41 protein-coding genes, 1 tRNA gene and 6 pseudogenes (1 of these 48 running past the window's edge) are annotated in these 57,671 nt (G+C 69.2%); 16 read left to right on the top strand and 32 right to left on the bottom strand.

Going from position 1 to position 57,671, the window contains the following annotated elements:
• The 3 genes in view from CcI156_RS13275 to CcI156_RS13265 are tightly spaced (each overlapping or abutting the next) and all read right to left on the bottom strand, a layout consistent with a single transcriptional unit that may run on beyond the window.
• Positions 1 to 650, bottom strand: partial view of a TenA family transcriptional regulator gene (locus tag CcI156_RS13275; RefSeq protein WP_076805962.1) — the 5' portion only. 73 nt of this gene lie to the left of the window's left edge; only the first 650 of its 723 coding nucleotides appear in the window; its start codon is at positions 648 to 650; the stop codon falls past the left edge of the window.
• Positions 647 to 1,198: a hypothetical protein gene (locus CcI156_RS13270; RefSeq protein ID WP_023841229.1), complete on the bottom strand. Its 552-nt coding sequence runs from the start codon at positions 1,196 to 1,198 to the stop codon at positions 647 to 649. The genes CcI156_RS13275 and CcI156_RS13270 overlap by 4 nt, the downstream gene beginning before the upstream one ends.
• Complete coding sequence (locus tag CcI156_RS13265) at positions 1,173 to 2,213, bottom strand: homoserine O-succinyltransferase (protein WP_083718507.1); 1,041 nt, start codon at positions 2,211 to 2,213, stop codon at positions 1,173 to 1,175. Before CcI156_RS13265 ends, CcI156_RS13270 begins: the two co-directional genes overlap by 26 nt.
• 161 nt (positions 2,214 to 2,374) lie before the next feature.
• Between CcI156_RS13265 and CcI156_RS26915 the strand changes: the two genes are divergently transcribed.
• Both CcI156_RS26915 and CcI156_RS26910 read left to right on the top strand, forming a co-directional pair.
• Positions 2,375 to 2,749, top strand: coding sequence for a transposase (locus CcI156_RS26915; RefSeq protein ID WP_254847408.1), 375 nt, complete (start codon positions 2,375 to 2,377; stop codon positions 2,747 to 2,749).
• 778 nt (positions 2,750 to 3,527) lie between these two features.
• Positions 3,528 to 3,767: pseudogene (locus tag CcI156_RS26910) on the top strand (DDE-type integrase/transposase/recombinase); the annotation flags it as partial.
• A gap of 40 nt (positions 3,768 to 3,807) precedes the next feature.
• Here CcI156_RS26910 and CcI156_RS13245 read toward each other — a convergent pair.
• Complete coding sequence (locus CcI156_RS13245) at positions 3,808 to 5,244, bottom strand: DHA2 family efflux MFS transporter permease subunit (protein WP_082456732.1); 1,437 nt, start codon at positions 5,242 to 5,244, stop codon at positions 3,808 to 3,810.
• Between the two features lie 240 nt (positions 5,245 to 5,484).
• Here CcI156_RS13245 and CcI156_RS13240 point away from each other — a divergent pair, with 240 nt between their 5' ends.
• Positions 5,485 to 5,889 carry a helix-turn-helix domain-containing protein gene (locus CcI156_RS13240; protein WP_011436436.1) on the top strand — a complete coding sequence of 135 codons (405 nt, stop codon included), beginning with the start codon at positions 5,485 to 5,487 and terminating at the stop codon, positions 5,887 to 5,889.
• A 336-nt stretch (positions 5,890 to 6,225) separates the two neighbouring features.
• Here CcI156_RS13240 and CcI156_RS13235 read toward each other — a convergent pair whose 3' ends face one another.
• Entirely contained in the window at positions 6,226 to 6,552 is a 327-nt protein-coding gene (locus CcI156_RS13235) for a putative quinol monooxygenase (protein ID WP_011436437.1), read from the bottom strand.
• 394 nt (positions 6,553 to 6,946) lie between these two features.
• Here CcI156_RS13235 and CcI156_RS13230 point away from each other — a divergent pair, with 394 nt between their 5' ends.
• A complete protein-coding gene (locus CcI156_RS13230) occupies positions 6,947 to 9,742 on the top strand; it encodes an FAD-binding and (Fe-S)-binding domain-containing protein (RefSeq protein ID WP_254847407.1) in 2,796 nt (931 codons plus the stop codon).
• Between the two features lie 74 nt (positions 9,743 to 9,816).
• On the opposite strand, the gene CcI156_RS13225 is transcribed toward CcI156_RS13230, so the two are convergent.
• Positions 9,817 to 10,515 carry a GntR family transcriptional regulator gene (locus CcI156_RS13225; protein ID WP_076805993.1) on the bottom strand — a complete coding sequence of 233 codons (699 nt, stop codon included), beginning with the start codon at positions 10,513 to 10,515 and terminating at the stop codon, positions 9,817 to 9,819.
• A gap of 260 nt (positions 10,516 to 10,775) precedes the next feature.
• Positions 10,776 to 12,491, bottom strand: coding sequence for a cytochrome c oxidase subunit I (ctaD, locus tag CcI156_RS13220; protein WP_076805957.1), 1,716 nt, complete (start codon positions 12,489 to 12,491; stop codon positions 10,776 to 10,778).
• A gap of 710 nt (positions 12,492 to 13,201) precedes the next feature.
• Here ctaD and CcI156_RS13210 point away from each other — a divergent pair.
• The 3 genes and pseudogenes from CcI156_RS13210 to CcI156_RS27770 form a co-directional block, all read left to right on the top strand.
• On the top strand, positions 13,202 to 13,762 hold the full coding sequence (locus CcI156_RS13210) for an LGFP repeat-containing protein (RefSeq protein WP_076805955.1): 561 nt from the start codon (positions 13,202 to 13,204) through the stop codon (positions 13,760 to 13,762).
• Positions 13,763 to 14,087: 325 nt separating this feature from the next.
• On the top strand, positions 14,088 to 15,077 hold the full coding sequence (locus CcI156_RS13205; RefSeq protein WP_023841223.1) for an IclR family transcriptional regulator: 990 nt from the start codon (positions 14,088 to 14,090) through the stop codon (positions 15,075 to 15,077).
• Positions 15,078 to 15,228: 151 nt separating this feature from the next.
• A pseudogene (locus CcI156_RS27770) lies at positions 15,229 to 15,486 on the top strand (PEP/pyruvate-binding domain-containing protein); the annotation flags it as partial.
• Between the two features lie 279 nt (positions 15,487 to 15,765).
• On the opposite strand, the gene CcI156_RS13195 reads toward CcI156_RS27770, so the two are convergent.
• The gene (locus tag CcI156_RS13195; RefSeq protein ID WP_011436445.1) at positions 15,766 to 17,337 is read right to left on the bottom strand and encodes a DHA2 family efflux MFS transporter permease subunit; all 1,572 of its coding nucleotides are present in this window, start codon (positions 17,335 to 17,337) and stop codon (positions 15,766 to 15,768) included.
• A 175-nt stretch (positions 17,338 to 17,512) separates the two neighbouring features.
• Here CcI156_RS13195 and CcI156_RS13190 point away from each other — a divergent pair, with 175 nt between their 5' ends.
• Positions 17,513 to 18,070 (top strand): MarR family winged helix-turn-helix transcriptional regulator, encoded by a 558-nt coding sequence (locus CcI156_RS13190; RefSeq protein WP_035732334.1) that lies wholly within the window; start codon positions 17,513 to 17,515, stop codon positions 18,068 to 18,070.
• A gap of 196 nt (positions 18,071 to 18,266) precedes the next feature.
• Here CcI156_RS13190 and CcI156_RS13185 read toward each other — a convergent pair whose 3' ends face one another.
• From CcI156_RS13185 to CcI156_RS13175, 3 genes are all read right to left on the bottom strand, one after another.
• Entirely contained in the window at positions 18,267 to 19,499 is a 1,233-nt protein-coding gene (locus CcI156_RS13185; RefSeq protein ID WP_011436447.1) for a pyridoxal phosphate-dependent aminotransferase family protein, read from the bottom strand.
• Between the two features lie 168 nt (positions 19,500 to 19,667).
• Entirely contained in the window at positions 19,668 to 20,795 is a 1,128-nt protein-coding gene (locus CcI156_RS13180) for a sulfotransferase (protein ID WP_011436448.1), read from the bottom strand.
• Between the two features lie 812 nt (positions 20,796 to 21,607).
• Positions 21,608 to 22,228, bottom strand: a complete 621-nt coding sequence (locus CcI156_RS13175; protein WP_011436449.1) for an NAD(P)-dependent oxidoreductase — start codon at positions 22,226 to 22,228, stop codon at positions 21,608 to 21,610.
• Between the two features lie 108 nt (positions 22,229 to 22,336).
• On the opposite strand from CcI156_RS13175, the gene CcI156_RS13170 reads away from it, so the two are divergent.
• The 3 genes from CcI156_RS13170 to CcI156_RS13155 all read left to right on the top strand — a co-directional run bounded on the left by CcI156_RS13170 (position 22,337) and on the right by CcI156_RS13155 (position 25,182).
• Positions 22,337 to 22,726: a helix-turn-helix domain-containing protein gene (locus CcI156_RS13170; protein ID WP_011436450.1), complete on the top strand. Its 390-nt coding sequence runs from the start codon at positions 22,337 to 22,339 to the stop codon at positions 22,724 to 22,726.
• Between the two features lie 510 nt (positions 22,727 to 23,236).
• Complete coding sequence (locus CcI156_RS13160) at positions 23,237 to 24,316, top strand: ATP-binding cassette domain-containing protein (RefSeq protein ID WP_076805951.1); 1,080 nt, start codon at positions 23,237 to 23,239, stop codon at positions 24,314 to 24,316.
• Complete coding sequence (locus tag CcI156_RS13155) at positions 24,313 to 25,182, top strand: ABC transporter permease (protein ID WP_011436452.1); 870 nt, start codon at positions 24,313 to 24,315, stop codon at positions 25,180 to 25,182. The genes CcI156_RS13160 and CcI156_RS13155 overlap by 4 nt, the downstream gene beginning before the upstream one ends.
• A gap of 1,839 nt (positions 25,183 to 27,021) precedes the next feature.
• On the opposite strand, the pseudogene CcI156_RS27765 reads toward CcI156_RS13155, so the two are convergent.
• Positions 27,022 to 28,308: pseudogene (locus CcI156_RS27765) on the bottom strand (BTAD domain-containing putative transcriptional regulator); the annotation flags it as partial.
• Between the two features lie 480 nt (positions 28,309 to 28,788).
• On the opposite strand from CcI156_RS27765, the gene CcI156_RS13145 reads away from it, so the two are divergent.
• The gene (locus tag CcI156_RS13145; protein ID WP_011436454.1) at positions 28,789 to 30,192 is read left to right on the top strand and encodes a DUF2786 domain-containing protein; all 1,404 of its coding nucleotides are present in this window, start codon (positions 28,789 to 28,791) and stop codon (positions 30,190 to 30,192) included.
• 118 nt (positions 30,193 to 30,310) lie between these two features.
• Here CcI156_RS13145 and CcI156_RS27760 read toward each other — a convergent pair.
• A pseudogene (locus tag CcI156_RS27760) lies at positions 30,311 to 30,475 on the bottom strand (IS5/IS1182 family transposase); the annotation flags it as partial.
• Positions 30,476 to 30,711: 236 nt separating this feature from the next.
• Between CcI156_RS27760 and CcI156_RS24100 the strand changes: the two are divergent.
• Positions 30,712 to 31,535, top strand: a protein-coding gene (locus CcI156_RS24100) for an IS5 family transposase (protein WP_139168531.1) whose coding sequence is annotated in 2 segments (ribosomal slippage) — positions 30,712 to 31,063 and positions 31,063 to 31,535 — 825 coding nt in all. Because the reading frame shifts where the segments join, the coding sequence is not laid out codon by codon here.
• A gap of 21 nt (positions 31,536 to 31,556) precedes the next feature.
• On the opposite strand, the gene CcI156_RS13125 is transcribed toward CcI156_RS24100, so the two are convergent.
• Both CcI156_RS13125 and nifJ read right to left on the bottom strand, forming a co-directional pair.
• Positions 31,557 to 32,165 (bottom strand): heme-binding beta-barrel domain-containing protein, encoded by a 609-nt coding sequence (locus CcI156_RS13125; protein ID WP_083718503.1) that lies wholly within the window; start codon positions 32,163 to 32,165, stop codon positions 31,557 to 31,559.
• Between the two features lie 221 nt (positions 32,166 to 32,386).
• Complete coding sequence (gene nifJ, locus CcI156_RS13120) at positions 32,387 to 35,902, bottom strand: pyruvate:ferredoxin (flavodoxin) oxidoreductase (RefSeq protein ID WP_076805946.1); 3,516 nt, start codon at positions 35,900 to 35,902, stop codon at positions 32,387 to 32,389.
• Positions 35,903 to 36,120: 218 nt separating this feature from the next.
• On the opposite strand from nifJ, the gene CcI156_RS13115 reads away from it, so the two are divergent.
• Together CcI156_RS13115 and CcI156_RS13110 are read left to right on the top strand one after the other, a co-directional pair.
• The gene (locus CcI156_RS13115; RefSeq protein ID WP_076805944.1) at positions 36,121 to 37,089 is read left to right on the top strand and encodes a ParA family protein; all 969 of its coding nucleotides are present in this window, start codon (positions 36,121 to 36,123) and stop codon (positions 37,087 to 37,089) included.
• Between the two features lie 214 nt (positions 37,090 to 37,303).
• A tRNA-Leu gene (locus CcI156_RS13110) sits at positions 37,304 to 37,388 on the top strand.
• Here CcI156_RS13110 and CcI156_RS26900 read toward each other — a convergent pair.
• The 7 genes from CcI156_RS26900 to fxlM form a co-directional block, all read right to left on the bottom strand.
• Entirely contained in the window at positions 37,353 to 37,748 is a 396-nt protein-coding gene (locus CcI156_RS26900; RefSeq protein ID WP_082456821.1) for a hypothetical protein, read from the bottom strand. The genes CcI156_RS13110 and CcI156_RS26900 overlap by 36 nt on opposite strands.
• 183 nt (positions 37,749 to 37,931) lie before the next feature.
• The gene (locus tag CcI156_RS13100; RefSeq protein WP_076805942.1) at positions 37,932 to 39,083 is read right to left on the bottom strand and encodes a hypothetical protein; all 1,152 of its coding nucleotides are present in this window, start codon (positions 39,081 to 39,083) and stop codon (positions 37,932 to 37,934) included.
• The gene (locus tag CcI156_RS13095) at positions 39,080 to 39,925 is read right to left on the bottom strand and encodes a thiopeptide-type bacteriocin biosynthesis protein (protein ID WP_076805940.1); all 846 of its coding nucleotides are present in this window, start codon (positions 39,923 to 39,925) and stop codon (positions 39,080 to 39,082) included. The genes CcI156_RS13100 and CcI156_RS13095 overlap by 4 nt, the downstream gene beginning before the upstream one ends.
• A 12-nt stretch (positions 39,926 to 39,937) precedes the next feature.
• Entirely contained in the window at positions 39,938 to 41,176 is a 1,239-nt protein-coding gene (locus tag CcI156_RS13090; protein ID WP_076805938.1) for a lanthionine synthetase C family protein, read from the bottom strand.
• The gene (locus tag CcI156_RS13085) at positions 41,173 to 44,268 is read right to left on the bottom strand and encodes a lantibiotic dehydratase (protein ID WP_076805936.1); all 3,096 of its coding nucleotides are present in this window, start codon (positions 44,266 to 44,268) and stop codon (positions 41,173 to 41,175) included. Before CcI156_RS13085 ends, CcI156_RS13090 begins: the two co-directional genes overlap by 4 nt.
• An 85-nt stretch (positions 44,269 to 44,353) precedes the next feature.
• Complete coding sequence (locus tag CcI156_RS13080) at positions 44,354 to 44,548, bottom strand: FxLD family lanthipeptide (RefSeq protein WP_023841893.1); 195 nt, start codon at positions 44,546 to 44,548, stop codon at positions 44,354 to 44,356.
• Between the two features lie 70 nt (positions 44,549 to 44,618).
• Positions 44,619 to 45,845 (bottom strand): methyltransferase, FxLD system, encoded by a 1,227-nt coding sequence (gene fxlM, locus CcI156_RS13075; RefSeq protein WP_076805933.1) that lies wholly within the window; start codon positions 45,843 to 45,845, stop codon positions 44,619 to 44,621.
• Positions 45,846 to 46,981: 1,136 nt separating this feature from the next.
• Here fxlM and CcI156_RS13065 point away from each other — a divergent pair.
• Positions 46,982 to 48,040: an NAD-dependent epimerase/dehydratase family protein gene (locus tag CcI156_RS13065; RefSeq protein WP_076805928.1), complete on the top strand. Its 1,059-nt coding sequence runs from the start codon at positions 46,982 to 46,984 to the stop codon at positions 48,038 to 48,040.
• Here CcI156_RS13065 and CcI156_RS26895 read toward each other — a convergent pair.
• The 10 genes and pseudogenes from CcI156_RS26895 to CcI156_RS13005 all read right to left on the bottom strand — a co-directional run.
• Positions 48,005 to 49,591, bottom strand: coding sequence for a helix-turn-helix transcriptional regulator (locus CcI156_RS26895; RefSeq protein WP_254847405.1), 1,587 nt, complete (start codon positions 49,589 to 49,591; stop codon positions 48,005 to 48,007). The genes CcI156_RS13065 and CcI156_RS26895 overlap by 36 nt on opposite strands.
• Positions 49,592 to 49,892: 301 nt before the next feature.
• A complete protein-coding gene (locus CcI156_RS13050; protein ID WP_139341497.1) occupies positions 49,893 to 50,207 on the bottom strand; it encodes a hypothetical protein in 315 nt (104 codons plus the stop codon).
• Positions 50,208 to 50,408: 201 nt separating this feature from the next.
• Positions 50,409 to 50,765, bottom strand: coding sequence for a hypothetical protein (locus CcI156_RS13045; RefSeq protein WP_023841889.1), 357 nt, complete (start codon positions 50,763 to 50,765; stop codon positions 50,409 to 50,411).
• A 17-nt stretch (positions 50,766 to 50,782) separates the two neighbouring features.
• Positions 50,783 to 51,775, bottom strand: a complete 993-nt coding sequence (locus CcI156_RS13040; protein ID WP_235463223.1) for an ATP-binding protein — start codon at positions 51,773 to 51,775, stop codon at positions 50,783 to 50,785.
• Between the two features lie 161 nt (positions 51,776 to 51,936).
• Positions 51,937 to 53,019 carry a hypothetical protein gene (locus CcI156_RS13035; protein ID WP_254847404.1) on the bottom strand — a complete coding sequence of 361 codons (1,083 nt, stop codon included), beginning with the start codon at positions 53,017 to 53,019 and terminating at the stop codon, positions 51,937 to 51,939.
• A 128-nt stretch (positions 53,020 to 53,147) separates the two neighbouring features.
• Complete coding sequence (locus CcI156_RS13030; RefSeq protein WP_076805925.1) at positions 53,148 to 53,957, bottom strand: SAM-dependent methyltransferase; 810 nt, start codon at positions 53,955 to 53,957, stop codon at positions 53,148 to 53,150.
• Positions 53,958 to 54,318: 361 nt separating this feature from the next.
• Positions 54,319 to 55,235: pseudogene (locus CcI156_RS13025) on the bottom strand (IS5 family transposase).
• A 28-nt stretch (positions 55,236 to 55,263) separates the two neighbouring features.
• Positions 55,264 to 55,755, bottom strand: a pseudogene (locus tag CcI156_RS13020) (IS256 family transposase); the annotation flags it as partial.
• A 306-nt stretch (positions 55,756 to 56,061) separates the two neighbouring features.
• Positions 56,062 to 56,511, bottom strand: a complete 450-nt coding sequence (locus CcI156_RS13010) for a DUF6262 family protein (protein ID WP_023841883.1) — start codon at positions 56,509 to 56,511, stop codon at positions 56,062 to 56,064.
• Positions 56,501 to 57,671 (bottom strand): tyrosine-type recombinase/integrase (locus tag CcI156_RS13005; protein ID WP_217697697.1); only part of this gene is annotated, 1,171 nt, incomplete at its 5' end. The genes CcI156_RS13010 and CcI156_RS13005, both read right to left, overlap by 11 nt.

The following is a 57,671-nucleotide window of genomic DNA, read 5'->3' as shown; positions in this document are numbered from 1 at the left end:
GTATGCGCTACGGCGTAGAGCGCCTCCTGCTGCATCTGCTCCGTCGTGCACAGGTCTGCGACGAGGTCGAGGCCCTGCTGAGTGTGGGTGATGTCCTCGACCTGGTGCACCGAGAAGAACAGCAGGTCCCTCGGCTCGAGCCCGTACACCCGACCGAACAGGATGTCGCGGCTCTCGCTGCCTAGCTTCTCCAGGTTCTGCCCCTCGCTCGCGATGGTGACCGCGGCGGCACCGACGTGATAGCGATCCGGATCCTTCACCGCCGCGAGCCGGTAGTCGATCAGCTCCTGGGTCGTCGGCAGCGCGACGGCGGCATCCCGGGTCTCGTCGTCGATCCCGATCGCTAGCAGGAAGTCCTGCATCAGCTTGACGTGGTTCCGCGTCTTCGAGATCCGCCCGGTCTCCTCCTCGTAGAGGTTGTGCAGCAGGCGCCGCTTGTGCCGGGGGAGCGGGCAGTAGAAGAACAGGTGCTCGACGTAGGTAAGGAAGTGCTTGGTGAGCTGGTAGCCCTGTAGCGCTACCTGCTGGAGGAAACGCGGCTGAGGGTTGTCCGCGTCCAGTAGAAGCCCGAACACCGGGTGGGCGATGGTGAGGTGCTGGTGCAGGGTCTCCTCCAGGGACGCCCTGAACCTGTCCSGCGGGAGCGTCATCGGCTCGTCCTCTCTGCGATGGCGGCTTGTGGGGTGGTGTGGCGGCGAGTGGGATCGGCACGACGGGCCAGCCGGTCGGCCGTGACGGCCTGTAGCTCGGACACGGCGTGAGTCATGTAAAGGCCGCGGTGGCTGATGCCCCGCACTCGGCTGTAGTCGTCCAGCACGCCGTAGGTGGTGAACCCGAAGCCGCTCCAGACCCGGTGGGCTGGGGAGCCTTCGCGGACGTCGATGAGAACGCGCTCCACCCCGACGTCGGCGAGTCGCTCGCAGACGGCGAACACGAGCTCGATCACCGCACCGGTGCGACGGATCCGGGGACGCAGGTATGCCTTGCTGACCTCGCTGAGATGCCGGCAGTTCGGCATCGAGTTCAGGGCGACGACGCACATCGCGCAGACGCCCTCGTCGTCCTGGCCGAGCAGGACGAGCGCTTCGCCTGTGCCGACCCGACGGGCGAGGTCCTCCGCGAAGCCCACGCCCTGGGCCGGCGTAACCGGCTCGGTGAAGCCGAGGATGCCGTCATCGATCACGCTCGCGGCCAGCATCGAGGCGAGGTCCGTACTGTACGGACGAACATCCGTTGGCCAGGACCAGGTCATCCTGGTGCCGTCCGGCGGCTGGTCGGGTAGGTGGGTCATTGATCCTCCCGGTGGATCCGTCGGCGACCCTGCGGATCCAGTTCGCGGTCATGGCGGTYGCCTCCGCGGTCCACCGCCGGGCGACGTCAGGCAGCGGCCCGACAGTGGGCAGCTGTGTGGCCAGCGTGGGAGAGCGCTGGCTGCGGGCGCGCCGGGCGAACGCGGCGAGCCGCCGGCTTGCGGTATCGGCCAGGTAGCCCTCCGGGATCGGCGGGTACGGCGCGTCAGGGTCCGTGAGGAAGACCCGGACGTCGCGGCGGTACTCCCGCAGCAGCATGTCGGGCAGGTACTCCGGGTGACCTTGGACGAAGACCTGACGGACCCCGTCCTGACTGGTCGCTACCGCCCAGTCAGAGCCACCGGTAAGCAGCTCCAGGCGCACGCCGCAGGCGACGAGTTCGTCACGGTCCACAGTGTTCCATCGGGAATGCGGCATGGTGACGACGTCGGGCAGCCMGACGGTGAGCGGGCCGCGTCGTGCGACGGTCTGATGGTCGAGCACGCCGACCCTCTTGTGTGCCAGTCGGCGGCGCTGCACGCCGCACATCTGGTGGAGGGCTAAATGCGCAGACAGACAGGAGAACACAGTGAAGAAATTCCGTCTCCGGCTGAGGTCGAGAATCCGCTCGATCACCGGATAGCCCGGGTCCTTCTCTGGGCGGGAATTCTGTGGCTGTGCGCCGGTCACCACCAGAGCATCGAATGATGCTATTCGCTGCYAATCGCTTCGTGACCCCGGAAGATGGGGATGGCTGGTCGTCGGGTCGAGGTCCACCACATCGACGTGGACTGCCACTCTGGCGCTGTTCGCCGCGTTTCTTATCAGCCGGTCGAACTGCTGCCCTCCTGTTCCTCGGCCGGTGGCCGCCATGAGGTCAACGACTCCGACACGGAGGGATCCATGAGGTGGCTTCTCCGGCATCTTTCCTTCCCCTGTTCGACCGCAAGAATAGCCCCGCGCCGCTGCTCGCGGCCAGCTGTCGACGTGTCAGWTAGTTGATATAAACATTGCGTGCCGCGCGGTCCTCGCCGCACATCATGACGCACGCATGATGAGAGATGACATGATCGTTTCCGTCGAACATGTCACCCCACTCACGATGTGGAYAGGCGCACCGGTTCTTCGCGCGGGCGGTCTGGTCGCCCGACCGGGTCGGCCTGGCACTCGCCCGCGTCGTCGTCGACCGGCTGCTCCCGGCCGGGCCGCTGACTGTCGTGGTCGATGACACCCTGTTCCACCGGGCGGGGAAGAAGGTGTGGGCCGCCGGCTGGTTCCACGACGGCTCCGCGAAGGGGCAACCGGCAGGTCGGCTTTGGCGACAACTRGGTCATCGTCGGCCTCGTCTTCTCTTGATCACTTGTTGGCTCCCGCGACCCCAGTCGGCCGCCGCGACACCGATCGCCCCAGTTCCGCGTGCGCGCGTAGTTGATATCGATTTCAGGATCAACCTTCCGTAAACAGAAATGACCGGCACGCGTCTCGCTATGGTCGACCAGTTTTCGATCATCTGCGACTCGATCGACGCCAAGACCAGGATCGACGAAGGTGGATGAAGTGAACGATAGGCAAAATCAAGATCTGTTAATTAAGTGGCACTAGTGGAGGTCTGCGGTCCAAATTTCCCTCTTGCTCCACAATGGGGAGCCTACACCCAGCCTTCATGAACTCTCAAGCCCTTTGGCTGAAGGTGCGGAAATTTGTTGGCAAGCAGTCCGGGCGGTCGCGGTAGGGACCGTCCTTGCCCTCTCTGTCGGGGTTGAGTGAGACACCCTCGTGGGTGTGAGCTGGCTACGGAGGGCGTGATCGGAGATCCATGATGTTCATGGAGCCTGAGTCGCAGGAGGCTCCGGCCGGGTCACCGCAGGCGCGGGACCCGGCGCCGCGTCCGTCGCGGCGGGTGTTCAGCACGGCGTACAAGCTGCGGATCGTCGCGGAGTACGAGAACGCCCCGCACGGCGAGAAGGGTGCGATCCTGCGCCGGGAGGGTTTGTTCTCCTCGCATGTGGTGGAGCGGACCCGGGCACGTGACGCGGGGGCGCTGGGAAGAGCAGGCGTCCCGGCCCGCGCTCCGGGGAAGAATCCGGGGAAGTCGGCGGAACAGATCGAGTTGGAGCGTCTGCGCCGCGAGAACGAACGGTTGAAAGCGAAACTTGCGACGGYAGAAACCGCGCTGGCTTTTATGGGAAAAGCACGCGCTCTCTCTTGCGGCAGGTCTCCGAGAGAGCGGACTCCGAGTACCGGATCGTCCGGGCGGCGGGGCAGACCAGGGAACGCCGTGCGCAGGCGACCCACCCGCCGCGGGTCCGCCCCGAGCTGTCCGCGACCGGACCGTCACAGGTCTGGTCGCGGGATATCACCGCGTTGAAAGGACCCGAGAAAGGCGTCTGGTACCGGCTGTACGTCATCATCGATATCTACTCCCGGTATGTGACCGGCTGGCTTGTCGCTGCCGCCGAGGACGCGGTGGTCGCGAAGGATTTCCTTCTACCCCGTCCCCGACGGCTGGCCCCGGCGGTTACTGTCCCGCGGCCGGCACCCCCGCCGGCTGCGTCGGGTCGTCGGTCTCGGCTGGGTGGGCGTCGGCGGTCCGTGCGCTGTCGGCGGCCCGCGACTGGCCGGGCGGGCGCAGGACGAACAGGGCGACGAGGACGGCCGCGGCGACCAGGGCCGCGCTCACCGCGTAGGCGAGGTGGAACCCGCCGGTGAGGGCGGTGGTGGTGCTCCTGCCGTGGTCGAGCAGCGAGTCGGTGCGGGAGGCGGCAAGGGTGGCCAGGATCGCGGTGCCGAGCGCGGCGCCGATCTGCTGGGTGGTGTTGGCCACCCCGGATGCGACGCCGGCCTCGGCGGGGTCGGAGACCGCCATCGCCTGGCCGATCAGTGCGGGCATCGCCGCGCCGAAACCGATACCCAGCAGGACGAACACCGGGGCGATGTCGCTCGCGTAGCTGCCGTCAGCCGGTAGCCGGGCCAACAGTAGGAGCGCCGCGGCGACCAGCAGCAGCCCGACGACGATCACCGGCCTGGGGCCGAACCGGGTGTTCAGCGGCGACGCGAGGCCCAGCGAGACGGCCGCGATGGTTAGYGGGGCCGGCAGGAACGCCAGCCCGGTGCGCAGCGCGTTGTAGCCGAGCACGTCCTGCAGGTACAGGGCGGTGCAGAACTGGTAGCCGAACAGGCCGGCCACCATCAGGGTCAGGATGATGTTCGCTCCCCCGACCGCGCGGGAGCGGAAGATGCGCAGCGGCAGCAGTGGCTTGGCCGCTCTGGCCTGGCGGCCCACGAAGGCGGCGAGCAGGAGCAGCGAGGCGGCGAGCGACCCCAGCGTCCCGCCGTCGCTCCAGCCGTCCGCCCCGCCCCGGACGACGGTGTAGACGCCGAGCATCAGCCCGGCGGTCACCAGCCCGGCGCCGAGAACGTCCGCGCTCTCGCGCAGCCCGAGCCCGGCGATCGGGGGCAGCACCCACAGGGCGAGCACCACCGCGAGGACACCCAGCGGCACGTTGACGTAGAAGACCCACGGCCAGCTGAGACTCTTGGTCAGCACGCCGCCGAGGATGAGCCCGATCGATGAGCCGGCCGCGGCGACGAAGGCGTAGCAGGCCAGTGCCTTGGCCCGCTCCCGGCTGTCAGGGAAGATCGTGACTATCATGCCGAGTGCCACCGCGGAGGCCAGCGCCCCCCCGGCGCCCTGCAGGAAGCGGAACGTGATCAGGAGGCCGCCGGTGTTGGCCAGGCCGCAGGCCAGCGAGGCTGCCGTGAACAGGCCGAGCCCCCCGATGAAGACGGGCCGGCCGCCCAGCAGGTCACCCAGCCGCCCGGACAGCAGCAGCAGGCCAGCAAAGGCGATCAGGTATCCGTTCACAACCCAGGCCAGGTTCGCCTGGGAGAAGCCGAGGTCCTGCTGGATGGTCGGCAGCGCGACCGTAACGATCGAGCTGTCCAGGATGGCCATCAGGTTGCTGGTGCAGAGCACCCCGAGGGCGAGCCAGCGGGACGGGAGCGCCGGGGGCGGGGCCGGGGGAGTCGAGTCGGTCAACAGTCTTCCTTGACGTCGAGGAGGCCGGACGGGCCGCGGCGGCGGGCCGGTCGCGGCCGCCAGCCAGGTGCGGCGGTTCCAGCCGCCGCATGGGGCATGCCTTGTTACGGAAGCCATCATGTGTGACTGTGGGAGTGGCCGGAAGGAGGCACTTTCATGTTTCAGGGGAACAGCGATGTGATCGACTCCCCCGGCCACGAGGCCGAGGCCTGCACCGTCTTRGAGGTGCTGAACCGGATCAGTGGCAAGTGGGCCATCGGCATCCTGCTGCGGATCAGCGACGGACCGGTCCGGTTCACCGAGCTGCAGCGGTCGATCAGCGGCATCAGCCGGCGGATGCTCACCCTCACACTGCGTAACCTGGAACGTGATGGGCTGCTGACGCGGGTCGTCTACCCCACGGTGCCGCCGAAGGTCGAGTACCAGGCCACCGATATGGCCCGGGAGCTGTATGCCACGCTGCGGACGCTCACATCGTGGGCCGAACGGCACCGCGACGACATCGCCGTGGCCCGCGCGGCCTACGACCGCAACCACGGCCCCCAGGGTGGGGTCGAGTAGAGCACCCTGGAGGCCATGATGCGAAGATGCATCCGAGTATGACGCTGGGTGACTGTCGCTGGGCTGGAGCGATCCCGTCCGGATGCCAGTCCTGGAACAGGGCAGCCCGTACACCATGCGCCAGTGCCCGTACTGGGCGGGAACGTCCCGCTACGGTGCCCCGGTCCGCGTCCGCCACCGAATTMCGTCGATCAACTGCCGGCGTGTCCACGTCGGCGGCTGACCCGGTCTCTTCCTCATGCCGATACGCCGGACCACGGGAATAGCGGCGTCTGGTTGGATGTCACGGAGGTTTCCGACCGGGGCTCCGCCTGTCGTCGCCGGCGGCCCGACCGATCAGTCGGACACAGCGAGTTCGCCGAGCTCCGACCAGTCGTCCTGCTCCAGAACCGTGTTCACGATGCGCGGCGTCTCGGCGAGGTACTTCGGCAGTGTCTGCCGGGCGGCCCTGAAGTGGTCGGACTGGACGTGCGCGGCTCCGGCGTCGCCATCCTGGAATGCCTCGACCAGTACGTACTCGGTCGGRCTCTCAATGTTGCGGGACCAGTCGAACCATTTGCAGCCCGGCTCAGCGCGGGTCGCCTCGGTGAACGCCCGTGAGATCTCCGGCCACTGGTCGGCATACTCCGGCTTGATCCGGAACTTGGCGGTGATAAAGATCATTATAGACCCTTTCCGAGCTCATGGCTCTTGCTGTGGGYGACGGACCGCCTGGGGTACCGAGCTCCAATGACTGTCTCCACACCATCGACGACGGGTGGCCCCCACRCTCGGCACCTCGCCCATGGTCGTAGCAGTCACAGCCGCCACGGGCAGTCTCGATTTGAGAAATTTCGGGGCCTGCCGCGGGTTCGTGATYAGGGCTCGATGCGCTGGGTGGCAGGGACGCTGGGTGGCAGGGACGCCGTAGGGCAGCCGAGGTGTCACGACGCAGTGTGGGCGAATGTATACTTGTCAGACTTTCCTTGTCCGGGGAGGGCAGGCAATGAGTCTTGAGGGGCGTCCCACCGGCGCGGAGGTAGCGGGGAGCCGCGGCGGACCTGGCCAGGGGCCGGCCGTGGCAGGCAGCCCGGTCCTGCGCTACGCGATGGCGCGGGATGCGTCGCACTATCACCTGGTGCCCTCCGCGGTGGAACGTGTTGCCGGCGTGGGCGATGTGGCGGGGCTGTTTGCGAGATGCCGGCGGAGTGGTTCGTACCTGACGTTCCGCTCGGGCGGAACGAGCCTCAGCGGCCAGGGCGTCACCGACGGGATCCTGGTCGACGTGCGACACGGTTTTCAGTCGGCCGAGGTGCTCGACGGTGGTCACCGTTTGCGCGCCGAGCCTGGCGTGACCGTCCGTGCGGCCAACGCGCGGCTGCGTCCGTACGGGCGGAAGCTCGGCCCCGACCCAGCGAGTGAGGTCGCCTGCACCCTGGGTGGAGTCATTGCCAATAATTCCAGCGGAATGGCCTGCGGCACCGGGCAGAACGCCTACCAGACGCTTGAGGCGATGACCGTGGTGCTACCCAGCGGATCCGTGATTGACACCGGTGCGCCGGACGCGGATGAACGGCTGCGCGCACTGGAACCCGATCTGTATGCGGGCTTGCTGCGGCTCCGCGAGCGGATCTGCCGCAACCCGGCGTCCGTGGCGACGCTGCGTCGGCAGTTCTCAATGAAGAACACGATGGGCTACAGTCTCAACTCGTTTCTCGACTACGAGCGTCCCGTCGAGATCCTGGCCCATCTGATGGTCGGTAGCGAAGGCACGCTCGGGTTCGTCGCCTCGGCCACGTTCCGGACGGTGGAGCTCTTTCCCCACGCCTCGACCGGCTTGGCGGTGTTTCGTGACCTCGCCACCGCGACCGCCGCGTTGCCCGAGCTGGTCGACRTGGGGTTCGCGACGATCGAACTGATGGACGCTCGGTCCCTTGCCGTTGCGCAGACCCTCGGCGCGACACCGGCTGAGATCGGCTCGCTGGAGGTGCGTGACCATGTTGCGCTCCTGGTGGAGCTGCAGGCAGCGACCACCGAGGAGCTTGCCGACAAGGTGTCCGGGGCCGGCGGCGTGTGCGATGGGCTCGAGATCGAGTCGCCCCTGGAGTTGACCTCGGACCCGTGGCGCCGAAAGGACCTGTGGCATGTGCGCAAGGGTCTCTATACGGCCGTCGCGGGAGCGCGCCAGGCGGGGACCACGGCGTTGCTGGAGGATGTGGCGGTTCCGGTGCCGCACCTGCGGGCAGCGTGCCAGGAACTCACGAAGCTGTTCGACGCGCACGGCTATCAGAACAGTGTCATCTTCGGCCATGCCAAGGACGGCAATATCCATTTTATGCTCACCGAGACCTTCCGGGATCCCGCGCGGTTGGAACGCTACCACGCATTCACCGAGAAAATGGTTGAGCTGGTGCTCGAGCACAAGGGGACGCTCAAGGCGGAGCATGGCACCGGCCGGATCATGGCGGGGTATGTCCGTCGCCAGTACGGCGATGAACTGTATGACGTCATGACGGAGGTGAAGCGGCTGTTCGACCCGCTGGGAATCCTCAACCCGGGGGTCGTGCTGTCCGACGATCCTCGCTCCTATCTGCGCAATCTCAAGGATGTGCCGACGGTCGGCTACGGCGCGGACATGTGCGTGGAGTGCGGGTACTGCGAACCGGTCTGCCCGAGCCGGACGCTGACCCTGACTCCTCGGCAGCGGATCGCCCTGCTGCGGGAGCGTGAGGCCGCGCGGCGGGAGGGAGACGAGGGGCTCGCCGATGAGCTGTCCGCGGCCTACCGCTATGACGTGGTCGACACCTGCGCGGTCGACGGTATGTGCCAGACCGCTTGCCCTGTGCAGATCAACACCGGATCACTCGTGCGAGAGCTGCGCGCCGAGAGGGTGAACAAGGCCGAGGACGCGCTGTGGCGCTCGGCGGCCCGCCACTGGGGGGCGACCACCACACTGGCTGGGAAGGCGCTTTCTGYCGCCGCCGCACTGCCGCCGACGTTGCCGACAGCCGCGGCCTCCCTGGCCCGCAGAACGTTGGGCACCGACAGGATGCCTCAGTATGACGCCTCGCTGCCCCGCGGTGGGTACCGGCGCCGGGCGGTCGCGGCTGCCGCAGAGGCGTGCGCCGTGTACTTCCCGGCGTGCGTCGGGGCCATGTTCGGCTCGTCGTCATCCAGCGGCGGGGTCATGCCCGCGATGCTGACGCTGTGCGCGCGTGCCGGGGTAGCGGTACGGGTACCCAGGGGTATCGCGTCGATGTGTTGCGGTATGCCGTGGAAGTCGAAGGGTCTCAGGGGTGGCCACGAGGTCATCGGGGCCAAGGTCCTGCCGGCGCTGCTCGCGGCGACTGACGGCGGCCGCCTGCCGGTCGTGTGCGACGCGGCGTCATGTACAGAAGGTCTGGAGGAGCTTCGCGCCGAGGCAAAGCGGCTTGGCGGCGCCTACGAGGCACTTCGTTTCGTGGACGCGCTCGAATTCGTGCGCGCCGAAGTCGTGGGCCGCCTCTCGGTGACCCGCCGGGTGGCGTCCCTGGTACTGCACCCTACGTGCTCGACCGAGCGGCGGGGCACCACGACTTTACTCAGGGAACTCGCCGAGCTGGTCAGCGACGAGGTGGTCGTGCCGCTGGACTGGAATTGCTGCGCGTTCGCCGGTGATCGCGGACTTCTGCATCCCGAGCTGACTGCGGCGGCGACGCTGAACGAGGCACGTGAGGTCAACTCCCGCGCCTTCGAGGTGCATGCGTCGGCCAACCGGACCTGCGAGATCGGAATGTCACGCGCAACGGGGCGCGAATACGTCCACATTGTCGAGGCGCTGGAGTACGCGACTCGCCCGATCCGTGATTCTGCCCATCCAGGCGGTGCCGGCTGAGAACGTGACGTGTCGGAGAACGCCGATCGACGACTTCCCGTGACCTTGATGGATGCGCGACCCGAGCGAACGTGTCACCCGCGCGCCGTCGCGGCTTCGTACGCGAAGTCCGCCTCCGGGCCCGGTTCGGCGCCGAAAGCGCCCGCGAGTCTCTCTCGCGCGCGGGAGAGGTGTTTGTGGAGTAAGATCGTTGCCGCGTCCTGATCGCCGGTCACGATCAGCTCAAGCAGGCGAGCGTGCTCGCCGTAGATTGATTCCGCGCTCAGCAGCGCCCGACCCTGCACCTGCGACATGCACAGCCGGACTTCACCGGCGAGTTTGTGGTACATGCCGCTGATGCGGGGGCTGGACATCGAGTCGACGAGGCTGATGTGAAACCGCATGTCGGGCTCGACGATCGCGATCTGAGGGCCATTGATCACCGACTTGATCTCGTCATTGGCCATCTGGGCCTGCGCGGGAACGCGGCGGGCCGCGGCGAGCAGCCGGAGTGGCTCGCGCTCGAGGCAGTAGCGCGTGTTGTAGATGTCGCGAACGTCGTCCGGGCCGAGCTCGGGGACCCGGGCGACCTTGTGACTGCCGCGGACAAGGAGACCGGCCGCGACCAGCTTCTCGATTGYCGCCTTCGCGGTCGGGCGAGCGACATCGTACTGGGTGGCGACGCCTACTTCGGTCAGCGCCTGGTTGCTGCCGATAGTGCCGCTGAACAGCTCGGTGCGAAGATTTTCGACCACCGCGTCTATGAGCGATACCGGCTGTACAGGGCGGCGCATCACCCAGTCACCTTCCAGTACATGCGAGTCAGGCGGGTTGGTGACCCTCATGGAATCAACACGAGCTAGCCGAGATTACAACCGTCGGTCGTCGTAGCCCCGCGCGGTCTCGACCTCGGTGGGCGCACCTCACGGCGGGCCGCATCGGCCAGCAGCGCCGTGAACCGGACCAACCCATGAGGGCCGGGGCCTGTCAGGGCTGAACCGCCCCGGGCTCTTGAGAGCCCGGGGCGGTTCACCCGCCCACGTGAGCCGCGTTCTCAGGTATTCAGCTCCGGGGTGTCGTGGGTCGGGGTGAGCTCGGGGGTGGCGTGGTAGTCGACCGCGCCGGCCGCCTGCGGGTAGTGCAGGTCGAAGGCGGGCCGCTCGGAGCAGATCCGCGGTAGCGAGGTGAAGTTGTGCCGCGGCGGTGGGCAGGACGTCGCCCATTCCAGCGAGTTGCCGAAGCCCCACGGGTCGTCCACCGTCACGATCCGACCCTTCCGGTACGACCACCACAGGTTGTACAGCAGCGGCAGGGTCGACAGCGCAAGCAGGGAGCTGCCAGCGGTGGCGATGGTGTTCAGCGTGGTGAAGCCGTCGTCCGGGCCGTAGTCGGCGTATCGGCGCGGCATGCCCTTGACGCCGAGCCAGTGATCCACCAGGAAGGTCAGGTGGAAGCCGAAGAACATCGTCCAGAAGTGCACCTTCGCGAGCCGCTCGTTCAACATCCGGCCGGTGACCTTCGGGAACCAGAAGTACACCCCGCCGAAGCCGGCGAACAACAGGCCGGCGACGACGTAGTGGAAGTGGCCGACGACGAAGTAGCTGTCCGAGACGTGGAAGTCGATCGGCGGGCTGGCCAGCAGGACACCGGTCAGACCACCGAACAGGAACGTCACCAGGAAGCCGACGGCGAACAACATCGGCGCCTCGAAGGTGAGCTGTCCGCGCCACATCGTGCCAATCCAGTTGAAGAACTTGACCCCGGTTGGCACCGCGATCAGGAACGTCAGGAAAGCGAAGAACGGCAGCAGCGCCGCGCCGSTGACGTACATGTGATGCGCCCACACGGCGATCGCCAACGCCCCGATGCCGATGGTCGCGTAGACCAGTCCCTTGTAGCCGAACAACGGCTTGCGGGAGAACACCGGGATGATCTCCGTTATCATCCCGAAGAAGGGCAGGGCGATGATGTACACCTCGGGATGCCCGAAGAACCAGAACAGGTGTTGCCAGAGGACTGCGCCGCCGTTACCCGGGTCGAAGATGTGCGCGCCGAACCGGCGGTCGAACTCCAGGGCGAGCAGCGCGGCCGCGAGCACCGGGAAGGCGACCAGAACCAGGATCGAGGTCACCAGCAGGTTCCAGCAGAAGATCGGCAGCCGGAACATCGTCATGCCGGGCGCCCGCAGGCAAAGGATCGTCGTGATGAAGTTGACCGCGCCCAGGATGGTACCCAGACCGGAGACGGTCAGACCCAGCACCCACAGGTCACTGCCGATGCCCGGCGAGTAGGCAGCGTTCGACAGCGGCGTATAGGCGAACCAGCCGAAGGAGGCGGCGCCGTTCGGCGTAAGGAAGCCCGCGGTGACCGTCAGGCTGCCGAACAGGAACAGCCAGAACGACAACGCGTTCAGCCGTGGAAAGGCCACGTCAGGCGAGCCGATCTGCAGCGGGATCAGGTAGTTCGCGAACGCGAACGCGATCGGCGTCGCGAACATCAGCAGCATCAGCGTGCCGTGCATCGTGAACACCTGATTGTACTGCTCGTTCGACAGGTACTGCAGGCCCGGTCGGGCGAGCTCGGCCCGGATGAGCATCGCCAGGATTCCAGCGAACGCGAAGAATACCAGCGAGGTCATGAAGTACAGCAGCGCGATGTCCTTGTGCGACGTCGTCCGCAGGTACTGCGCCAGGGTTTTCACAACCCTGGGCGGGAGCTCGCCCGCCGGCGGGTCCGTGTGCCCGGCCGGCCTATCGTGCACAAGTGTCACATTCCGCTCCCGATGGTGTTGCCGCTGCCAGCGGTGGTGCGCGCGGCCCCGGCGTCGGGTGTCACGACCGCCGCCGGGCAGCCAACAGTGAATGTGTCATTACCGTCGGCGCGGACGGGTCCGCCGAATAGACGGCCCCACGCCGCGCGGCTCGGCGCACCGGCCGAGGAACCTGCCGGCACTAGTCACGTTATCCGCGCATCGGCCGCCGCGGCCCGGTCTGACGTCCTACATCCAGAGGCACTCCGGCACCCGGAGCGGGCGCAGAACGTCCTGCCCAGGCGGGTCCACCATTGGTGGAATCACCTTCTCGGCCGAGGCCGCCGCCACAGCGAAGGCCGCCCTGGCCACCAGTATGAGCGGCCGGGGCATCGCGTTCGGCATCCCGGTGGATCTCCCCGAGCTCCGTGCGCCACTCGTCGAGGTAGCGCAGGCCTCCGGGAAAGCCTCAGCCCGAAGCCGGCGGAGGTGAATCCCCGCCTGGTACCTGCGGTCCGCGTCGCGCAGGAAGGCGGTCCACCCAGTGGACCGACGTCTTACGCGACGCAGATCGCGAGCGTACTTTTGGGCGACGGGCTCTCGCGCGAACACCGCGAACACCGCGAACACCGCGAACACCGCGAACACCGCAACGTCGCATTCCCCAATGGCCGGGCCCCGAACATTCCCATCACCACAGTCCAACATTCCCGCTATCACAGGAGGAAGACATGTCCCTCGTCAGACGGATCCTCGTCATGCTGCTCGCGACGGCGRCAGCGGCGATCACCGTGGCCGGGCTCGGAACCACCGCCGCGTCCGCGGCCCCCGCCTGCAACCCGAAGCTGGCACCCTACGGACTCATCGGCGCACGCTGGAACCAGCTCGGCGGCCCCCGCAGTTACCTGGCCTGTCCGACCAGCGGCGAGCGCGACGTCTACTTCACCAACGGTGAATGGGCTGGCCGGCGGCAGAGGTTTCAGGGTGGGGAAATCACCTGGTCTCCCCGACAGGGGAAGCGGATGGTGATCACTGCGTGGGAGGCGAACGGTTACGCCCACGTGAGTTGGGGGCCCACCGACCCGTACCACTACGACAAGTTCATCGTCCGCTGGACCGCGTACGGCAACACCTGGCAGCGGGACGTGACCGGAGGGACATCCGGGCAGTTCCGCGTCGTGAGTGAGACCAACGGCGGCTACCAGTTCCTCATCGAGGGCTGTGACAACGGCGGCATCGGCGGGTCGAAGTGCCGCCAGGGCTGGACCCTGCCCACAGCCACCCGCCGTTAGCCACCGCAGGCCGCTGCCGGGCCGCGTGTCCGCGCCCATTGCCGTGTCCGCGCCCATTGCCGTGTCCGCGCCCATTGCCGTGTCCGCGCCCATTGCCGTGTCCGCGCCCATACAAACACCTGTGCTTCGATTGATGTCCTCCGGGTATCCGTCGACTTTGCTTGATGATCGAACGCGAAACTGCTCGGGCACTCCCGCCGGACGTCGGCTTCAYGACATCGGGGAGCCGCATGAAGTCGTGAGACCAGCCGATCAAGTCTGGATAAAATCCGACGGAAGGCGAGGTTTTCCTCACTCAGGCAGCTACGTCATCGGGGGTGACCGGATGTCCGGATCCGGCGGACTGGTGGCGCGAACGCGCTCGCGTGGACCTGACGAGTGCACGGCCGAGGGGGCCCATGACCGGGCCCAGGACCGGACCAACTCGGCTGGTTCACCACAGGCGGCAGGTTCCGCCGAGCCCGCCGAGCATAGTGCGGCACCGCGCGCCGCTGCCGCTCGCGGGCCGGCGGCGCCCCGGGGACGCGGGGTACTCGAAGGCGCCTTCGACATTCTCGACGCTCTGTCCTGGTTCGACTCCGTCGGCCTGTCGGAACTCGCCAGGACCGCCGGGCTGCCCAAGACGACGGTACATCGGCTGGTCGAGCAGATGTGCGCGCTCGGGGTAGTCGATCGGGACAGCGGCGGCTACCGGATCGGCTCCGGCCTGCGCCGGCTGGCAGCCCCGGACCGTTCCCTGCACCGGCTGGCACGGATCGCCCGAGACCCGGTCGCCTCGCTCAGCGCGGCCACCCGTACGGCGATCGCCTTGGTCGTCCTGCGGGAGAGGCGGCTGGCGCTGGCCACCAGCGCCGCTGGGGACCGTGGGATCGACCTGCGGGGCAGCACGAGTTCGCTACGGCTCGACACCGCCGCCGGCCAGATGCTGCTTGCCTGCCAGCCGGAGCTGGTGCCGCCGCCCTCGATGTCCGAGCGGGAGTGGAAGCGGGCCCGTGCTGTCATCCGGCGCGAGGAGGCGGCGTTCGACCAGCAGGATCTTGTGGATGGGATCTGCTGCGTGTCGGTGCCGGTGCGTAGCCGTGACGGGGTTGTGGTGGCCGCGCTCACCGCCTTGGTAGTGGCCCAGCGCATCCCCGCCGGCCTGGTCGGGCGGATCCGGCACGCCGCGGGGCGGCTTGGCGGACGCCTCACCGGTCCGTTGGAGGGGCGTCCGCTTCCGTGTGGCGCGACTGACGACAAGCGGGCACGAGGCCGGCTGGTCCTGGTCGAGGACCGGTCGGACGTCCCCGGCGGGCAGGGACCGGGCGTAGCCTAGACTCGGACAGGTTCGGTAACCAGGGCTCCGGCAAAGTTGCTGGTTAGCAACTGAAGTTCATGATTGTCTGTAGGGGTCGTTCGGGGCGGCTGGCGTGGTGGCGGAGCGCCTGGGGGCGGGACCGTCACCGGCCAGCCCCCCGCTGTCCGGCGTGCAACCAGCCATCGAAGGGATCGCCATCCCGGGCGATCTCGCGGCGGCGATCATCCGCGCGCTCGCCCAGCTCGGCGGGCAAGCCGCGTATGCCGTCCGGTCCAGTGCGACGGCAGAGGACCTGCCGTCGGCCTCCTTCGCCGGCCAACAGGACACGTACCTGAACGTCGTGGGGCCGGCGGCGATCCTCCAGCACGTCAGCCGGTGCTGGGCCTCGCTGTTCACCGAGCGGGCCGTGACCTAYCGCCAGCGCAACGTTGCCGGCCCCGAGGTCTTCGCGCTCGACGAACTKGGCAAGATCACCCTTGCCGCCCACGGTGACCATCGCACCGCCGTCACCGACAACAGCGCCGGCATGTTCGCCGCCGCCTCGGGCGACGCCCTCATCGCCAAGGACGGCGCCGCCATCGCCAGGACCACCTATCGAGAGTGGCTCGCGCGCTGACTCGGYCGGGGCGTGCACGACATCCGTCGTGTGGGACCCGGCCGGAATCCTTGTAGATTCACGTGGTCGACGACCGGCGTTTCCGGCGGGCTACTCCACCACCGCTACCGGTTCGCGCTGCGGGGCCGCCGGCTGGGCGTTCGCGGGGCCGTGCGCCACGGTGGCAGCGGGGCGGCCGGGGAGGAAGAGGCTGGCGACGAAGCCGACGGCGGTCAGGGCGACGACCCACCAGAACGTCACGCCGAACGCCTCGGCGACCTTGTCGGCGACAGGGCCGGGAAGCTTCACCCCCGCCGACTCGGCGAGCGCACCCTCGCCACCGACGCCCGGCAGCCGGCTGGCGATGGCGTGCTGCAGTTCGACGGCGACCAGCGCGGTGGCCAGCGACCCGCCGACCCGCTGCAGGATGTTCAGCGTCGTGGTCGCGCGCGGCACCGCCGCCTGCCCGAGCGTCGCATAGGCGGCGCCCATCGCGGGCATCATCGTCGCCCCGAAGCCCAGACCGCGCACGAACAGCGAGAACGCCAGCAGCACCTCATTGGTGTGCGCGTCGACCTGGGTGAACAGCAGCGTGCCGAGCAGGGCGAGGACCATGCCGAGCGGGACGACCGACCGGGCGCCGCGGCGGTCGGAGACCCGTCCCGCGATCGCCATGGAGATCATTGCGCCCAGTCCCTGTGGCGCCATGAGCAGGCCGGCGTCACTGGCGCTCTGCCCGCGCGCGACCTGGTAGTAGAGCGGAAGCAGGAACATCGCACCGAACAGCATGGCGCCGATCACGAAGGTCGTGACGCTCGCGATGCTGAACACCCGGTCGCCGAACAGCCGCATGTCGAGCAGGGCGCCGTCGCGGCGCAGGGCGTGYACGACGAAGCCGGCCAGCAGCACTACGCCGACGGCGATGCTGACCTGCACCTTCGCAGCCCCGAAGCCGCCGCCGTTGCCCGCCTCGGACAGGCCGTAGACGAGCGCCGCCAGCCCCGGCGAGATCAGCGCCAGGCCGGGCAGGTCGAGCCGGTGGTGCGCCGAGCCGCGGTCATCGCGTGGCAGCACCCGCCAGGACAGGAACAGGGCGAGCACGCCGATCGGCACGTTCACGTAGAAGATCCAGCGCCAGCTGAGGTGGTCGACGATCAGTCCGCCGATGACCGGGCCGAGCACCGGCGCGATGAGCATCGGGACGCCGATGATGCTCATGACCCGGCCGATCCGCTGCGGGCCCGCGGCCTGGGCGAGCAGGGTCATGCAGATCGGCATGATCATGCCGCCGCCGAGGCCCTGCAGGACCCGGAAGGCGATCAGCGTCCCTGCCGACCAGGCGAGGCCGCACAGGGCACTGCCGGCGACGAACAGCGCCAGCGAGATGTTCCACATCCGCGTCGCGCCGAACCGCTCGACCGACCAGCCGGCCAGCGGGATCACGACGGCCAGCGCCAGCAGATAACCGGTGGTGACCCAGGAGATCGTGGACAGCGACGTGTGGAACTCGTTACCGAGCGCGTGGATGGCGACCGAGACGATCGTCGTGTCGAGGATCACCATGATCGCGCCGAGCATCACTGTGGCGGACAGTCGGATCAGCGCCGGGTCCAGCTTGGCGGCCGAGGCGGGCCCGGGCGCGGCGGTGGCGGGCGGCGAGGCCGCGTTGGGTTGGTCAGGCACGTTGATCTCCGTGGCAAAGGCGGCAGACGCCGGGGGCGGTCGGTCGCGTTCGGACCTGCGGCGACCGGACGGGACAAAGCTGGTCGCCGCCCAGCATCCGACGCTCGTTGAGTTGTGTCAAATATATCGTCGTGACAACGAGACGTTCGCGGCGGCTTGCCGATACGATCGACGCATGATCGAAGCCGCTCGGGAGGCCGCCGGGGAGGCGACTGCCCGAGATGCGACCGCCCGGGACGCGGGCACTCGCGAGGCGGGCACTCGCGAGGCGACAGCTCGCGAGGCGTGGCGCGCCATGCTGGCGCTGACCTTCAGCGGCGAGGCGCCCAGCCGGATGCACACCGTCTGCCAGGCGTTTGATCTCACGCCGGCCGCTTTGAAGATCCTTCTGGTGCTGTCGGGGGGCCCGCGCCCGATGCGCGAGCTCGTCGAGATGTTCCGCCACGACCCGAGCTACCTGACCAGCGTCGTCGACCTGCTCGAGCGCCGCGGCGTCGCCCGGCGCGAGCCGCACCCGACCGACCGGCGGGCCAAGACGGTCGCGATGACCGAGGAGGGCCGACGCGTTCTGGCCCAGGCCCAGGAGATGCTGTCCGTTCCCCCGGCGTCGCTGCAGGTGCTCTCGCCGGATGAGCAGCAGCAGCTGCTGCGCCTGCTCATCCGCGTCGTCGACGCGGAGCCCACTATTCCCACGGCGCTGCGCCCGCGTCCCGTCACGTCCCCATCTGACTGATCGGTTACGCTTCTGCTCCTACTGACCGAGTGACCCCGTCTTCGCTGTCCACAAAAGCGGGATCGTTCCACTGGCGGCGGCGGTCGCCTCGTCGGCAGCGGCCTGGGTGACCGGGCTGGTGAGATGGCTGGGCATGATCTGAGAGATCATMGTGCCGCCGCCGTGGCCGGCCCGCGGACGACCGAGCAGCGCTGGTTCAGAACTCGTACTTCTGCTTGAGCTCGGCGAGCGTGTCGAGGAAGCCGTCCAGGTGTTCGTCGGACAGCCGGTTGTTCACCATCAGCCGGATCACGGTCTGGTTCTTGTTCACCGCCGGGTAGCCGAACATCGGTACCAGATACCCGCGATCGAGGAAGTCCTGCCGGACGCGTACGGCGGTGTGGTTCGAGCCCACCGAGATCGATGTGACGTAGGTCGGCGTGGCGTTGATGGTGCAGCCGATCCCGAGCAGTCGCTCCCGCAGCCGGTCGACTCGGTCGAGGTAGCGTTCCATCACGGACGGGTCTTGTCTCATCCGGCGCAGCACATGGACGATGGCGCCGGCGGTCGGCGGCTGAATGTTGGTGGTRAACACCGACGTGCCCGACAGGAAGCGGAACGCATCAAGAGCGTCGGCCGGTCCCGCGAGGGCGCCACCGCCCAAGCCGATGGACTTGCCGAACGACACCATCAGGAAAGTCGCCCGGCGCAGCTCCTCGTATTCAGCGGCGAACCGGTGGCCGCCGTTGCCGTAGACCATGAAGCCGTTCGCGTCGTCGACGAAGCTGACCGCGCCGAACTCGTCGCACAGGTCGAGGATCTCGCCGACCGGAGCCATCGAGCCGTCGGAGTACACGGTCAAGAATCCGACAACGACCCGCCGGCCGCGGAGGTTTTCCAGCACCTGCCTGAGATCGGCAATGTCATTGTGGCGGAAGTTGATCAGGTTACGTCCGAACTTGAATCGTTCAACGGCCTTCCACATGCTCCAGTGGCTGTCCCGGTCGAGCACGAACACCGTGTCGGCGTTGTCCACGCCGGGCTGGTCGTTGAACGAGAACCTGGCGCTCATCGCGTGCACGAACCCGACGTTGGCCAGCAGCCCGGTGGCGTAGGTGAGCGCCTTCTGCCGGCCGGTGATCTCGGCGACCAGCGCCTCCAGTTCCAGGTGTGGCCGGGCGACGCCCTGAACCACTCGGGAGCCGCCGACGACCAGGCCATAGTTCATCGCCGTCTCGACGAAGACGTTGCGCACGTCCGGGTCGTGTTGCCATCCGAGGATGCCGATGCCGGCGAAGTTGACCACTTTTCTGCCGTTGATGCTTATGACCGCGTCGTTGCGGTCGTCAAGCTCGGGAGTCGCGATCAGTTCACCGCTTCGCCTCGCGCTTTCGACCCATTCGGAGAAACCCCAGCGGGCCAGCGCCGGCTCCGCGGACAAGGCAGTCATGATCGTCCCTCATTTCGGCGAGTTAGGCCCAGGAGTGTTGGCGTCTTCTCGTTGCTCGGTGGTGGAAGGGCAAATGCGAGACCGCTGGACGGCGCAAACAGAGCAGGCCGAGACCAGGTCAGCCCACGACGGGGCCACCGAGTTCGGAGCCACCGAGTTCCGGTCGGTTCAGAGCAGGGTGCCGAGTCGGGAGTCGACTTCCTCGGCGCTGATGCCGAATTGGGCCAGGTCGTAGCGGTGCGAACGGAGGCGTGCGTCTTCGGCCAGCACGGCCGACATGGCCGGGCGGACCTCGTTGGCCAGGTCCCATCCGAGGTGGCGGTAGATGTCGGCGACGACCGCCAGCGGGTCGGCGGTGAACTCGTCGAATTCGACGTCGTAGAATCTGGCCTGGTCGTGTTTGGCCCGCTCCGTGGCGAATCGCGCAAGAGTGCGAGTGGCGAGTGCGAGCAGGGTAGGGCCGATCACCTCGCCCTGGAAAACTGAGGACATGCCCGCGGCAAGCTTGCTCGCCATGCTGCACGCCGATCCCAGTACCGTACTAGCGGGTCTGCGGTGGGTCTGGATCACCATTGCGTCGGGGTAGGTCGCCAGCAGGGCATCCAGACAGGGCATGTGACTGGAGGACTTGAGTACCCAGCGTCGCCCGGGGTCATGCAGCCCGATCAGTTGGAGGTTGCGGCGATGCCGCCGGTACGCTTCGGTCGAGTCCCGGCCTGCCAGCCACGCGGAGTACGTCGGCACGTACCCGGTGAACTCGAAATACGGCGAGACCATCGACTGGCGGGTCAACAGCCAGCACTCCTCGACCTCGCCGGCTTTGCGATTGTGGATGCCCAGGTAGCCGGGATGTTGCTCGACAAACTTGTCGACGCCCCCCTGGACCATCTGGAAGATCGGGTTGGTAGGCCAGGTCGAGCGTGCGGGCCGGGGCTGGGGAGCGTAGCCCAGCCACAGTTCGAGCCCTTGGTTGGCCGAGTCGGCGGTGAGTAGCCGGTGCAGGGTGGTGGTGCCGGTCCGCGGCATACCGACGATGAACACCGGCCTCTCGATCGGGACCTGGGCGTGCTCGGGATGTCTCTGCCACCCGGCCTCACTGAACAGGCGGGCCATCAGGATGCCGCACAACTCGTCCTGGACCAGCTGGACGCCGTGCGGCGTCAGGCTCGCCTCTTCCTGATAGGAGGCCAGGAGCACCTCGAGCCCTTCCAGATAGTCCGCCGGGCCGAAGTCGGTGAGTCCKGTGAGATCGGATGCCGTGGTGTGTAGCTCCTCGATTGTTTGGATCTTGTCCACTGAGTACGCTCCTCTGGTCCGTCAGCAGACGGCTTCAACAAATTCTCGAGATACAACGACCGGTTCCTCCCTGAGGGGCAGCAGGTGGAACCGGCCTTTTCGCGGAGCGTACGGAGGGTGTATAGGGGTCTCCGCGGCTGGCCAGCCGGAAAACATCCAGTTTCCCAGGCCGGCTCTGGACGCCGTGCCCGATGCCGCTCCTGATTTATCCGCGCCGGCGGGTCCCGGTGCAAGATATGGCCGTCGATCCGGATGACAATGCGAACGTCATGACCGCGTCCCTTCCGCAACTGTCGCGAACGTCCTGGTAGGCCATCGGCGGCACCCGTTCGCCGGGTGCGGCAGTCTGGGCAGCTGAACATGCCGGCGAAATACTGGTCTCCACTGACTTCGAGCCAATCATAGCCGATACGAGTGGGTGATCGACGTTCTGCGCCCGGGGCCAGCCATCGACAATTGAGATCGGCTGATACGAACATCAGAGCCAGCACGGCCGTGGGTTGATACCCCGCTGCTTCGGGCCCATACTTCCTGCCTCGCGGCAACCGAGGTCGCCACGGTCGCATCACGCCACCCATCCCCCGCCGTTGACAACCTGATGGCCGCGCCTGAAGTGACAACGGCGGGCCCGGCCAGGCGCGTGGATGTCCGGGCATAGAACGGCGGGTAACATTTTATCGCGAACGGGTTACGGCTATAGGTCAGCGCGGACTTGCTGGCCGCGTAAACGCTGCCACCCGGCTCGGGGATCCGGTCGGCGGCGTTACTGCCGATGGTGATGATCCGACCGCCCGCTGGTCATGGATCGGCACCTACTGGACGCTGACGGTGGCGCGGTGGTGGCGCGGTTCCTCGATCTCGTCGAGCAGCGCGATCGCGAAGTCCGCGTACCCGATCCGGCTGGCCGGGTCGCCGTGCTCGGCGACCCGGTACCGGCCGGTGCGCGCCCCGTCGTGGTCGAAGTCCCCAGCGGGAGCGACGTACACCCAGTCGAGTTCGCAGGCGCGCAGCACGTCGAGGCCCGCCGCGTGGCCGAGGAAGAAGGAACGGTACTCGTTCGGGTAGCCGGGCTCGTCCATCAACGCGGCGCCAGATGCCCCCGGCAGGATCGAGGAGAGGCCGACGACCACCAGGCGGCGCACGCCCGCCCTGGCCAGCCCGGTGGCCAAGGCGCGGGACGACGCGGTGAAGAAGTCGTGCGCCGGCGTGGACAGGTCGACCGCGGCGCTGATCGCCGCGTCCTGTCCGGCCGCCGCACGCTCGACACTTACCGCATCAGTGACATCACCCGCAACCACCCGGGCGTCGGACGGCAGGTCGCCATGACGTGCGGGGTCGCGCATCACGGCGGTGACCCGGTGGCCGCGGCGACCTGCTTCGGCGAGAACCTGCCGCCCCGCACGCCCGCCCGCGCCGAACACCACAATGTTCACGGCAACCCCTCTCCCCGTATGCCGGTGYCCTTGCGCCTGCCGGTGCGCGGACGCTATCGGGGATGGCGGTTACCGCGGGGATACCGGCTGGCTGGCTATCGTGAAGCGGTGAGGAAGCCCCTGCCCGCCGACATGTTCGACGAGCTGTGCCCGTCCTCGCTCAACCCGATCCGCTTCGGCGACAAGTGGGCAGCGCTCATCATCCGCTGCCTTGAGGACGGGCCGCGCCGGTTCTCCGAGCTGCGCGTGCCGCTGAGCCGGGTCACTCCCAAGGTGCTCACCCAGTCGCTGCGTTCCCTTGAACGGGACGGCCTGATCACCCGCACCGTCCTGGATGCCAGGGCCACCGCCCATGTCGAGTACGAGCTGACCGCGCTGGGCCGCAGCATGCTGGAGCCGATGGCGGTCGCCTGCGCCTGGGTCGCCGAGCACTGGGACCAGCTCCTCGACGCCCGCGAGGCGTATGACCGCGCCCTCCGCCTCGACCGCGCCGGATGAGGCGGCGTGGCTATCGCCGACGCGCCGCACAGTTCTGGACACATACCGAAACGTGCGGAGCGACGCCGATCCAGCCGAGCGAGACCCACAGCGTGACCGCTACCTCGGCCGTTTCCAGTTCGACACCGGGACCCTCGCCATCTTCGACCRGCGCCCCGACGTCCCCCGCCATCGGCGAACGCACCGGCGTCACCACGACCGCCGGTCCCGCCGGCCGCGCGATCACTMTGCTTCGCGGGTGACGTGCCTGCCCGCATCGTGCATACGGGCGGGCACGGGGCGGACCGGGCAGGCCGTCGGTACCGGAGGCGGCTCCGGCCGGTGGCGGCGCCTGTGTCCCGCCCGCGCGGCCGGTCGAAGGCCGGTGAAACCGGCGTGCAGGGGCGGTGATACCGCCGTTGTCTAGCGTTCTGGCCAGCTCATCCGACGCCTCCCTCGACCCGACGCCCCCGTTGTCGATCCCCCGTTGTCGATCCCCCGTTGTCGCGACACCCCACGGAAGGAAGACGGATGACAGCCATGCCCGCGGTCCAGGCCGGTGGTCTGGTCAAGAGATTCGGCGATTTTCACGCCGTCGACCACATCGATCTCGAGGTGCACCACGGCGAGATCTTCGGCGTGCTCGGGCCCAACGGCGCCGGCAAGACGACGATGCTGAAGATGCTGGCCACGCTGTTGGCGATCGACGACGGCCGGGCCGAGATCTTCGGCGTCGACGTCGCCGCCCAGCCGCACCGGGTCCGTCAGCTCATCGGCGTGACCGGCCAGTACGCCTCCGTGGACGAGGACCTCACCGCCACCGAGAACCTGTGGCTGTTCGGCCGGCTCCAGGGCCTGCGCTCGGCTGACGCGCGCGCCACCGCGCGCCGGCYGCTGGAGCAGTTCGGTCTCGAGGAGGCCGCCGAACGACAGATCTCGGCGTTCTCCGGCGGGATGCGCCGCCGCCTCGATCTTGCCGCGTCCCTCATCACCCGGCCACCGTTGATCTTCCTGGACGAGCCGACGACCGGCCTCGACCCGCGTACCCGCGGCCAGATGTGGGACACCATCCGCGAGCTCGTCAACGACGGCTGCACCGTCCTGCTCACCACGCAGTACCTGGACGAGGCCGACCAGCTCGCCGACCGGGTCTGCGTGATCGACCACGGGCGCAAGGTCGCCGAGGGCACGCCGGACGAGCTCAAGACCCAGGTCGGCGACTCGACGCTGCAGCTTCAGCTCGCCCCCGGCGCTGACCAGGAGCGCGCCCGCGAGGTGGTGCTGCGGGTGCTCGGCGAGGAGCCGGTCACCACGCCCGAGTCCGGCCGGCTCAACGTCCCGCTCGACGTCGCCGACCGGGCCGCCGACGTGCTGATCGCGCTGCGCGGGGCCGCCGTCGCGATCGCCTCGGTCAGTGTCGCCAAACCGACCCTCGACGAGGTCTTCTTCGCCCTCACCGGCCACGGCGCCGGTCCCGGCCACGGCGGCCCGGGCGACGCCGGCGACCCGGGCGACGCCGGCGACCCGCAGACCGCCGGCGGCCCGACCGGAGCGGTACCCGACCAGGACGCGACCGGCCCCGACGACCACGCCACGGAGGTAACTCGATGAACACCGTTCTCGCCGGGCCGTCGGCCGGGCCGGCCGCAGGCGCGCCGCGGCCGGCCTCGGCCGTCGACCCGGCAGCCGCCGTTGCCCGTACCCGGGCCCGCGCCGGGGTGGGGGACACCCTTACCCAGAGCTTCGCGATGGCCTGGCGAGCGCTGAAGAAGATGCGCCGCAACCCGGAACAGTTCTTCGACGTGGCGCTCCAGCCGCTGCTGTTCACCGCGATGTTCGCCTACGTGTTCGGCGGCGCGATCTCCGGCGACGTCCACAGCTACCTGCCGCTGCTCATCCCCGGCATCGTCGCCCAGACCGTGCTCACCACCTGCATGGCCACCGGTACGCAGCTGCGGGAGGACATGGACAAGGGGGTCTTCGACCGGTTCCGGTCCCTGCCGATGTCCCGGATCGCGCCGCTGGCCGGGCCGATGATCGCCGACCTGGTCCGCTACCTGATCGCGGCGAGCCTGACCTACCTGATGGGCCTGATCCTCGGCTACCGGCCCGGCGGCGGCGTGCCCGGCGTGCTCGGCGCGATCGTGCTCGCGGTCCTGACCGGCTGGGCGATCGCGTGGGCGTTCACCTGGATCGGCACGGTCGCCCGCAGCGCCCGCAGCGTGCAGGGAATCTCGATGATGATCCTGTTTCCGCTGACCTTCCTGTCCAACGCGTTCGTGCCGGCGAAGACGCTGCCGGGCTGGCTGGAGACCTTCACCAGGGTCAATCCGGTGTCACACCTGGTCTCCGCCACGCGGGACCTGGCCAACAACGGCGTGCTCACCGGGCAGGTCGGCTGGACGCTGCTCACCGGTCTCGCCGTGATCGTGATCTTCCTGCCGATGTCGGTCGTCAGCTACAAGCGGCACCTGTAGCCCGTGCCCCGGCGATGCCCCGTCGCGGCCCGGTGGTAGATCGGCCAGCCGCTCGGCCAGCCGTTCGACGAGGATGCACGCCTCGTCGAACAGCTGTGCCGGGCGCCGGGCCTCGGCGTCCGACCGGGCTGCCGGGAGTGCGCCGGGTGCCCGGCGCTCGGCGAGCGCCTCGACCCGGGCCCACCCCAGCGACGGGATCGTCGCGATGTAGGAGAAACGCTTCGCCAGCGCGAGCAGCTGGACCGCCTCCCGCACTGTCATCCCGGCCGGCATCCCGGCCGGCCGGCCGTCGCGAAGGCCCCAGACGCCGAACGCGAACAGCAGCGTCCCGCACGCCGGATAGTCGATCGTGGCCCGGCTGCGTCGCAACGCGTCGGCATACCGGACGAGACTGGCGCGAAACAGGTCGTGGCCGGTGGCGAGGTCGTCGGCGCTGGCCGCGTGCCAGGCGAAGGCGGCGAGCGCCACCGCGTCGCCGGCCAGCACCCAGGGCTCGACGCCGGTCGTTGCGACGCCGGGCCATCGCAACGCCCGCATCCCCGCTGCCGCGTCCAGATGCTGGCGCAGGCCCACAGCCGTGTCGCCGCGCACGATCGCGAGCTCGGCCCGGCCGATCGCCGCCATCATCGGGCCGCCGTACACGGCCCCGTCCGACGGGTCGATCTGGGCGAGATACTCCTCGGCCGCGTCGAGCCGGCCGCCGTTGACGGCGTCGAACGCCAGCAGCACCCGCAGCTGTGCGACGTCGTCGCGGGCACCGAGCCGTTCCAGGACCGGCAGGGCCGCCTGGGCGTGGGAACGGGCGACGGCGAAATCTCCGCGCCGCATCGTCAGCTCGGCCAGCCGGGTGTGCACCATGGCCGTCAGCCACGGCCCTTCCCGCGGTGTGGCCAGGGCCAGCGTCTGCTCGGCGGCTGCCGCCGAGGCCAGTGCCTCACCGGCGTTCTCGTGCAGATGGGCCAGCCACACCAGACAGACCAGGCGCAGGTGCCGGTCGGCGCCGTCCGCCAGCCGCACGAGCTGTGTCTCGGTGTCCGTGGGCTGCGCCGGGTCGAGGGCGAGCAGCACCCGCGCCGTGTTGGCCAGCCACGGGTCGCCCGCAGCCTCGGGGCCGAGCCGCTCCAGCAGCTCGCGGATCGGCGCCGGGAGAAGCCCGTCCCCCACGAAGATCGCGACCGTCGCCATCGCGGTCCCGGCAGCCACGGCCGCCTGAGCCGCGGCKGGCTGCGGTGTCCAGCCGGACAGCATCGCGGTGACCGCGTCGATCAGCACCGACATCCGGAGGTGCTCGCCGCGGATCGCCCAGAACATACCGAGCACCGCCAGCAGCCGCACGACCGTCTCGGTGTCGCCGTCGGCCACCGCGTCACGCAACTCGTCGGCGAGGTTCGTCTCCTCGGCCGCGATCGCGTCGATCGCCGCGAACTGCCGCTCCGTGACCAGACCCACGCCGTGCCGGGTGGCGTAGCCGACCGCCCAGTCCCGCTGGGCCCGTCGCGCCGCGACCTGCTCGCCGGATTCGGCCAGCCGCAGCCGGCCGAACTCCCGGACCGTCTCCAACATCCGATAACGCACTCCGCCGGCCGGCTCGCGCACGCTCAGCAACGACTGTTCGACGAGGTTCTGCACCGCGTCGACCGCGTTGACGGGATCGGAACCCGCTGCCTCGTCGGCGGGGCCGGGGGCGGCGAGGATCTCCTCCGCCGCCTCCAGGGTAAAACCGTCCGGGAACAGCGCCAGCCGGCGCAGCGAGCGCCGTTCCGGCTCCGCCAGCAGGTTCCACGACCAGTCGATCACGGCGAGCAGCGTGCGGTGGCGGTCCGGGGCGGCGCGGTCTCCGCCGCGCAGCAAGGCGAACCGGTCCGCCAGCCGCCGGTCGACGTCCTCCACCGACATCGCCCGGACCCGAGCCGCCGCCAGCTCGATCGCCAGCGGAAGCCCGTCGAGCCGGTCGACGATCCGGCCGACCACCTCACGGTCGAGCCGGACGGTGGGGCGGGCCGCGGTGGCACGCTGGCTGAACAGCTCGACCGCGTCGGCGCGGACCAGCTCGCCGAGCAGGTAGACCCGCTCGGCACCGATCGCGAGCGGCGCCCGGCTCGTCGTGAGCACCCGCAGGTCGGCGGTGGCCGTGACGAGGAAGGCGACCAGCTCGGCGACCTCGGCGACAAGATGCTCGCAGTTGTCCAACAGCAGCAGGCCCGGCCCCCGCGCCAGTCGCGCGGCGATCCGCGCGCGCAGGTCGGCGCGCTGCGCGGGGGTCAGCACCCGGCGGTCGCCGATCGAGTCGCGGACGCCGAGCGCGGAGCCGACCTCGCCGATCAGGTCCTCGGGCGCCGCCACCCCGACCAGGTGGACGACGTGCACCACCGGCAGCGTGCTGTCCCGGGCGAGCAGATGGGCCAGGCGGGTCTTCCCGAGGCCACCCGGCCCGACGATCGACACCACCCGCGACCGGTCCAGTAACGCCCGCAGCCGCTCGACGTCGTGCTGGCGGCCCAGCAGGGGAGTGGCGTCGTATCGGATCCCGCCCCGGACGGGCCGGTCGAGGGCGAGCAGATCGCGCTGGACCCGGGTGAGTGTCTCCCCGGGGCTGGTCCCCAGCCGTTCCCGCAGGTCCCGGCGGTAGCGCTCGAATCGTCCCAACGCCGCCGCGGGCCCGCGCACCGCGGCCTCGCTGCGTAGCAGGTCGACCAGCAGGTCCTCGTCGTCGGGCTGCTGCGCGTGCGCCGCCTCCAGGAGCCCGAGCGCCTTGGCATGCTCACCTGTACGACTCGTGGCCCGGGCCAACAGCAGTCGGGCCGCCGCCAGGTCGCGGCCGGCCGCCCGGCGCACGCCGGCGAGCGGCCCGGAGCCGTTCACCGGCACCGGCGGCAGCGCCGCGCCGAGGTCCAGCGCAGCGCGGGCCCGCTCGACGGCGGCCCGCGGATCGACAGCGACGAGCTCGGCGGCCTCGGCCACCAGCCGGCCCAGCAGACAGCTGTCGACCTGCGTCGGCAGGAGACCGAGCCGGTAGCCGTCACCGTCGCGCACCACCGCACCGGCACCGCACGCCGCCCTGGTCCGCGAGACGACCACCTGAAGGCCCTTGGCCGGGTTGGCCAACGACCCCTCGCCCCAGATCATCTCGGCCAGCCGCTGCGCCCGCACCGGCCGGCCGGGCTCGGATGCCAGCGCCGCCAGCAACGCCCGGGGGCGGTCGCCCATCACCGGGGTGCCCTCCCAGCGCACCCCGTCCAGGAGCATGAGGCTCACGACCACTCTGATCAGTCTAGAACGGCAGCCAGGAACGATCCGTACGTCCCCAGGAGCGTTGCCAGGGCCGGTTCCGCGGTCGAGCGACATGGTCCGGGCGACGGCATGGTCCGGGCGACGGCATGGTCCGGGCGACGGCATGGTCCGGGCGACGGCATGGTCCGGGGCTGGTTCGTTCGGGCCGCCCGCCGAGCACATCGCCATGACGAACCTCAACGAGGTGAATAAGTGGATCATTCTGCCGTATGGCCGCGGAGTTGATCACCGAACCTGGGGTCGGTCCTTCTCGCTCCGGTCGACATGCGATCCTTGGGGACGAGAGATCAGGACTCCCGCTGAGCGAGGTGATGGGTGGGCAGCCGGAACCGGGAACGACGCAAGGCAAAACAGAAGGCCCGCGCGAACCGTGTCCGCGCCCAGGCGCCGGAGTCCGGGGCAGGGGCCTTCTACCAGGAGGAGCGCGGCCAGCGGGAGATGTTTCGCCGGATCGCCGATCAGCTGGTCGCRGCGGCGCTGAACGCCCAGCTCGCCCGGGATGAGGCGGCACTGGCCGAGTACGTGGAGTTGCTCGTCGCCGCGCCGGGCGGGCCGGCCGGACGCCGAGTTGTCAATCGGTCCCTGGCCGGGTGGTTCGACCGCACCGTCGAGGCCGCCTGGCAGCGCGGCTGGCAGCCGGCTGACGTGCACCGGATCGTGAACCGTCAGGCAGGCCAGCGCCAGGCGCGACTCGCCGTCGACGCCATCGCCGGCCAGATGCGGCAATACGCGGCCGCCACCGTCGACGAGCGGTGGAAGAACCAGCTGTATGATCTTAACGCCGTTCTGTGGTGGGAGGATGACGGCACCTGGCTGGACGCCTGGGGTGACCGGGAGGGCCGGGACCGGGCGGAGGCGCTTGCCGACACCCTTGGTCTGCTCACCCTTCTGCACACCCTTCCCGCGATCGAATCCCTGTGCCCCCCGCCAGGCACCACACGACGCGACCCACCAGGTCGCCCCGCGGGACGCGGCCACGGCCAGGCGGACCCGGGCCACCGGGCCGGGGCCGGCCGGAGCGCCGACCCACGCATCCTCGACAAGGTCCGGGCGCTGCTGGCGAAGGCCGAATCAACCGGGTTCGCGGACGAGGCTGAGGCGCTGACCGCCAAGGCACAGCAGCTCATGGCCCGGCACAGCATCGACGAGGCGCTGCTCGCGGCGCGGGAGGGAACCCGCGACGAGCCGGCYGGCCGCCGGGTCGGCGTCGACAGCCCTTACGAGGCGGCCAAGGCCAGCCTGCTCGACGTGGTCGCCGGTGCAAACCGATGCCGTTCGGTGTGGACAAAGAACCTCGGGTTCGCCACGGTGATCGGTTTCCAGCCTGACCTCGACGCCGTCGAACTGCTGTACACCTCGCTCCTGGTCCAGGCGACCGCGGCGATGATGCAGGCCGGGTCCCGCCACGGGCGGTCCCGCACCCGGTCGTTCCGCCAGTCGTTCCTCGCCTCGTTCGCGGTCCGGATCGGCCAACGCCTGACGGCCGCTACMGAGCAGGCCAGTGAACAGGCCGCGGTCGAGGCGGGCGAGAGCCGGCTGCTGCCTGTGCTCGCCGCCCGTGGCGACGCCGTGAAGGAGGCAGCCGAGACGATGTTCCCGCAGGTCGTCGCCCGGGCGGTGAACGCGACCGACGGCGAGGGGTGGGCGTCCGGCCGGGCCGCCGCTGACCTCGCCTCCCTGCACACCTACGGCGAGGTGACCACCGCCCGGTCCCGATAGCCATGGCGCCGGAGCCGGCCCTCGCCTCACCGGTCACGCGATCATCCTGTTCGGGGCGGGACAGGCCCGCGTGCGGGCGCACCTCGCGCATCCGCTGGGAGTGAAGGGCTTCGCCGTCTCATGTGGGGGGTGGGAGTTTCTTCCGGCAGGTGATCGTGGCGGCCAGAGTGAGGAACCCGAGGAAGTTCCSGCCATCGCGTTCGTAGCGGATGGTCAACCGGCGGTAGCCATCCAGCCAGGAGATCGTTCTCTCGCCTTTCCACCGATGCCGGCCGAGACGTTCGGTGCTGTCCACCGTCGTGTTCACACTGCCCGCCGGAGACGCACCCACCTGGCTGGACGCGCGTCAGGGCTGTTCGCCGCGCGCTGGATCATCGACATACCCGGGGGGAGCTCACTCGTCGAGTTCGTAATCGAACCAAATGTGGTGGGTGTCGTCGGAGTCGATCTCCATGCCGCCGGTGCCGCGGATGCCGGTAAGAGCGTGTCTCGCGTGGCCGCTCCGGGTACATATCGATCATGGATGTGTTGGGGAGCAGCCTCGCCGGGCGGCTGGTCCCGGACGAGTTGTGGGAGCTGGTGGAACCGCTGCTGCCCCGGTTCGAGGCCCGCTGGCAGGGCGGTGGGACTGCCCCGATCGAGGATCGGGCGGTGTTTACCGCGGTGGTCTACGTGCTGACCTCGGGGTGTGCTTGGCGGCATCTGCCGTCCGAGTTCGGGGTGTCGGTACCCACGGCGCACCGTCGGTTCCAGGCGTGGACCCGGGCGGGTGTCTGGCCTCGACCGCACCGCAAGATCTTGGATCTGCACGGTGTGGCCGGACGGGTCGACTGGTCATCGGCGATCGTGGACGCGGCCAGCCTGCGAGCGAAAAAGGGGGAAGCCTGACCGGTCCGAACCCGGTCGACCGCGGCAAACCGGGCTCGAAGATCCATGTCCTGACCGACGCGGGCGGGCTGCCGCTGGTCGTGGCGGTCTCCCCGGCGAACCCGCACGACAGCGGGGCCTTCGTCCCGCTGGTGGCCAGCATCCCGGCGATCCGTTCCCGCCGTGGCCCGCGGCGGCGCCACCCGGCCAAGCTGCGTGCGGACAAGGCCTACGACCAGCCGGAACTACGGCGTTTCCTGCGCCGGCGCGGTATCGCGGTGCGGATCGCCCGCCGTGGTGTGGACAGTACCGAACGCCTCGGCCGGCACCGGTGGAAAGTCGAGAGAACCCTGGCCTGGCTCGGTGGCTACCGCCGTCTCACCATCCGCTACGAACGCAACGGCTACAACTTCCTCGGGTTCCTCTGCCTGGCTGCCGCGATCACCTGCTGGAAGAAGCTCCCGCACTCGACGTGAGACACGCTCTAAGCCGGGCGGCTAAGCGTCGGACAGGCGCCGCAGCACATTGCGGTCCGTATGGGCGACCGGGTCGGACACCCGCTCGTGATCGATGGTGGTCGTGGAGGTGTAGGCGAAGCTCCCGTTGCCGGTGACGGTGATGCTCACCTCGTAGCGGATACTGTTCGCAGCGCGCGCCAGGTAGGGGTTGGACAGGATGCCGTACGTGGGGRAGCCGGCCTGCGCCCGCAGGGTGAAGTCGGTCGCGTCCGGCGCCACGGCACCACCGGCGATCAGGACCGCACCGCGGGGCACCATGAAGCACCGCATGACGTGGCCGAGATTGGCGTCCCACAGCCAGTAGCCGATCTCAGTGTGGAACGCCTTCTCCTCGCCAGCCCGCCACGCGGCCATGTGGTAGTCGAGGCCGTAGAGACACTGCGGGCCGTTGTCCACGGGACCGAAGGGCTTGAAGGTGACCCTCTCGCGGTACGGGGTCTCGATAATCGTGCCCTCGGCGTTGCCGAAGGCAACGTCCACCCCCTGGTCGCCCTCCCACGCACCGGCCAGGGCCGCCAACGGACCGAACTCCGGGCCGACTTTTCCCGCCTTCTCCGTCTTCCCTGGCTTTCCTGTCGTTTTCGTCACCGCAAATCCTCCTTGAACGAGGAACCACCTACAGGTGGCACAATTCCGGAACATGCCCGGAACATCTCGACATTACTGTCAAATTCCTGCAAGCCGCTGTTGCGCGACTCTCAAGCCGCGCCGGACGGCACATTCACCGTGCTCACGGGCTCGCCCTCAAGATCGAACATTTCGCCGGTCTGTGGGCACGGCGCTTTGGTGGGTACGGCGCCGCTTCAGTCTTACGTGGTGGTGTGGCGGGGGTGGGCGGCTTCGTGTTCGTAGGTCTGCCAGCGCCCGAGGATGTCGCGTTGGGCGAGTGCCGCGAGCTCGTCGGCTTCGTCGGGGTTGACGGTGTTGAGGAGGGTGAACCGGGATTCGGTGGCGGCGAACTCGCTGAAGGGGATGGACGGTGCCCGCGAGTCGAGGGAGAACGGCCTTTCCGCGCGGGGGTCGACCCGGTAGAGCGGCCAGTATCCCGATTTCACCGCGGCTTTCTGGTGGGCCAGGCCGTCGGTCATGGTGATGYCGTGGGCGATGCAGTGGCTGTAGGCGACAATGAGGGACGGGCCGTGCCAGCTGGCCGCCTCGTTGAAGGCTTTCACCGTGTGCTGGTCGTTGGCGCCGAGGGCGACCTGCGCGACGTACACGTCGCCGTAGGCGGCGGCGAGCAGCCCGAGGTCTTTCTTGCGGGTCCGTTTGCCGCCGCCGGCGAACTTCGCGACCGCGGCGCGCGGCGTCGACTTCGACGCCTGCCCACCGGTGTTGGAGTACACCTCGGTATCGAGGACGAGCACGTTGACATCGCGTCCCGACGCGAGCACGTGGTCGAGGCCGCCGAAGCCGATGTCGTACGCCCACCCGTCCCCACCGATGATCCACACGCTTTTGTCGACGAGGTCGTCGAGGACAGCGTCGAGGGTGGTGTCGTGGTCGACGGTGGCCAGCCGCCGGCGTAGTTCGGCCACCCGCTGGCGTTGGTCGAGGATGCCGGCCTCGGTCGACTGGTCGGCGGTGAGCAGCGCCTCGACGAGCGTGCCGCCGACCGTCGCGGTCTGTGCGCGCAGCAGTCGGCGGGCCTCGCGGGCCCGGCTGTCGAGCGCGAGGCGTATCCCGAGCCCGAACTCGGCGTTGTCCTCGAACAGCGAGTTCGCCCAGGCCGGGCCGCGGCCGTCGGTGCCCGCCGACCAGGGTGTGGTCGGCAGGTTGCCGCCGTAGATGGACGAGCATCCCGTGGCGTTGGCGACGATGATGCGGTCACCGAACAGCTGCGTGAGCAGTTTGAGGTAGGGCGACTCCCCGCAGCCGGCGCAGGCGCCGGAGAACTCGAACAGCGGCTCCCGTAGCTGCGAGCCGCGGACCGTGTCCGGTGGGGCGAGCGCCGGTGGGACCGCCGGCAGCGTTTCGCGGAACGCCCATCCGGCACGTTCCTCCTCGAAGCGGGGTGCGGCGTCGACCATGTCCAGGGCGCGATGGCCCTCGATCTCCCGGCTCTTCGCCGGGCAGGCCTCGACGCAGATGCCGCAGCCGGTGCAGTCGTCCGGTGCCACCTGCACCGCGAGCCGGAACGCCGCGAGGGTGCGGTCCTTCGGCTTTTTGTGCCGGAACGACGCCGGCGCGTCGGCGAGCCGCGCCGGGTCGAACAACGTCATCCGGATGGCGGCGTGCGGGCAGGAAATCGCGCACTTGCCGCAGTCGATGCACAGGTCCGCATCCCACACCGGAAGCTCGCGGGTCAGGCCGCGTTTCTCGTACCGGGCCGTCCCGACGGGGAAGGTGCCGTCAGCCGKTAGTGCGCTGACGGGAAGCAGGTTCCCCTCCCCTGCCATGATCCGCGCCGTCACCTGCCGGACGAATGCGGGCGCCTCGCCGAGCAGCTGCCGGCGCGCCTGGCCCGTGACCACACGAGCCTGCAGGTCGACCTCGTGCAGGGCGTCGAGCGCGGCATCGATGGCGGCGAAGTTACGCTGCAGCACGGCRTCACCGCGTTTGCCGCGGGCGGCGCGGACCCCGTCCTTGACCGCCGCGATCGCCTCGTCGCGGTCCAGCAGACCGGACAGCGCCAGGAAACAGGTCTGCAGCACCGGGCTTACGATCCCGGGCATGCCGGCCTGCTTCGCCACCCGGTCGGCGTCGACGACGAACAGGCGCGCATCCCGGTCGAGCAGGTGCCGCTGCGCGTCGGCCGGCAGATGCTCCCACACCCTCTCCGGCGCATGCGGGCTGTTGAGCAGCACGGTGGCACCCGGCGCGGCCACGGCGAGCACGTCCACCCGTTCCAGCAGCGAGGACTGATGACAGCCCACGTACTGGGCGTTCTGGATAAGCCACGGGGAGTCGACCGGTCGTGGCGACAGCCGCAGATGCGAGACCGTCATCGACCCCGACTTCTTGGAGTCGAACACGAAGTACGCCTGCGCGTGCAGCGGCGTGCGAGCTGCGACGATACCGGCCGTTGCCCGCGTGGCACCCACCGTGCCGTCGCTACCGAGCCCGTAGAACACCGCCCGCAGCACGTCATCCGGCTCCGGGACACGGTCGTCGTCCACCTCGAGCGACAGGTCCGTGACGTCGTCGCGGATACCCACCGTCACCTCCCGGCGCGGCGCCGCGCCGGCCAGCTCGTCGAACACCGCCGCCGCCATCGCCGGGGTGAACTCCTTCGACGCCAACCCGTAACGGACACCGATCACCCGCGGCATCCGCTCGGGCCGTTCCGCGAACGCGGCGACGACATCCAGCCGCAACGGCTCACCCGACGCGCCCGGCTCCTTCGTCCGGTCCAGGACCGCGACCGACCGCACCGTCGAGGGCAGGCACGCGAGCAACGCCCGGCCGTCGAAGGGACGGAACAAACGAACCTGGACGAACCCGACCCGCTCGCCTCGCTCGACCAGCCGGGTGACCGCCTCCCGCACCGCCGACCGACCCGACCCCATGACGACCACAACCCGCTCGGCCTCGGGATGACCCTGATACTCAAACAGACGGTAGGCCCGGCCCGTCGCCGCGGCCAGCCGGTCCATCACCCCCTGCACAATCCCGGGAACCGCGGCGTAGAACGTGTTCGACGCCTCCCGGGCCTGGAAGAACGTGTCGGGATCCTGGGTGGTGCYCCGGATCACCGGACGGTCGGGGGACAACGCCCGGCGGCGATGGGCATCGATATGCCCGGCAGCCAGCAGACCACCCAGCGTGCCGTCGTCGAGCAACGCCACCTCGTTCAGCTCGTGCGACGTGYGGAAACCGTCGAAGAAGTGCAGGAACGGTACCCGCGACTCGAGCGTTGCCGCATGCGCCACCGCGGCCAGGTCATGCGCCTCCTGCGGCGACGCCGAACACAGCATGGCGAAACCGGTCGACCTCGCCGCCATCACATCACTGTGATCACCAAAGATCGACAGTGCGTGCGTGGCCACGGTCCGGGCCGCGACGTGAAGAACCATCGGCGTGAGCTCGCCGGCGATCTTGAACATGTTGGGCAGCATCAGCAGGAGACCCTGCGAGGCGGTGAACGTCGTCGACAGCGCACCCGCCTGCAACGCCCCGTGCACAGTGCCGGCGGCACCACCCTCACTCTGCAGCTGGACGACCTCGGGCACCGCACCCCACAGGTTCGGGCGGCCCTTCGCCGCCCACGCATCGGCCAGCTCCCCCATAGCCGACGCCGGGGTGATCGGATAGATCGCGATCACCTCGCTCGCCAGGTAGGCCACCAACGCGGCGGCCTCGTTCCCATCGATCGTCTTCTGACCCATACATCCCAGACTCAGGCGTCCGGAGGCGGATCGAGGAGGGACTTCCTTCCCGTCCCCGAAGGCGGAAGTCACCAGTATCCGACTCCCGACGACGTTACCGATCCAGAAACAGCCGTAGTCTGCTGGTGAACCGGACGCGGAAGCATTGCGGGTCCGGCCGAGGAGACACGACGTCCCTCCGCCGCYGGGCGGAGCGCGCGACCGGGAGCGAGGATGCGGTGAAGGCCGTGGCGATCGCCAGCTACAAGGGCGGGGTAGGCAAGACCACGCTCACCGCAAACATCGGCGCCGCGATCGCCCGGCTGGGGAGACGGGTACTGATGATCGACCTGGACCCGCAGGCGAACCTGACCTTCTCCTTTTACCGACCCGAGACCTGGCGGACGGACCTCGCCGACCACCGGAGAACCGTCAAGGCGTGGTTCGAGTCGTGGCGGCCGGAGACCACCCCACCGCCCCTCGCGGGGTACGTGACCACACCATCGGTCGTCAACGCCGCCGTCGCCGCGGGCGGCGGCACGTTGGACCTGCTCGCGTCGCACCTCTCACTCGGCGACATCGAGATGGACCTCACCGCCAGGCTGGGCGGGGCGCRGGCCCACCGGTCCACCAGGTACTACTTCGACGTCTACCAGCGGCTGGCCACCGGGCTGGCGTCCTTCTCCACGTACGACTACGACCTTGTGCTCATCGACTGCCCGCCGAACTTCGGAGTCATCACCCGGGCCGCGATCGCAGCCTGCGACCACCTGCTCATCCCGGCCCGGCCGGACAACCTGTCGACGCTGGGCATCGAACATCTGATGAGCAGACTGGGCCGGTTCGTCTGGGAGTACAACAGGGTCGCGGGGTTGCAGTCCGGGATGCATCCGGCCGTGAAACGACTCGAACCGCGGGTGCTCGGTGTTGTTCTCATGATGGTCCAGTACTACGGCGGTCGGCCGACCAGCTTCCTGCGGCCCTACATCCACCAGGCATCTGGTCTCGGACTCCCGGTGTTCGAGTCGATGCTCCGCGTGAGTAACCGGAGCTTCGCTGGAGCGGCTGGAACCCAACTGCCGGCKGTGCTGTCCGCGGATCTCCCGCCCGAGGTGGCCCGGGAGCTGATCAGCCTGGTCGAGGAGTTCCTCCGACGGGTCGGGGCGGCCAGCCGCATGGCGGGCCCGTCGCATAGGCCCGTCGCGTAGGCGAGGCCCAGAGGCCCCGGCGTCCGGCCAGTCATGATCGACATCCCCCGGGGTGCACCTCAAGTAATGATCATACTGCTTCTCGTTCTCGTCGAAGCGGGCCAGAACTCGCAAGTCGGGACTTGATCGTCTGATGGTCGGGGGTAGCGACAAGCACCCCCTTGGAGCGTGTAGCATCGCAGTCGTTCGCGGGTGAGACATCCGCGAACCACCTGTCCGGGTGGCGGAATGGCAGACGCGCTAGCTTGAGGTGCTAGTGCCCTTTAACGGGCGTGGGGGTTCAAGTCCCCCCTCGGACACTCTCGTTCGTACATGATCCCTTGAGGCTTGGCCTCGGCGATCACTCGGTGGGCTCCTGGTTCGTAGGTGAGTTGCAGGCCGAGTTGGGTGTAGATCTCGGCTTTATCGGCCGGGTCGGCTTCGGTGAGAACGGCGACGATGTCGCCCACGGCGGTGACCATGTCGTGGATCTCCTGTTCGGTCATGGGGGCTGCGCCGTCCGGGTCGAGGCCGGCGCGGGCGGCGTGGGCGTTGATGTGGTTCGCGGCCTGCGTCTGGGTCCAGCCGCGGGCGTGGCGATGGGCGGCGCGGGGGCGGTAGTGGTAGCGGCGGGCGAACTCGATCGCGATCTCGTCGTGACTCATCCCGACCGCGCGCATCCGCGCCCGCAACTCGTCCTGCTCTACCCGCTGGCTTGGCTTGGCCGTCACGACGGGCTAGATCCCCTCGGAAATCCGGTGGTCGATCTTCCGGTGGTTCCTGACTGGAACCATTCTCACGGTAGTCCTTCTGTCACGGACCGAGCGGTACGGGATGACGTCGGTCCTCGGCCGACCTGTTGTTCAGCTTGTCGCTGTTGTGCACTCGCAGTGCCTGGCGTGGCGTCCGAGACATCCACGTAGCTGATCTTCGGCGAACTTCACCGTCTCCATCAAATCGCCGTACAGCGATTCCGGGATGCTTCCGGCATCGAGCCCGGCGGCGCGGAAGACATCGGCCAGGGTTTGGCGCTGCGTCGTCGTCATCGACTCCCGGAGGCGGTGCGCGAGCGTGTCGCGGGCCGTGTACGCGTCCTTGAACGCACCTGCGATCAGCGCCCGGCGTAGTACGTCGATGCGCGGATGGTCGTGGCCGTCGGCGAGGTCGAGCGCGATCATGCCTGCTCGGGCACGGAAGACCATGGTCGAGAGGTCGGGCTGCCGCATCAGGGTGAGCGCGGTGGCGAGGAGCGGGGCGATCTGCGGGCCGGTGTCGGCGCCAGCCTGTCGCAGACAGTGCACCCGCAGGATTGTTTGGATCGCCTGTTCCCACGGTTCGGGGGTGGCGCTCTGGTCGACCAGCGCTGCTGCCTGCTCGGTGTGCCCGGCCTGGGCGAGTGCCAGGACGGTCGCCTGTCGGCCGTCGAGCAGTCGGCGGCCGACTCCGCGGTGGGCCGCGGYTTGTTCGGCGGCTTCGTGCCAGCGCCCGGCCCGTGCCAGTGCCCGGACTCCGTCCGCCAGGAGCGCCGTCCAGGTCAGGGTGCGCATGGTCCGATGGTCGTCGGAGGCGCAGGTGACGTTGTGGAGACTGACGGACCGTCCGTCGATCAGTGCGCTGGTCTGCGTGCGCGCGGCCTCGTGCAGGGCCTGGAGGATCGCGTGAGCGCGGTTGCCGTCACCATCGCGGATCAGTTGGCGCGGGAGGTTGAGCACCGGTTGGAGGGCGAGTTCGGCGGCTGAGGCGGGCAGGGGCCGCGCCTGATCGAACAGCGTGTGTTGGCGCCAGCACAGGTCTTGGGCGAGGTCTGGTTGTCCGCAGTCGGAGGCGATCAGCGCCGCCTTGTTGCAGACTTCGGCCGCTCGGAGGAGCGGGAGACCGTCCGATGTCCGTGCGRCCAGGTCGTGCAGCTGTCTGACTCGGTCTTCGAGGGGGAGGCCGGGTGGTCGGGGGCGTTGGACCAGCGGGAACCAGGCGAGCAGGTTCTCGTCGGCCGGGTCTGTTCCGACGTTCGTCATGCCGGTTCCCGATCGTGCGGCTGGTGATCGGAGGCGGGGTCGTGCCCGAACACGACGGTCTTGGCGGTGTGCGCGAGGACGGCTTGCGCCGTGTGGGGAAGGCCGTGCCGGTTCCAGGCGAAGATGATGTGGTGGGCGAGGACGGCGCGTAGGCCGCGGCGTAGCCGGCCGTCGGTGGCCAGGGCGGCCAGTTCGGTGCCGGCGGCGGCGAAGTCGCTGGTCCAATCGGTGAAGGCCGGCGRCAGGGTGTCCTTGGCCAGGCTGTCGGTGTCGATGCTCATCAGGCGCCGCAGGCCGTCACGCAGGGTGCGGAGCCTGTCGTCGGGGGTGCGCTCAGGTGGTTGCCGGTGCTCGGCGACTCGCGCCCACACGTCTCCTTCCTCGTACCAGTCGAGCCCGGCGGCGCGTAGCAGGTGCGAGCACAGCAGGACCGACAGTTCACGGCGGCGCCGGTCGGCCGGTTTGTGGCTGGTGCTGTTCAGGTAGGTGAGCAGGTGTCGGCTGTCGAGGTGGAAGAGCCGGTGGGCGGTGTCCATGCCTTCGGCGCCGCCGAAGGCATGGCTTTCTGGTTCGTAGAGGGTGGACGTGGCGTCCTCGATGCGGCGTGTCTCCCGGAGATCGGCGAGACGGGTGTGGATGTACGCCTTGGCCTCTCCTGTCGTCTGGCGGGGCAGGTAGCGGATGCGCCAGCAGGGCGCCTTGCGTACGAAGAACCAGGAGGTGATGAGCCCGTCGGTCTCGGCGGTGTCCAGCAGAGGGGCGAGGTGGTCCACGGCGGTGCCCTCGGCGTTCGCCCAGTCGGGGAAGGTGACGTTGACCTGGTGCCAGGTGCGGGTGTCCATGTCGGCTCCTGATCAGGCCAGCAGGAGGAAGGCGTCCCAGCCCGACGTCGGGGCGGCGCCGGTGCCGGCGGTGTGCAGGGCGAGGGCGGCGCCGGCGGCGCCGTCGAGAAGTTCGGGGTCGCGCACGGTTGTGCCCATCTGTGCGATCAGCCTGGCTGACAGGCCGGGGAGTTCGGCGGTGAGCTGGGGATGGTGGGAGTCGGCCGCCATGCGCCAGGCGGACTGGAGTAGCCCGGCGGTGCCGTGACACAGGCCGATCTCGGTGAGCTGGTCGAGTTGCGCCTCATCGCGAAGTGCCGCGAGGAGCGCGTTCTCGGCGGCTTGCTGGCGTGCGGTGTCGCGCAGGGCCATGCCGGCGAGCTGTTGGGCGCGGGCGGTGCCGCTGACGCCGTAACACCAGGAGGGGCGGGGCCGCAGGGTTGCGGCGACCTTGCCTTCACGGACCTGGCGGAGGGTGATGAATCCGGGCCACCAGGGGCCGGTGTCGCCGTGCTGGCACCAGCGGTCGGTCCAGGCGCAGATCCGTGCGATCGCGTCGTCGGCGCCACGGACCGGCAGGCCGCGCAGGTGGGCCAGGGCAAGCAGGGCGAGGACGGCGCTGATGCCGTGCGCGAGGCCGACGTTGCCGTGTCCTTGGGGGAATTCGGGGCTGGGTTCGCCGTTGGGTGCAGAGTCCGTCCACCAGGGTGGGAGGTCGTCTCTTCCGGCCAGTGGTTCGGTCAGTCTGACCAGGTACGACAGCAGTTCGCCGGTGATCGGGTGATCGGGGTGGCGGCGCAGGTGGTAGACGCCGAGTCCGGTCAGGCCCCGGATCAGGTCGAACTCCTTCATCGCGGGCCGCCGGCTCTGTTCGATGCGTGTGWGGGCCGCGGCGAGTCGGGTGCGGGTCATGGCGACGACGGCCTGATCCAGATGGGCGAGGGCACGGTGGTACCGGCCTGATGGTCCGGCTGCGGTGTGCAGGGTGAAGGCCAGGGCCGGAGCGCCCAGGTACAGGCCCGCGTTGGCCGCCGCGGTCAGGGCGTCGGACGCGGCGGCGGACAGCCAGGCGTGCACGGTGCTCCAGTCGCCGTACCCGGAGCGGGCACGTTCGATGTGCAGCAGGGCRATGCCCGCCGCGCCGCCGGCGAGCGACTGCGGCCACGCCCTTCCCCCGGTCGGTCGGTGGGCGGCCCAGGCGGTGTGCGGGTCGGCTAGTGCTTCGGCAACAGTGTTCGCGGCGGCGAGCGCGTCCGGATCGGAGCTGGTCATGATGGGTTCCTCGTGCGCGCGGTCCAGCTCAGTGCGGCGGCGCGAGCCAGGTGCAGGCAGGCGCGTTCCCCGGCCAGGCTGACTCCGGCCATGCGGACATGGTGGAGATGCAGAAGATCAGGCAGCAGGGAGGTGGGGGCCTCCGCGCGGGTTTCCTGGAGGACGTGTCGGTAGGCGGTGAGTGCCTCGCGCCGGTGCGCCCAGCAGGAGAGGACGTGCTCGCCTCCGGGCTGTGCGGCCAGCGCGCGTGGGTCGGCCGGGTTCGCCAGGGCGACGGTCTGCTGGTACAGCGCGCGGGCTGGGGCGGACGGCTCCGTCCGGGTGTGGCTGATGAGCCAGCTCGTCGCCTCGGCGGTGTCGCCGATCAGGCCGGTCACGATGGCGAGCATGCTGGCGGCGGTCAGCGCGCGACGGTCGGGCCCGCTCTTCTCCCTGGAGGCGGCGAGCTGGGCGAGGGCCGCCGCTGAGTCGGCGGCGAAGTACGCCTCCGCGGCGTCCATCGCGGCGGTGCCCCCGAAGCGTGAGGTCTCGGGGAAGTAGGTGTCCCACTGCGCGCGGGAGATCAGGCCGGCGCGGCGGAGCCGCTGGGTCCAGGCACCGATCCGGTCGGCGGTCGGCGCCACACCGTCGGCGGTGACCGCGAGCCGCAGGCGCAGATGGTCGTCGGGGTCGTGGTAGCGCAGGAACCACCAGCGCGCCTCGCCCGCGGCCTGCTGCCCGTTCAGCTCGTGGACGAGGTGCGGCAGATGGCGGGTGAGGATGTCGTCCTGGCAACCGAGGCCGGCGTAGATCTTGACTGAGAACCGTGCGTCGCAGCCCGGAAGATGCCCATGATCGCGGCCAACGACCTGCGCCCGGCTGAACCAGCCCGGTGTCGCCGCCGGCGCGGCGACCGCTGCCAGGGGGACGACGATCTCGTGGGCATGCCCGCTGACCCAGCCGGCCGCGTCGGTGTCGGGGGCGGCGCGCAGCAGCGCGGCGCCGGAGCGGTCGAGGTGGGAGCGCAGCAGTACCCGGTGGGCCGGCTCAGACAGGTCCAGTCCGATGCGCTGGTCACCGTCGCCGAGGTAGACCGCCGAGGGGAGGTTGACCTGCTCCCGCCAGCTGGCCAGGGCACGGTCCCACTCCGTCCAGCCGGCCGCGGAGCCGGGCAGGTCCGCGGTCCCCAGCAGCCAGCGCGCTGGTGAGAGGACTGTTCGTCCATGCCGCAGCGCCGGCAGGAACGGTAGCTGGGCCGCGACCCCCCAGTCGAAGGGGGCGCAGGGAACGCTCAGCGCGGCCGGCGCCTCGGCGAGGAAACGCGCCAGCGGATGCGCGCGTCGCACCGGCTCCACCGCGTTGAGCGCCACCGGTTCCACCAGTTGGCGGCGGGAGAGCGAGAGCAGATAGATCCGGTGCACATCGGCCGTCACCACGATGTCGTCCAGAGGCAGCGAGTCCCCGTCCTCGCTGTCGTCGTACTCGCCGAGGGAGAGCCGGTGCGCCATGATCTGGGGGGCGCGTCCCACCGTGTCGGTGTTCGTGTAGCGAGCGGGCGCGGAGATCTGCACGCTCAGCGCGTCGCGGCTCGCGGTGGGAAGACCCGCGTACAGCGCGCGCATCCGYGCACTGTCCTTCGCGTCGAAGAGGTCGAGGAGTCGTCCGGTCGTGGTGCCGGCTCTGCGTGACACCCCGACGACCRCGAGGGTGAACGCGCCATCGTCGAGCGAGCGGGTGCTCGTGGCGTGGACGCGCAGGGTGAGTTCCGTGGTGGGCTGAACGTGGGCGTCCTGGTCGACGACCGTAAGGTCGCTGATCATCCTGTCGTCGAGGACGATCTCCCGTTCGCGGCGCAGCGCGGCGTTCTGCGCCAACGCCAACAGCTTCGCGTCCCGATCGGTGAACGTCACGCCCGCGGGTGCGGGACTGCCGGCGTAGCCGGCGGGATAACCCAGTCCGATCTCGGGGTCGACCGCGTCGAAAACGGGAACCAGAGCGCACGGCCCGTACCGTTCGAGGAACCGGCCATGCCAGGCGTCCCAGCCGGAGCTGAGCGTCGAGCGCCGCGCCAGGCGCACCAGCACGCCCGCCGCCGCTGCGGCCTCGACCGCGACCGCGCGGGGCACAGCCAGCGCCCAGTCCATCCGCAGATCAACCCGGAGTGCCGGCTCCGCCGAAGGGTGGACCTCAGCCATGTCCTCGCCGAGGCGCTCGCGGCTGCTGCGCGCGACGGTCCAACTCGACGCGCTGTCGTGGCTCCGCAGCCCATCGACAATCCCGTTCAGGCGTTCGGCGACCCAGGCCGCCTCGACGGTGACCGGCCCGCCATTTAGGGTCGTCTGGAGCACACCCACGACATGACGGAGAGGATCGCTCGCCGTCATCGGAGGCCGCAGGTTCGTGAGCAGGAACCGCTGCGCCACCAGATCGGCCAGAAGTCTGTCGACGACGTCGGCAGGGACCGGAGCGAACTCGGACGCGAGCCTGGCCGCGAGGTCGGAGAACCGCACCGAGCGGCGGCCGATACCCATCGCGGCGCGGACCGGTGCGTGCGCCCGCACCTGCACGCGCGTAGGAACACCGTCGGTGCCTCCTGCGGCACGGTGCTCCAGCACCAGATGGCCGTCCCGCTCGAACACGAGGTTGTTCGCCACCACATCCAGCCGCGCTCGGACGACCGGATCGGCTTCCAACCGGTCGACCACCGCGCAGAGCCAGCYAGCCTCGACCCGCGCGACGGCACGGTGCGCCACGCMTGCGCGCACCGAGGCGTGGTCAGCGACACGCACCGGCGCGACCCCCGCGAACAGGYCGAACGGCGTCGCCCGTCCCGACGCGCGAAGCCGGTAACGCATCACCGACAGCACTGCCCGCCGCACCCCGGCCTGGGGCACTTGGCGTCCGTCGCGGATCTCCCGAACGCGGCGAGCGAGCACAGGGCTGGCCTGCTCCAGCGCCATCTCGAAGGCGCGATTCTGCATCACCTCCCGTAACCAGAGGCGCCAGGACTCTGGTGTGGCCGCCGGTCCGACCAGGTCGGGCCATCGCTCGGCCACGTCCACGGGCGGGTTCACCGCGGCACGCACCACCAGGGAGTCGAGATGCTGATACACCAGCCGCTCCGTAGTCGGGCGGCGTCCGTCCGGCCGCCGAGGCCGGCCGTACGGACGCCGCGTTCTCAGGTCGTCGGGGCGCTGGTTACGGGCAGGTGGTCGAGCAGGCCGTCTCGCACGTCGTGCCGCAGCCGTCGTCGGTCATCCGGATGAGCCGGTCAGCGGCCGGTCCGGACTCGACGATCGAGATGTCCAGGTCCCATGTGGTGAAGTCCTCCTCCTGGTCTCGTCCCGCCTGCGGGGGCACGGCCAACACCGGGTCATCGAGCTGGATGGACATGAAGACCTCCTGGGTTGTGATGGTGGTGGTGCATTCCGGCTCCCGAGCATCCGTTCGGGAGCGCGGAAACTCAGGGCCAGCGGACAGCGAYAGCGCCGTGCCGTTTCGGCACCAGCCCCACGGACGGCGCCGGCGTCCCCGCGGCCTTCGGGACGTATCGGATGTGGGCGGCACCGGAACGGCGGTGATCGCTGGCCCACCGGCGGAGCAGTTCCACGTAGTGCTCGGCGACGCGATCGGCGTCGGGACCGTGCGCGACGACGCCGCTCTCGAATCCGCCGGTCTTCTCGTTCGGGCGCTTGGTGCGGTAGGCGAAACTGCCACCGCTGACCAGCGTGGGCACACCTCTGGCGGCCGAGGGCGCGAAGCGGCCGTTCTGGACCTGCGTCTCGTCCACATGCAGGTGCGCGACCTGGGCCAGATTCGTGACGAGGAAGAACTCCAACTCGTCAGGAAGATCGAAGGCCGCTCCGGACCAGCGTTCCAGCCTCGGCGTGGCCAGCGCGTCGCGCAGCCCCTCGACGTCGAACTCCTGGGACGGGTCGTCGACCCGAAGCACGACCTCGTCGGTAATAGGGACGAGCCTTTCGCGGAACGTCCCGATGCCCTGCATCGGGACGAATCCGCACAGGCGATAGCTGCGGCTGACCAGACCGACGTCACCGTCCTCGTCGACCCGGTCGAACGCGATCGACCGGGTCAGCCCTCGTAGCCGGAGCGGCACAACGAGCCTGCCGCCGTTCGTGAGCTGCTCCTGCCAGGCTGGTGGGATGTCCCAGGCCCCTGCGGTCACGATAATCCGGTCGTAGGGTGCTTTTTCGGGTACGCCGGCCTCGGCGTCGGCCGCCACGACTTCAACATTTCGATAGCCGGCCGCGTCCAGACAGGCGCGGGCCCGGCTCACGATCTCCTGGTCGATGTCGACGGACGTCACCGAGCCTCCGTCGCCGACCATCTCCTGGATGAGGGCGGCGTTGTAGCCGCCCGAGCCAACCTCCAGGACACGCATTCCCGGTTCAAGTTCGGCCTGCTCCAACATGACCGCCTGAATGTGCGCGGCGGACAGCGAGCTGAGCGCCGCACCATTCCCATCGCGTTTAATCACAAGTGCTTTGTTTGCGGCGTAGACCGCCTCCAGCGGTTCGTCGGGTGCGAAAAGGTGCCGAGGCACCCTGCCCACAGCCGCAGCCACCTGCCCAGTCTTGATCGCGTCCCCCGTGGTGCGAAGCTCGTCCACCATCGCGGCACGCAACGTGGCCGCACTGTCGGTGGCGCTCGAATCTTGGACTGAAGTCATTTTTCGACACCTTAATGAGACGGGAAATGGCAGTCTAGGTCGCTCCTCTGACCCAGAATATGGAAGTGGCGATGAGCTAGGTGAAGGGAATGCTCCGATGATGTGTCGGCGGCAATGTCGAGTACGGCCGGGTGAGTACGACGCGACTGCGCCCCTGTCCAGCGCCAGCTCTTCCAGACGCCGACTCTCACGAATGGTTCGATCGGGAAGATGTACCGCGCCGGGGAAGATGCGGCTGGCCCCGGCCGMACCGGCGGATCTGGTCGGCCATCCGCTTCGCGGCCACGGCCACGCTGGGTCCGTAGGTAGTGCAGGTGATGTGCTCGAAGCCGGTACCGGCCCCATCGACCCGACGCGGCTCCCCGGTCGGCCAGGGCTGGCCGTCGGCGAACGCCGGTCGCCCCAGCGCTGGGGGGGAACGGCGAGACGCGCGCACGCGGACCGGGCGCGAACGCGACACAAGGACATGATCATCTCGCTTCCCTCGGGTGGTACGGCCCGCRCACCGATCAAGATCGGTGGATGCCGCGTATGGCGCCACACCACGATGGCTGGAGCCCGGGGGGCAAGTCATTCCCACCACGACGAAGCTTCTCTTCGGCTCCCGAGAGACACCTGACCTGCGCAGACAGTGGTGTCAGGGTGCATCTATCCGGCGCGATCATGCCGATTCGTTCGGCAGGCCCGCCGGCCTCGGCCTCGATCACCTGTCTGGGACCACGGCGACCTGAACCTGCTACCGCGTTCCGACGGCGTCTGGTCCGGCTCCACCGACGATGCGGCTCCTTCGCGCGACCCGCGGCGCCTCTCTCCCGGCTGATCCTGAGCGGACGGCTGTCGGTGACAGACGGCTACGGACTCGGCCGGCAGCGGGAGGCTGCGGCCTCCGAAGCTGATCGACTGCCGGTGTCTGCCGCGTCAGGGCAGGCACGCGCTGCCCTCGGCTGCGGCGGCTGGGTGTGCGCTTGCGCCTTGGTCTGGCGACATGTGCCGGGCGGCTACGGCGTTGGGCCAGGGGCTCCGCCGACCCGCGTCCGGACTGGCGGCAGGTCGCCTCTCCTTCGCAGTGTCCGCGACATCGACGATCACACGGAAGCGCCGGCCGCACAGGAAAGTCCTTTTGAGACGATTGCGCCATGCGCCTGCTGATCCTGGGAGGAACCTGGTTCGTCGGCCGTGTCCTGGCTGAGGACGCGGTGGGCCGTGGCTGGGCGGTCACGACGTTCAACCGGGGTAGGTCCGGACCGGATGTCGCAGGGGTCCACCCGTTGCGCGGCGACCGAACCGACGTCCAGGATCTTGAACGCCTCGCGGCGGCGGGGCCGTGGGATGCCGTGGTGGACGTCGGCGGAGCGGAGCCCCGCTCGGTCGGCCTGGCCGCTCAGGTTCTGGGCGCGCAGGCCGGTCGGTACGTGTTCGTGTCGACCGTCTCGGTGTATCGCGACTGGCCCGCGTCCCCGGTCGACGAATCCTCACCTCTACATCCGGGAAACCCCGATCTTGTGGTGGAAGATCCTCGCTGGGACGCGGTGCGGTACGGCCSCCACAAGGCCGGGTGTGAGGCCGCGGTCCGGCGGAGCGTTTCCCCGGATCGGCTGCTCATGGTGCGGCCGGGGGTGGTTCTCGGCCCGTACGAGTACGTCGGACGGTTGCCGTGGTGGCTTCGGCGGATGGCGCGCGGCGGGCGGGTGCTGGCCCCCGCACCCGCCGACAGGCCGATCCAGCCTGTGGACGTGCGTGACCTCGCGTCGTTCMTGCTCGACCTGATCGGGCGGTCGGCCAGCGGCATCTTCAACGTCGCGGCGCCCACCGGCCACGCGACCTACGGCCGGATGCTGGACGCGTGCGCTGCGGCGACGCGGGACGTCCGAGGCGCAGATGAGATCGAGGTTGTCTGGGCGGAACCCGATTGGTTGGTCGAACAGGGGGTGCGTCAGTGGACGGAGATCCCGCTGTGGCGGGTGCAGCCAGGGACATGGCGCCTGGATGCGACCCGCGCGGCGGCGGCGGGCCTGCGTTGCCGGCCGATCGAGAAGACGGTCCTGGCCACGTGGGCGTGGCTGGCGGCCGGTGGCGCTCCGGTCCGGCATGAACGTCAGGACGAGCACGGTTTCGACCCCGACAGAGAGCGCCGCCTCGTCGACCTGTGGGAGTGCCGGTCACAGGCCGCCTCCGGCGAGAAGGGCCTGGTGTGAGGTGCCCGGGGGCAGCATGGCGGTGGCCGACTCGCGCACGAAGTGTTCGATCTGGTCGTCAAGGTCCTCGGCTTCGGCAGATCCGCGGTAACGCGGCTGGCTCAGCGACCGGCGCAGCCGGTGGAGCCGCCCCGTCAGGCGCCCCGTGCGCTGCTCGGACGGCAACGCGAGGACGGGGACGAGGGCATCGTGCGCGCTGTCGAGATCGCCGCCCAGTGTTCGGGCGACGACCAGATCGATCCGGGCGCCGTGCTCACCTGGTGTCCACCGGTCGGCGATCGGTATCGCGGTGAACAAGTCGATCGCCTGGGACGCCGCGTGCGCAGCCTGGTCGAGTTGGCTGAGCGCGAGATGGGTGGCGGCGGCGCTGAGGAGCCGGCGTTCCTCGCCGAACGAGAACTCGCCGCCCACACTGTCGAGAAGGTCGTCTGAGGCGTCCGCCTCGGCGGCGCGCTGGGCGGCGACCAAGGCGGTCATCGCCTCGTCCGCGGCACCGATCATCGCGTAGGAGCGGGCCTGCACGGCGTGCAGGCGAACCGTTCCGGACCCCGCTCTGGCGTGGTCGAGGCCCGTGGCCGTCAGCCGTATCCCTTCTCTGGGCCGGTCCGACCAGAAGGCGATGGTGGCCTGGACAGCGCGGGCCCATGAGCGCAGCCCGTCATCGTCGACGATCTGCCCATACRCCCACGCCGCACGGGCGTTCTCGACTCCCGMGTCAGGGAACCCGAGGTCGARACTGACGATGCCGAGCAGGCCGCAGACCTGCCCGGCGAAGACGTAGAGCTCATTGAGCTGCCGTGGGCGTTTCGTCTGTTCCAGCAGTGCGTACACGGTGTTCCGGGTCTTGGCCAGTTCGGTGAACATCTGGAAGGGCGGGGTGGTGTTGTAGGTGTGCGCGAGCCGGCGCACATCGTCGGCGAGCTGTTCCACCGAACTCTCGTCGAGGCTTCCGGCCGCCGCGAACATCGCATGCTCCCCTGACTCCTTGGCAGCCGACATGACACGCTCCATTTCCACCGGTACGTACGGTATTGATAGGTGCTCGATCCCGTCAGGCCGTACCGTTCTCGCAGGCGGGCCGGAAAGCTTCACGGGGCCACGATGGCTAGGCGTCAGAGGTATTCGAGGGGATATGGGCTGAAACTGGCCGGTCTGGCTGAGGATGAGGTGGTCCGCGGGGGTGAGCTGTTCTCGGTCGTCGAGGTCGACAAGGTTCTGGACGCTGGTGTCGTAGACCTCGGCGAGCAGGGCGAGGAGCTGGGGGGTCGGTCGGCGGCGGTTGTTCGGCAGCGGCCAGTTCTCCAGTTCCGACAGCTTCGGCGCGGTCATGGGTGCGGCGCCGTCCGGGTCGAGGCCGGTGCGGGTGGCATGGGTGTTGATGTGGTTCGCGGCCTGTTGCTGGGTCCAGCCGTGCGCGATCCGGTGGGCCGCGCGGGGGCGCAGCTTGTAGCGGCGGGCGAACTCGATGGCGATCTCGTCGTGCGACATGCCCACGGCGCGCATCCGCGCCCGCAGCTCGTCCTGCTCCACCCGCAGACTGTGCCTACTCACGTCGTATCCCCTCCAGACCACCGCGCCGCCCGGTCCGCCGCCCGCTGCACCGGGCAGTCACGCGACCATAATGATCAGCCTTTCGGTTGTGCATGTCATTCCCCCTGCCACGAACATGTTCTTCGGCTGCTGAGAGGCGGCCTKAGCTGCGGAAATGACGTAAGGCGGTGCGATCTGTTCGGTCCCGGGCGGCGCGTCAGTTCGCGGTGGCAGGCGGCGGATACGGACACGCACGAGCTCGCCATCGCTGGCGCCAGGTCACGGGGTGCGGTTCGCGGTGATGTCGCGGTGTGCGGGACGTTTATCGGGCGGCTCGACGCTCGTGGATGCAACTGCCCGGTCGGTGCTCAGCGCCGCGGTAGCGCACGTGGAAGATCATGGCGGCGATGTCGACCTGGTTGCGGGCCTCCTCGGTGCTCAGACCGAACTGTGCCGCCTGGTCGTAGGCGTCCAGCGCCGAGCACAGGTCGGCCCATTCTGGTGCCGTCGGGGCGGCAGACGGGTCGAAGGTGGTGAGCAGGTCCGCCAGCCGCGCTGGCGGGAGCATCTCGCGCATCCTGGCGAGCAGCACGATCGGGCGGAGTGCGGGTGGGACAGTGCGGGGGCGAGGTGACATGCGGGCCGTTTCGTCATCGCGGGTCTGCGGTCGCGCGGACGCCTCGCCGGAGGAGGCCGAGGGGGCTGATCGCAAGKGGCAATCCGCTGAGATTGGATTCCTGTTGGGTGCAGGTTGAGTGGCGGCRTGCCGCTGTGTCCTGGCTATTGTCTGTCCGGCTGCCGGGAGCGCCGGTGGACCTTCAGGCGCGCGACGGGGGTGTCACGCGCGGTCGTCCGACTCTGGAGAGGGCTGTGTCTGGGCGTTGCGGGCGGCAGCGACCGCGCGGGTGAGGGTCGCGGCGAGGGTGTCGGCTTCGTCGAGGGTGAAGGCTTCGCTGTCGGGGTCCTCTTCTCCGGCGCCGAGGGAGATCATCGGTTGGTAGGTGGTCGTCGCGGTGACGTACTGCTCGATCGAGACCTGGATCGCTGTCTGGTCGCGGACCCCGGGGATGGGTGGCAGGTCGATCACGGTGAACTCGGAGACGTGGTAGTCGCCGGGGCCCGCGGGCATGACGTCGAGGTGGCCGGCGGGCTGCTCGCACCASGAGGGGCAGGAGCTGGTAGCAGGGTCAGGCATGGCGTTCGCCTCTCGGTTCAGGTGGCTGGGACGTGCTGGCCGGAGCCCGTGGGCGTGGGGCGTGCCGGGTGGGTGTCGAGGGTGCGTAGGCCGTCGCGGACCCGGTGCAGCAGGTCGAGGTCGAAGACGTCCGGGGCGGTCGGGGTCGCGGCGTGGGCGGCGAAGCGTTCGCGTCGCGGCAGGCCGTCGGTCGGGGCGGTCGGAATGCGGTGAGGACGAGGGGTGTGGTGGGGTAGAGCGGCCCAAACGACCTTGCCTCGCTCCTGGTGGCTGCCGTCGGGGGTGTGGACCCGGGCCTGGTAGTAGCCGGTGCGCGGGGTCAGAGCGGTGATCAGGTGTAGGCCGCGGCCGTCCTCGGCGTCGGGGCTGGTGGCCCTGCGGGTTGGGTGGCCTGGTCCTCCGTCCCAGACTTCGACGATCACATGGTGGTCGCTGTAGGTCAGGCGCATCGCGATCTGGGACGTCAGGTCATCATCGCCGCGMAGGCTGGAGGCGAGCGCGTTGGTGACCAGTTCCGAGGTCAGCAGGGTGATCGTGTCGATCACATGGTCAAGATCCCACTGGTGGAGTTGCCCGGTGACGTCGCGGCGGGCGGCGCTGGCGGACTGGGGTCTGGTCGGGTAGCTCCAGACGCGGTGCGGGAGCAGGTGAACGGCCGGTTCGGGTGCGCTGGCGGGGGTGGTGGCCACGGCGGTGGTCATGTGGCTCTCCCGGCTGTTCTCGCCGTCGCGTCGAGGGGGCGCGGGCGGGTGGGACGAGATGCGGCCGGCCGCCGCCTGTGGTGGGACGGCCGCGCGACTGGCGCTGGCGGAGGCGGGTGGGGCGTCGTGGACGAGCGTGAGGTTGTTCTCGGCGAGCACCACCACGCGGCACGGCCAGGCGCATCCACACTTCTCGCACACACCGTCGCGTTGGACGTGCCGGTCCAGGAGGCGCACCGCGCTACCGCGCAGCAGCTCGAACGCACGCTCGGGYGGCTGGGCGGTCGCCTTCGGACCGAGAGCGATCAACGGGTCGGTGGATCGGCCGCGAACGRCACGATCCTGACCGGGCGAAGAAGCGGGGGCGGAAACAGGCGGCGCGGGAGGGGCGGACTGTGATCGGCTGCCCGGTGGCCGGCTCAGGCTGATAGCCATGGACGTGCACCTTCGGTCTACGAACGGGTAAGTGATCAGTGGTCAGCGGAGTCGAGCTGCCGTGCCGGTTGGTCGGCCGGGCTGTCGGCGAGGGCAGCGAGGGCGGCGTTCAGCGCCGCACCAGCGCCGCGTCGGCGCAACTCCCGGGTGAGTACGTCAAGAACGGACAGCGCCGCCAGCGGCGGGGCCGGCGGATCGGCCGCCGTCGGGCCGAGCCGGAGGGCGACCGCTGGCAGCGTCAGCGTGGTGATCGCCTGGTCGTAGACGGTGGCCGCCCAGATGGTCAGGACGGCGTGCAGCCAGTCCCGCCACTGGTCGCGGCAGGCGGCCAGCCGGCCGGACAGCCACGCCTCGACGCCTTCGACGAGTTCTGTCCGGACTGGTGTCGGGCAGCCGAGGATCAGCGGGTGCAGATGGCCGAGCAGGGTTCCGGTGTCCACGAGGTCTCCGCCGGGTTCGAGCGCGGGRGACACCAGTGCCGCCCGTGACGATCCGTCGGGATACAGGACGCCGCGTGGGTTGAGGTTCCCGAACGCGATGCCGCCGCGGCTGAGCATTATCGGGTCCAGCTGGGCGGCCAGCCGGCCGAGCCGCGTTGACAGGCTGCCCGCGAGCGCGCGGAGCTCTCCGATCTCGCCTGCTGTCGTGTCGCTAGCGTGGAGGTGGTCCACCGGATGGCTCAACGCTTCGGCGACGACCCGGGGGAGAGCGCGGGTCGTCGCCGCGGTTTCGGACAGTTGCGCGGGTGGATTCCGGTGCAGGTCGCTGAGGTCGTCCATCAGCGCCGTCACGACCCCGGTGAATTCCATCGGCCGGGCCCGGAGCAGGGCGGCCAGCGTGGCGCCGTCCTCCCAGGGGGTGAATATCACCCCCTCCGTACAGGCGATCGGGGGAGCCACCCGCAGGCGGGTGGAGGCCGCCAGCGCCGTGAGCTGCTCGGCTTGGCCGGCGATCGCGGTCGCCGCGTCGGCGCCGGCGTCGGCGAGCACGGTGGCGAGATCACCGTGGTCGCCGCGGACGAGGCGTGACAGCGCCCGGCCTGCCGGGCGGACCGTCGCGCACAGCGCCACCCCGCCGACGCGGACCTGGCGATACACCGCCCCGCCCGCCGTGGTCATCGCCCCGAATGTCACCTCGCTGTGGGGCCACCGCTGGGCGGTCGYGTCGGCGATCCACCCGTCGGTGTGGGACAGCAGATCGCGGACGTCGCCGTCACTCCAGCACGTCGAGCAACCCGAACGCGGACTCACCGGACGCGGCCGACACCGGCGTAGACCGGCAGCCGACCCTCCACCGTCGTCGACCGGCCTCGCTGCCGGTCGTGTTCCCACCCTGGGAGCAGGACCAGTCCGGGGTCGACCAGCGTGCAGTCGTCGAAGAACGACAGCACCTCGGTGCGGTCGCGCAGCTGGAACGGCGCGGTTGTGCGCCGGTACACCTCGGCGGCTTCGGTGACCTGCGGGGACTGGCCGTCGCCGGTGGCGTGGGTCACGACCAGATGACTGCCCGCGGGTAGGGCGTCGCGCAGCTGGGAGACCAGGTGCCGGGGGCCGGTGTCGTCGGGGAAGAAGTGCAGGACCGCGACCAGGAGCAGCGCGACCGGCTGCCCCCGCTCCAGCAGCCGGGACACCTGCGGATGGTCCAGGATCTCGTCCGGCCGGAGCAGATCCGCCTCCACCGCCGTGGCCAGCGGGTTGGGTGCGAGCAGGATCTGGCTGTGTGCGACGGCGCCCGGGTCGCTGTCCACGTAGACGACCTGGGCGTCCGGGGCCAGCTGCTGGGCGACCTCGTGGACGTTGCCCATCGTCGGCATACCCGACCCGATGTCGAGGAAATGCCGGACGCCGACCTCGCCGGCGAGGTAGCGGACCGCCTCGCCCAGGAACAGCCGGTTGACCCGGGCGGTGTCGCGGATCTGCGGCCATGCCTGCTCGACCTGCGCCGCGGCTTCCCGGTCGGCCGGGAAGTTGTGCGCGCCGCCGAGGAAGTAGTCGTAGACCCGTGCGACGTTCGGTCCCTCGGCCCCCACTGYGGTGACGTCATGCGCGTCCGTCACGACTGCCCCCGTGACCAGCGCGCCGTGGTGACGACACGGCTTCTCGGCTGACGCGGCCGGTCCGACCGTGTGACCGGGCCGGGTCTGGTCCCTGTGGGGTGGTCACGATGTGTCGAACAGGCGATCCTCATCATGGGAACGGTCCTCGCTGACGGTAGGCAAAACGGAACCGTTACACCATCGTCCTAGCGGCGTCAGGTGGTCATCCCCCTCACCGCGAAGAAGCCGTTCACCCGTCCCGACCCCACCTGAACTGGGAAAACACCGAGGGCAACGGCCATCTCTTCGCTCGTTGCCAGCCCTTATCTTCCCGGAGTGTGATCGTTTCCCTACGGTGGGGTGTCAGGAGTGAGAAGCTGTTTTAGATCTTGCGTTGGCTACTCTCTGTAGTGACTGGTATGGTCTGGTGGCTGTTCGCGAGCTGGCGGGGAAGGCGCCTCACCATGGTTCGGATCATGGCGAGGCGGATGAATGCCTCGGAGATAGCCGGTCTTCTTTCATAGTCGCGGGCGAGCYGGCGATGGGCGGTGATCCATGAGAAGGTTCGTTCCACTACCCAGCGTTTCGGGAGGGCCTCGAAGCCGCGTTGCCCAGGGTTTTTCCGGACGATGTCGACGCTGGTTCTCATGACCTCACCGGCCCAGTCGACGAAACGCCCGGCGAACCCGCCGTCGGCGAACAGATGACGGCAGTTCCAGTGGTCGAAGTAGTGATCCACCATGATCCGTCTGCCGCCGTCACGGTCCTGGACGCTGGCCGGCAGCACGAGCACGCTCAGCAGCAGCCCGAGCGTGTCCGTGATGAGGAACCGCTTGCGGCCATTGACCTTCTTGCCCGCATCGTAGCCTCGGGTCGCCGCACCGACGGTCTGGGCGCCCTTGACCGACTGCGAGTCGATCACCCCCGCCGTGGGCTGCCGGTCCCTACCCTCGACCKCGCGGGAGATGTCCCGTAGCGCGTCATGAACCCGCGCGATCACGCCCTTGTCATGCCAGCGGGCGAAGAAACCGTAGACCGTCTCCCACGGCGGGAAGTCCCGCGGYAACGACCGCCACGTACATCCCGAGTGCGTCACATACAGAATCGCGTTCACGATCTCCCGGCGGGGATRCGCCTCCTTCCGACCGTCCTTCGACACCGGCGGCAGCAACGGCTCCACCAACGCCCATTCCGCGTCGGACAGATCGGAGGGATACGGGTCAGACCGAGGCATGACCCGACCGTCCGCCATCGATCATCCCAACACGCCAACTCCAGCCAGGCGACCACACTCAGCACACAAGCATCAAGATCCCAAACAGCTACCCAGGACCGCGTCCGTGATCCGGGAGATCGTCTCCTTCGACACCGACGTTCCGTAGATCTCAGCGAAATGTGCGGAAATCTCCCCGGTCGTGAGCCCTTTCGCGTACAGCGACAGCACGATCTCGTCCACACCGGAAAGCCGCCGCTGCCGCTTCTTCACGATCTGCGGGGTGAACGTGCCTTCCCGGTCCCGCGGAACTGAGATCTCAACCTCGCCAACCGCCTCCGAAACGACAGTCTTCGGTCGGCTACCATTCCGAACGTTTACGCTGTCCCGTTCGGGATCGGCACGGTTCTTCTCGTGCCCGAGATGCTCGGTCATCTCTTCCCGCAAAGCCGTTTCCAGCACCGTCTTGGTGAACAGCTTCAACAGGCCGTCCGGCCCGGTCAGCGCCAGCCCACGCGCCTTCGCATCGGCGACCATCGCAGCTGCCGCAGCCTGCTCCGGCGACAGCTGCCGCCCCCGATCACGATCTTCCTTGCTGAGGGTCATATCACCCGATGTCATCACTCACAGTGCCCATCCCGCTGGACCTACGCCCGGCGTGTCGGGCCGGAAACACCGATCTTGAAACAGTCCCGTCCGGCGCGATGTGKGACCATCCGATAAGGAGGCAGCAGCCGATGGCGTCTAAGGCGGCGCGGCCGTAGTGGCCCTCGATGATCGGTTCTGCGGTATTGAGGGCGAGGGTCACGACTGGTTTTATCTTGAGCTTCACTATTGATCAAGGCTGTGACCTGGGTGTTCGCGTCGAGGACGATGTCGTCGACGCGAACACCCGAGATCGTTTCCTGCTGTTCAGCACGGTCCGATCGTTGTGGGAGAGTTTTCTGGGATGTTCCGGCGTGGTCGGCTGTCCGCGTGTCCGGTGGGTGGTTTTCGCTGGTCGCCGAGGGCGTGGGCGAGTTGGCGGCGTAGCCGCTGGTTGTCGTCGGCGAGTTCCCGGTTCCGTTGCAGGGCTGCTTCCAGCCGGGCGAGCAGCGCGGCCTCGGAGGCGCGCTGGCGGGTGGGGACGGGCGGGGATGGTGTCTGCCTGGTGGCGGCGCGGAGGCGTTCGACCTCGGCGCGCAGGTCGGGCTGGGTGTAGAGCCAGGACCGGGAGACGCCGGCTGCGGCTGCCGCGGACCCGAAGGTGACGGGGGCGCCGGCGCGGTCGAGCTCGCGCAGCGCCTGGGTAGCGCGGGCGCGGGCCTGGTCGTGCCGGCGGCGGGCGGCGGCGGTGATGGGGGCGGTGTTGTCAGGACGCATCGGCGACCGTGTCTTTCTGCCTGCTGTCTTCGGTGAGGGCGGTGATGATTTTCTCGAGGTTTCCGGCGACGCGGCGGTTCATCTCGGCCAGGCGCTGCTGGCCGCGGGCTTCGGCGGCGGATATGATGTGCAGGGTCTGCTGGTGCTGCCGGCGGTGTTCGGGTAGGAATTCCGCGGTAGTGAGGAAAGTCGGGCAGGTCAGGCAGGCGTTCGCGTGCGGGYAGTTTTTCTGTACCGGTAGGCCGCAGTAGCCGTTCGGCAGCGCCTGGGTGGCGCGGGAGATCCGCTGTTTCGCCCAGGCCGCCTCGGCCAGGGGCCCGTCCGGGTCGAGTGTCACTTCCTGACCGTGGGCGTTGACTTTGCGGGCTTTTTCCCAGTGGCGGCGCACGGTGGTGTCGTGTAGCCGGGCGTAGTGGGCGGTCATTTCTGGGGAGGTGTGGTCGAGTATTTTCCGGACGACTTCCTGGGGGACGTCTCGGTTTATCAGTCTGGTTCCGAGGGTGTGGCGCCATTGGTGTGGGGTCAGGTGAGCTGGCTGGTTGTGTTCGTCGCGGATGTCGCAGCGGGTCAGCCAGCGGGCGAGTGCGGTGCGGTAGGTGGAGCTGGCGAGTGGTTTCCGGCCGTCCGGGTTGGCTTTCGTCTTGGGAAACAGCGTCGGGGTGGTGTCGGGCCACCGGTCGGTGACGCGGCGCTGCTGCCGGGTGATCTCGGCTTCGAGTTCTTCGTCGATGGGGACCAGCGCCTCCCGTTTCATCTTGTGGTTGAGATAGCGCAGGTAGGGGGCGCCGTCGGTGTCCCGGACGATGCAGTCGACCGGGAGTTGCAGTGCGTCGCCGATGCGTAGGCCAGTGTGGATKAGGATGAGGGTGACGACGCGGCTGGCCGGGTCGTGCCAGCGGGCGAGGTTGTCGGGGTGTTCGACCGTAAGTATTCGGCGATGGCGTGGAGGGGCTGGTTCCGCCGTGTGGCGGTGTCGTGGYTGTGGCGGKARTCGGGCGGAGTGTCCGCGGGATGCTGGTGGGGGGTTGTGGGCTCTTCGTGATACGTCGGGTGTAGTTCCTGATACCGAGGACGCTGGTGATGTGTCCTGGGTGGTGTGTCTGTTCTGTCTGTCACCGATGATGTCACCGAGGTGGCGTACTGGCGTGGGCGTGCCGAGC

Source organism: Frankia sp. CcI156 (assembly GCF_001983015.1).
In the GTDB taxonomy this organism is placed as follows: Bacteria; Actinomycetota; Actinomycetes; order Frankiales; family Frankiaceae; genus Frankia; species Frankia casuarinae.
Note: the sequence above shows the minus strand (reverse complement) of the source record. Positions and strands in the feature narration are given on the sequence as shown.

Excerpts from the sequence above, each read along its gene's own strand:
- CcI156_RS13270 (WP_023841229.1), bottom strand. The coding sequence starts at position 1,198 with ATGCTGGCCGCGAGCGTGATCGATGACGGCATCCTCGGCTTCACCGAG.
- CcI156_RS13205 (WP_023841223.1), top strand. The coding sequence starts at position 14,088 with ATGTCCGGATCCGGCGGACTGGTGGCGCGAACGCGCTCGCGTGGACCT.
- CcI156_RS13190 (WP_035732334.1), top strand. The coding sequence starts at position 17,513 with ATGATCGAAGCCGCTCGGGAGGCCGCCGGGGAGGCGACTGCCCGAGAT.
- CcI156_RS13155 (WP_011436452.1), top strand. The coding sequence starts at position 24,313 with ATGAACACCGTTCTCGCCGGGCCGTCGGCCGGGCCGGCCGCAGGCGCG.
- CcI156_RS26900 (WP_082456821.1), bottom strand. The coding sequence starts at position 37,748 with ATGCGCGCGGTCGGGATGAGTCACGACGAGATCGCGATCGAGTTCGCC.
- CcI156_RS13080 (WP_023841893.1), bottom strand. The coding sequence starts at position 44,548 with ATGTCCATCCAGCTCGATGACCCGGTGTTGGCCGTGCCCCCGCAGGCG.
- CcI156_RS13050 (WP_139341497.1), bottom strand. The coding sequence starts at position 50,207 with ATGTCACCTCGCCCCCGCACTGTCCCACCCGCACTCCGCCCGATCGTG.
- CcI156_RS13010 (WP_023841883.1), bottom strand. The coding sequence starts at position 56,511 with ATGCGTCCTGACAACACCGCCCCCATCACCGCCGCCGCCCGCCGCCGG.